General features: G+C 36.9%; 50 protein-coding genes (1 of these 50 running past the window's edge). 30 read left to right on the top strand and 20 right to left on the bottom strand.

What is annotated here, in order from left to right; genetic code table 11:
* Positions 1 to 2,121: the 5' portion of a SusC/RagA family TonB-linked outer membrane protein gene (locus DDF69_RS19865; protein ID WP_114822301.1), read on the bottom strand. Its footprint begins 846 nt before the window's first position; the window shows 2,121 of its 2,967 coding nt (coding positions 1-2,121); its start codon is at positions 2,119 to 2,121; its stop codon lies off the left edge, out of view.
* A 387-nt stretch (positions 2,122 to 2,508) separates the two neighbouring features.
* The gene (locus DDF69_RS19860) at positions 2,509 to 3,387 is read right to left on the bottom strand and encodes an AraC family transcriptional regulator (RefSeq protein WP_114822300.1); all 879 of its coding nucleotides are present in this window, start codon (positions 3,385 to 3,387) and stop codon (positions 2,509 to 2,511) included.
* Positions 3,388 to 3,587: 200 nt separating this feature from the next.
* Between DDF69_RS19860 and DDF69_RS19855 the strand changes: the two genes are divergently transcribed.
* The 6 genes from DDF69_RS19855 to DDF69_RS19830 all read left to right on the top strand — a co-directional run bounded on the left by DDF69_RS19855 (position 3,588) and on the right by DDF69_RS19830 (position 9,736).
* Positions 3,588 to 4,454 carry a helix-turn-helix domain-containing protein gene (locus tag DDF69_RS19855; RefSeq protein WP_114822299.1) on the top strand — a complete coding sequence of 289 codons (867 nt, stop codon included), beginning with the start codon at positions 3,588 to 3,590 and terminating at the stop codon, positions 4,452 to 4,454.
* Positions 4,455 to 4,543: 89 nt separating this feature from the next.
* Positions 4,544 to 4,963: an OsmC family protein gene (locus tag DDF69_RS19850; RefSeq protein WP_114822298.1), complete on the top strand. Its 420-nt coding sequence runs from the start codon at positions 4,544 to 4,546 to the stop codon at positions 4,961 to 4,963.
* A gap of 180 nt (positions 4,964 to 5,143) precedes the next feature.
* Entirely contained in the window at positions 5,144 to 5,749 is a 606-nt protein-coding gene (locus tag DDF69_RS19845) for a TetR/AcrR family transcriptional regulator (RefSeq protein ID WP_114822297.1), read from the top strand.
* A 10-nt stretch (positions 5,750 to 5,759) separates the two neighbouring features.
* Complete coding sequence (locus DDF69_RS19840; protein ID WP_114822296.1) at positions 5,760 to 7,028, top strand: acetyl-CoA C-acetyltransferase; 1,269 nt, start codon at positions 5,760 to 5,762, stop codon at positions 7,026 to 7,028.
* 197 nt (positions 7,029 to 7,225) lie between these two features.
* On the top strand, positions 7,226 to 8,467 hold the full coding sequence (fabF, locus tag DDF69_RS19835) for a beta-ketoacyl-ACP synthase II (RefSeq protein WP_114822295.1): 1,242 nt from the start codon (positions 7,226 to 7,228) through the stop codon (positions 8,465 to 8,467).
* A gap of 144 nt (positions 8,468 to 8,611) precedes the next feature.
* Entirely contained in the window at positions 8,612 to 9,736 is a 1,125-nt protein-coding gene (locus DDF69_RS19830; protein ID WP_114822294.1) for a TlpA family protein disulfide reductase, read from the top strand.
* A gap of 83 nt (positions 9,737 to 9,819) precedes the next feature.
* Here the strand turns inward: DDF69_RS19830 and DDF69_RS19825 are convergent, their stop codons facing one another.
* The 3 genes from DDF69_RS19825 to DDF69_RS19815 are packed head-to-tail and all read right to left on the bottom strand — an operon-like array spanning position 9,820 to position 12,080.
* Complete coding sequence (locus DDF69_RS19825; RefSeq protein ID WP_228412054.1) at positions 9,820 to 10,299, bottom strand: hypothetical protein; 480 nt, start codon at positions 10,297 to 10,299, stop codon at positions 9,820 to 9,822.
* Positions 10,300 to 10,320: 21 nt separating this feature from the next.
* Positions 10,321 to 10,740, bottom strand: a complete 420-nt coding sequence (locus tag DDF69_RS19820) for a Dabb family protein (protein WP_114822293.1) — start codon at positions 10,738 to 10,740, stop codon at positions 10,321 to 10,323.
* Positions 10,741 to 10,751: 11 nt separating this feature from the next.
* Positions 10,752 to 12,080 carry a porin gene (locus DDF69_RS19815; protein WP_114822292.1) on the bottom strand — a complete coding sequence of 443 codons (1,329 nt, stop codon included), beginning with the start codon at positions 12,078 to 12,080 and terminating at the stop codon, positions 10,752 to 10,754.
* A gap of 238 nt (positions 12,081 to 12,318) precedes the next feature.
* On the opposite strand from DDF69_RS19815, the gene DDF69_RS19810 reads away from it, so the two are divergent.
* The gene (locus DDF69_RS19810; protein ID WP_114822291.1) at positions 12,319 to 13,005 is read left to right on the top strand and encodes a response regulator transcription factor; all 687 of its coding nucleotides are present in this window, start codon (positions 12,319 to 12,321) and stop codon (positions 13,003 to 13,005) included.
* The gene (locus DDF69_RS19805; protein WP_114822290.1) at positions 13,002 to 14,375 is read left to right on the top strand and encodes a sensor histidine kinase; all 1,374 of its coding nucleotides are present in this window, start codon (positions 13,002 to 13,004) and stop codon (positions 14,373 to 14,375) included. Before DDF69_RS19810 ends, DDF69_RS19805 begins: the two co-directional genes overlap by 4 nt.
* A 29-nt stretch (positions 14,376 to 14,404) precedes the next feature.
* Here the strand turns inward: DDF69_RS19805 and DDF69_RS19800 are convergent, their stop codons facing one another.
* Both DDF69_RS19800 and msrB read right to left on the bottom strand, forming a co-directional pair.
* On the bottom strand, positions 14,405 to 15,160 hold the full coding sequence (locus DDF69_RS19800) for a murein L,D-transpeptidase catalytic domain family protein (RefSeq protein WP_114822289.1): 756 nt from the start codon (positions 15,158 to 15,160) through the stop codon (positions 14,405 to 14,407).
* Positions 15,161 to 15,287: 127 nt separating this feature from the next.
* Positions 15,288 to 15,734 (bottom strand): peptide-methionine (R)-S-oxide reductase MsrB, encoded by a 447-nt coding sequence (gene msrB, locus DDF69_RS19795; protein ID WP_228412056.1) that lies wholly within the window; start codon positions 15,732 to 15,734, stop codon positions 15,288 to 15,290.
* 142 nt (positions 15,735 to 15,876) lie between these two features.
* On the opposite strand from msrB, the gene DDF69_RS19790 reads away from it, so the two are divergent.
* Positions 15,877 to 17,121 (top strand): DUF445 domain-containing protein, encoded by a 1,245-nt coding sequence (locus DDF69_RS19790; protein ID WP_114822288.1) that lies wholly within the window; start codon positions 15,877 to 15,879, stop codon positions 17,119 to 17,121.
* A gap of 28 nt (positions 17,122 to 17,149) precedes the next feature.
* Positions 17,150 to 18,040 (top strand): hypothetical protein, encoded by an 891-nt coding sequence (locus tag DDF69_RS19785; RefSeq protein WP_114822287.1) that lies wholly within the window; start codon positions 17,150 to 17,152, stop codon positions 18,038 to 18,040.
* Between the two features lie 32 nt (positions 18,041 to 18,072).
* Here DDF69_RS19785 and DDF69_RS19780 read toward each other — a convergent pair whose 3' ends face one another.
* Positions 18,073 to 19,110: a quinone-dependent dihydroorotate dehydrogenase gene (locus DDF69_RS19780; protein WP_114822286.1), complete on the bottom strand. Its 1,038-nt coding sequence runs from the start codon at positions 19,108 to 19,110 to the stop codon at positions 18,073 to 18,075.
* 387 nt (positions 19,111 to 19,497) lie between these two features.
* The gene (locus DDF69_RS19775; RefSeq protein WP_114822285.1) at positions 19,498 to 20,205 is read right to left on the bottom strand and encodes a pseudouridine synthase; all 708 of its coding nucleotides are present in this window, start codon (positions 20,203 to 20,205) and stop codon (positions 19,498 to 19,500) included.
* A 301-nt stretch (positions 20,206 to 20,506) separates the two neighbouring features.
* On the opposite strand from DDF69_RS19775, the gene DDF69_RS19770 reads away from it, so the two are divergent.
* From DDF69_RS19770 to DDF69_RS19760, 3 genes are all read left to right on the top strand, one after another.
* Complete coding sequence (locus DDF69_RS19770; protein WP_114822317.1) at positions 20,507 to 22,048, top strand: glycine--tRNA ligase; 1,542 nt, start codon at positions 20,507 to 20,509, stop codon at positions 22,046 to 22,048.
* Positions 22,049 to 22,156: 108 nt separating this feature from the next.
* A complete protein-coding gene (locus DDF69_RS19765) occupies positions 22,157 to 22,990 on the top strand; it encodes a hypothetical protein (protein WP_114822284.1) in 834 nt (277 codons plus the stop codon).
* A gap of 104 nt (positions 22,991 to 23,094) precedes the next feature.
* Complete coding sequence (locus DDF69_RS19760; RefSeq protein WP_114822283.1) at positions 23,095 to 24,624, top strand: hypothetical protein; 1,530 nt, start codon at positions 23,095 to 23,097, stop codon at positions 24,622 to 24,624.
* A gap of 67 nt (positions 24,625 to 24,691) precedes the next feature.
* Here the strand turns inward: DDF69_RS19760 and DDF69_RS19755 are convergent, their stop codons facing one another.
* Entirely contained in the window at positions 24,692 to 26,020 is a 1,329-nt protein-coding gene (locus DDF69_RS19755) for a M48 family metalloprotease (protein ID WP_228412053.1), read from the bottom strand.
* 99 nt (positions 26,021 to 26,119) lie between these two features.
* On the opposite strand from DDF69_RS19755, the gene DDF69_RS19750 reads away from it, so the two are divergent.
* Genes DDF69_RS19750 through DDF69_RS19740 form a run of 3 tightly spaced genes read left to right on the top strand, consistent with a single transcriptional unit; the run spans position 26,120 to position 29,442 of the window.
* On the top strand, positions 26,120 to 27,253 hold the full coding sequence (locus tag DDF69_RS19750; protein ID WP_114822281.1) for a serine hydrolase domain-containing protein: 1,134 nt from the start codon (positions 26,120 to 26,122) through the stop codon (positions 27,251 to 27,253).
* A 5-nt stretch (positions 27,254 to 27,258) separates the two neighbouring features.
* Positions 27,259 to 27,870: a YdeI/OmpD-associated family protein gene (locus DDF69_RS19745; protein ID WP_114822280.1), complete on the top strand. Its 612-nt coding sequence runs from the start codon at positions 27,259 to 27,261 to the stop codon at positions 27,868 to 27,870.
* A 12-nt stretch (positions 27,871 to 27,882) separates the two neighbouring features.
* Positions 27,883 to 29,442, top strand: coding sequence for a helix-turn-helix domain-containing protein (locus DDF69_RS19740; protein WP_114822279.1), 1,560 nt, complete (start codon positions 27,883 to 27,885; stop codon positions 29,440 to 29,442).
* Here DDF69_RS19740 and DDF69_RS19735 read toward each other — a convergent pair whose 3' ends face one another.
* From DDF69_RS19735 to dinB, 6 genes are all read right to left on the bottom strand, one after another.
* Positions 29,443 to 30,354 (bottom strand): hypothetical protein, encoded by a 912-nt coding sequence (locus DDF69_RS19735; RefSeq protein ID WP_162800973.1) that lies wholly within the window; start codon positions 30,352 to 30,354, stop codon positions 29,443 to 29,445.
* A gap of 11 nt (positions 30,355 to 30,365) precedes the next feature.
* A complete protein-coding gene (locus DDF69_RS19730) occupies positions 30,366 to 31,178 on the bottom strand; it encodes a hypothetical protein (protein WP_162800972.1) in 813 nt (270 codons plus the stop codon).
* An 11-nt stretch (positions 31,179 to 31,189) separates the two neighbouring features.
* On the bottom strand, positions 31,190 to 32,050 hold the full coding sequence (locus tag DDF69_RS19725) for a hypothetical protein (RefSeq protein ID WP_114822276.1): 861 nt from the start codon (positions 32,048 to 32,050) through the stop codon (positions 31,190 to 31,192).
* A 226-nt stretch (positions 32,051 to 32,276) separates the two neighbouring features.
* Entirely contained in the window at positions 32,277 to 32,552 is a 276-nt protein-coding gene (locus tag DDF69_RS19720; protein WP_114822275.1) for a hypothetical protein, read from the bottom strand.
* A gap of 87 nt (positions 32,553 to 32,639) precedes the next feature.
* Positions 32,640 to 35,696: a DNA polymerase III subunit alpha gene (locus DDF69_RS19715; RefSeq protein ID WP_114822274.1), complete on the bottom strand. Its 3,057-nt coding sequence runs from the start codon at positions 35,694 to 35,696 to the stop codon at positions 32,640 to 32,642.
* 16 nt (positions 35,697 to 35,712) lie between these two features.
* Positions 35,713 to 36,861 carry a DNA polymerase IV gene (dinB, locus tag DDF69_RS19710; protein WP_114822273.1) on the bottom strand — a complete coding sequence of 383 codons (1,149 nt, stop codon included), beginning with the start codon at positions 36,859 to 36,861 and terminating at the stop codon, positions 35,713 to 35,715.
* A gap of 61 nt (positions 36,862 to 36,922) precedes the next feature.
* Between dinB and DDF69_RS19705 the strand changes: the two genes are divergently transcribed.
* On the top strand, positions 36,923 to 37,711 hold the full coding sequence (locus tag DDF69_RS19705) for a LexA family transcriptional regulator (RefSeq protein WP_114822272.1): 789 nt from the start codon (positions 36,923 to 36,925) through the stop codon (positions 37,709 to 37,711).
* A 92-nt stretch (positions 37,712 to 37,803) separates the two neighbouring features.
* Here the strand turns inward: DDF69_RS19705 and DDF69_RS19700 are convergent, their stop codons facing one another.
* The gene (locus DDF69_RS19700; protein WP_114822271.1) at positions 37,804 to 39,387 is read right to left on the bottom strand and encodes a Na+/H+ antiporter; all 1,584 of its coding nucleotides are present in this window, start codon (positions 39,385 to 39,387) and stop codon (positions 37,804 to 37,806) included.
* 235 nt (positions 39,388 to 39,622) lie between these two features.
* Between DDF69_RS19700 and DDF69_RS19695 the strand changes: the two genes are divergently transcribed.
* The 12 genes from DDF69_RS19695 (at position 39,623) to DDF69_RS19640 (ending at position 54,904) form a co-directional block, all read left to right on the top strand.
* Positions 39,623 to 40,123, top strand: a complete 501-nt coding sequence (locus DDF69_RS19695) for a M15 family metallopeptidase (RefSeq protein WP_114822270.1) — start codon at positions 39,623 to 39,625, stop codon at positions 40,121 to 40,123.
* A gap of 191 nt (positions 40,124 to 40,314) precedes the next feature.
* A complete protein-coding gene (locus tag DDF69_RS19690; RefSeq protein WP_114822269.1) occupies positions 40,315 to 41,352 on the top strand; it encodes a patatin-like phospholipase family protein in 1,038 nt (345 codons plus the stop codon).
* Positions 41,353 to 41,589: 237 nt separating this feature from the next.
* Entirely contained in the window at positions 41,590 to 41,760 is a 171-nt protein-coding gene (locus DDF69_RS19685) for a hypothetical protein (protein WP_162800971.1), read from the top strand.
* Between the two features lie 227 nt (positions 41,761 to 41,987).
* Positions 41,988 to 42,629: a leucine-rich repeat domain-containing protein gene (locus tag DDF69_RS19680; protein WP_114822267.1), complete on the top strand. Its 642-nt coding sequence runs from the start codon at positions 41,988 to 41,990 to the stop codon at positions 42,627 to 42,629.
* Between the two features lie 8 nt (positions 42,630 to 42,637).
* Complete coding sequence (locus tag DDF69_RS19675) at positions 42,638 to 43,396, top strand: leucine-rich repeat domain-containing protein (RefSeq protein ID WP_114822266.1); 759 nt, start codon at positions 42,638 to 42,640, stop codon at positions 43,394 to 43,396.
* Between the two features lie 12 nt (positions 43,397 to 43,408).
* Entirely contained in the window at positions 43,409 to 45,592 is a 2,184-nt protein-coding gene (locus tag DDF69_RS22225; RefSeq protein WP_185144375.1) for a hypothetical protein, read from the top strand.
* 7 nt (positions 45,593 to 45,599) lie between these two features.
* Positions 45,600 to 49,412, top strand: coding sequence for a hypothetical protein (locus DDF69_RS22340; protein WP_114822265.1), 3,813 nt, complete (start codon positions 45,600 to 45,602; stop codon positions 49,410 to 49,412).
* A gap of 62 nt (positions 49,413 to 49,474) precedes the next feature.
* Positions 49,475 to 52,207 (top strand): hypothetical protein, encoded by a 2,733-nt coding sequence (locus DDF69_RS19660; protein WP_114822264.1) that lies wholly within the window; start codon positions 49,475 to 49,477, stop codon positions 52,205 to 52,207.
* An 8-nt stretch (positions 52,208 to 52,215) separates the two neighbouring features.
* Positions 52,216 to 52,770, top strand: a complete 555-nt coding sequence (locus DDF69_RS19655) for a hypothetical protein (RefSeq protein WP_114822263.1) — start codon at positions 52,216 to 52,218, stop codon at positions 52,768 to 52,770.
* A 111-nt stretch (positions 52,771 to 52,881) separates the two neighbouring features.
* Positions 52,882 to 53,802: a helix-turn-helix transcriptional regulator gene (locus DDF69_RS19650; protein WP_114822262.1), complete on the top strand. Its 921-nt coding sequence runs from the start codon at positions 52,882 to 52,884 to the stop codon at positions 53,800 to 53,802.
* 53 nt (positions 53,803 to 53,855) lie between these two features.
* The gene (locus DDF69_RS19645) at positions 53,856 to 54,473 is read left to right on the top strand and encodes a hypothetical protein (RefSeq protein ID WP_228412052.1); all 618 of its coding nucleotides are present in this window, start codon (positions 53,856 to 53,858) and stop codon (positions 54,471 to 54,473) included.
* Positions 54,473 to 54,904: a nucleoside deaminase gene (locus tag DDF69_RS19640; RefSeq protein ID WP_114822261.1), complete on the top strand. Its 432-nt coding sequence runs from the start codon at positions 54,473 to 54,475 to the stop codon at positions 54,902 to 54,904. Before DDF69_RS19645 ends, DDF69_RS19640 begins: the two co-directional genes overlap by 1 nt.
* A 109-nt stretch (positions 54,905 to 55,013) precedes the next feature.
* On the opposite strand, the gene DDF69_RS19635 is transcribed toward DDF69_RS19640, so the two are convergent.
* The gene (locus tag DDF69_RS19635) at positions 55,014 to 55,544 is read right to left on the bottom strand and encodes a GNAT family N-acetyltransferase (protein ID WP_114822260.1); all 531 of its coding nucleotides are present in this window, start codon (positions 55,542 to 55,544) and stop codon (positions 55,014 to 55,016) included.
* 68 nt (positions 55,545 to 55,612) lie between these two features.
* Entirely contained in the window at positions 55,613 to 56,371 is a 759-nt protein-coding gene (locus DDF69_RS19630; protein ID WP_114822315.1) for a type III pantothenate kinase, read from the bottom strand.
* Positions 56,372 to 56,562: 191 nt separating this feature from the next.
* Here DDF69_RS19630 and DDF69_RS19625 point away from each other — a divergent pair, with 191 nt between their 5' ends.
* Positions 56,563 to 57,165 (top strand): hypothetical protein, encoded by a 603-nt coding sequence (locus DDF69_RS19625; protein WP_162800970.1) that lies wholly within the window; start codon positions 56,563 to 56,565, stop codon positions 57,163 to 57,165.
* Between the two features lie 41 nt (positions 57,166 to 57,206).
* On the opposite strand, the gene DDF69_RS19620 is transcribed toward DDF69_RS19625, so the two are convergent.
* On the bottom strand, positions 57,207 to 57,671 hold a 465-nt coding region (locus DDF69_RS19620; RefSeq protein ID WP_114820850.1), incomplete at its 5' end, for an IS3 family transposase.

The raw sequence follows: 57,671 nt of genomic DNA, 5'->3' as shown, positions 1-57,671 counted from the left end.
ACCTGTATTTCGGATTTTCCCTGCATTAATATAATATGATCCGGGAGCTATCCCTCCGAAATAAGAATCTATTTTTGTTTCTAACAATTGATTACTCGTATTGGAGTTGTAGTAAGTAATATCAAAACTTAATTTGTTACTAAACATCCTTAGCTCTGTTCCAACTTCAAAAGTTTTATTAAATTCAGGTTTCGGAAACAGGTCTTTATACTTAGGATCAGTAATGAATGAACTCTTTGGAAACACAAGTGTTCCGGCGTCTACCCCAAAGGTATATCCTTTATTATATTCAATCATTGCATTGGAGATATTGGTAGGCAATCCTAATCCTACCGTTGCATACGATCCTCTTACTTTCCAGAAACTAATAACTTCCGGCAGTTTGAAAACAGAAGATAATACAGCATTGGCTCCAACAGATTCATAGTCAAAACCTGTTCTTCCGGTTAAGGCCAAACTGGAATCCCAGTCATTTCTAAAAGTCATGTCTACATAAAACATGTTTTTATAACCTACTGTAGCACTGGCAAAGACAGATTGCACCTGCTTCTTCATATTGGTATAAATATTGTGATATCCATCACCAGGGGATCTTTTTTTACCCCATTCAAGATTACTCACAGTGAAAAGGTTGGGGTTTGTCAGATAAGCATTATCAATCTGTCCTATTTTATTTCTGGTGGTATTGATACTTCCTCCTAACGTAAAATCTAAAGAGAAAGATTCACTTATTTTAGGACTACCGATAAGCAATACGTCCCCGTATGTAGAAGAGTTTTCATATGTATTTTTAAGGATTCTTCCATTAATCCCTTCATTAACAGCCAGTAAAGTAGGTGCTGAAAAAGCAGCAATATCACGCTGACTGTCTGAAATATTCCAGCTATAATTCCCTCTCACTCTTGCAGTTAACCAGGGATTGATCTGGTAAGACAATGAAAGTGCTCCATAGGTATTTTTATTGCTTACAGTAACAGGATTACGGTTTAAAATCCAATAAGGGTTCTGTGTTGGCGGGTTTCCTTTAAAACTTCCATCCGGATTTACTTCCCACCAGTTTTGAGCGGGTAAAAACCTTTCTTTATTTAAATAAGTGTAATTATCAGGACCATACTGATCAAAATCTACTCCTCTTGGCAGCCAATACAAACTTGTCAAGGGAGAAAAAGACGCTCCGGGAGTCTGTCTGTTCTTACTTTCCTGTAATGATCCGATGAAATTGGCATCTAGTGTTAATTTATCATCCAGAAACTTACTTGAATTTCTGAAAGATACATTGTACTGATCAAAATATGACATAGGAACCACTCCTTTGTTGGTGGTGTTCCCGATAGAGAAATAGCTTGTTGATTTTTCATTTCCTGACTGGAATGAAAGACTGTTTACCCATGTAGTTCCTGTCTGCAGAAAATCTTTAAGGTAATCCTTGGAAACTCCTTTTGCTCCCCAGCTTTCTGTTGACTGTCCCGGCTGTGATCCCGATACAGCAGGGTCATAAGACAGATAACTGTGCTGCAGTTTGGGAAGACTATATGCTCTGTCTATAGTAAGGCTGGAACTGTAAGTAATTGAGCTTTTCCCTGCACGTCCTTTTTTAGTTGTAATCAGAATAGCTCCATTCCCTCCGGCAGAACCGTACAATGCAGATGCAGAAGCTCCTTTCAGGAAGTTGATGCTTTCAATATCATCAGGATTGATGGAGCTCAGTACATCTCCCGGATCCGGCATATTGGAATACTGTCCGATATCTGCAGATTTTCCAGTTCCGTTGATAATAGGAATACCATCAATCACATACAGTGGCTGTGCACTGTTGACAGACTTATCTCCTCTCATGACCACCCTTACGGAGCTACCTACACCATTGGTTCTGTTGATCTGTACGTTGGAAACTTTTCCATTGATCGAATTTAATAGATTGGGAGTTTTCACTTCTGTAAGCTCATCTCCACCAATCTGCTGACTGGAATACGTCAAAGAGCGGGCCTGCCTTTTTATCCCCAAAGAGGTGACCACGACCTCCTCAATACTGGTTGTCTTCGTAGTGTCGGCCGCTTTTTTCTCCTGTGCATTTGCAGTAAGTGAAAAAACGAACAGAACGGGTATAACTGCTTTTCTCATAAGGTATAGATTCGTTAGATTTAATTGAGAATCAGTGACATTACTTTATTTTTTAATACAAAAAAAATTATTGTTTTTTCAGCAAAATTTTGCCGTTTATGTATTAAATAATTTAAAGTTTTGTTAAGATTTAATTCACATTCACAAATCTAAATTTTGTTGCCAGTCTGATATAATACTATTTTATCATAAAACGATATTATTTTTTCAGCAATCAAATTTAAAAGCAATTAACACCTTAAATATCAACAAAATACAACACTTCCCAAACAATTAAAAAAAGGGGATTTATTCAGGTATTTTGACAAAATAAAAGTAGATCTCCGGACGGAATTATAGGACGCCAGATAAGATATAAAACAGAAAAATGTAAATTTTTAATACGTATTATTCAATCTTTTTAACACCTTTAAACTGCTCTTTAAATTCAGTTGGAGTTGTCTTTTTGATAGACTTAAATACCTTGTTGAAATTGGCAATATTATTAAATCCGGCTTCAAAAGCAATTTCAAAGACCGTAAGATTCTTTTCCATCAACCAGCGCGCAGCATAACTGATTCTAATTTCATTAAGATAATTAACAAAAGTTTTCCCGGTTCTTTTTTTGATAAATCTGTTAAACGTCACATTGCTCATATTCACCAATGATGCTACATTATCCAGCGTTATTTTGTTCTCAAAATTTTTATGAACAAAATCATGAACAACCTTCATTTTATCATTATCCGCAAAAGACTCAAGCTCAATACTATATGAGGATAAAAGTGTTTTATTTTCTGCTACAGCCAGTTCATTCAGAATTTTCATAATTTCTATAAAAGATTCAAAACTGTTCATCTTGGAAAGATTGAGAAACGAATCTTTTAGTTTCTCGGCCGTTTCTGTAGAAAAAAGAATTCCTCTGATGGAGTCTTTCATCAGATTATTGATAGGTTTCAGGATATTTTTCTCCATCAGTGACTGTTGAAAGAAATCCTGATTGAATTGTATAGTGATTTCATGGGTCTTTCTGTTCTTACATCTGTAATTCGCCCAGCAATGTGGTAAATTGGGTCCTACCAGCACCAGTTCTATATTTCCGATCTCTCCGGTATGGTCTCCGATCATTCTTCGGTAGCCTTTCCCTTTGTAGATAAAATTGATTTCAATTTCAGGATGATAGTGGTACGGAAAGTCGAATGAAGCTTTAATCCTGTCAAACACGAGAAAACTATCCTCAGGAGATAGTGGAGTTATTTCTCTCAGAATATTTTCTAATTCGCTCATACAGGCTGTTATGAAAAAAGGTTAATACTATTAGGTCACAATACAAATCTTTGTAAAAATGATAAAATAATATCAATGTAAAAACATATTTCCGATTTATTTTATTTCAATTTTATATATCAAACATAAGAAATCATAGGTTCAATAATTTAATACAGCTCAAATCGCGCTTTTTTGTATCTTTAAACTAAAGTTAAAGGATGTCGCAACAGCTTATTTTTGAAGATCATTATAAAAGACTCGGACTGGAAGTATTCTCAGAAGAAAATCTGGAGAATTTCAATGGAAATCGGTTCAGTACAGACATTAAAGTATTTTTTATTCCTTCAGGATACGAACTTACGGTAGACTTTACTCATTATAAAACCAAGAAACCTTCACTTTTCTTCCTCACCAACCAGCATCTGACCCTCCAAAAAGGAAAAGATGAGTCTATCCTCCTTTTCTACAACCGTGATTTCTACTGCATCCAGATCCATGATAAAGAAGTGGCTTGCGACGGACTTCTCTTCCATAATGTATTTGAAATTCCTTTTGTAGAGCTTGATGATTCAGAAACCTCTCTTATAAAAAGTTTGTTCCGGAATATTCAGGATGAACTTGAATGGAAAGATTCTTCCGCAGAGGAAATGATCAGAACCTATGTAAAACAGATTATCATCAGGGCTACCCGTAAGTGGAAGAAACAAAATCTGGATAATGACACGCTCAGAATACCAGGCAGTGAACTTGATATTTTCCGGGATTTCAGCAGACATCTGGAAATTCATTTCAGAGAGAAGCATAATGTAGCAGAATATGCTGAGCTGCTTCATATAGCTCCGAAAACGTTAACCCATAAATTTAAAAATTTAAATCTGGACTCACCCAATCAGTTTATCATCAACAGAATCTTATTAGAAGCAAAAAGGTTACTGTTTTATACGGATAAACCTGTGAAAGAAATTGCTTACGATCTTGGCTATGAAGACCCTGCCTATTTCAATCGTCTTTTCACCAACAAAACAGGAAGCACACCTGCTAATTTCAAAAAAAATTACTCTACGGGAAAAAAGTACAATATTTAAGTCATTTTATCTATTGAATACTCCCCGCCACAGATATACCTTTGTAACATCAAAATCAAACAACAATACTAAATACAAAAACAAACATTATGAGACGTAACGCAACAGCCGTTTGGAACGGTACCATTAAAGAAGGAAAAGGACATTTAACAACTCAGAGTACAACTTTAAACCAGACTCAATATTCTTTCAACAGCCGTTTTGCGGATGGTGTAGGTACGAATCCTGAAGAATTACTGGCAGCAGCCCACGCAGGATGCTTCACGATGAAACTGGATGCAGAATTATCTCAGGCAGGTTACAACCCTGAAGAATTAAAAACAACTTCTGTAATTACCCTTGATCCCAATATCGGAAAGATTACAAAATCTGAACTGACTCTTACCGCTAAAGTTCCGGGAATCTCAGAAGAAGAGTTCCAGAAATTTGCGAAAATTGCAGAAGAAGGATGCCCTGTAAGCGCAGCATTCAACTTTGAAATTACATTGAATGCTACTTTGGAAAGCTAAGAATCAAAGCATGCATATCAACATCAATAGGAACGGGCTTTAGCCCGTTTTCTTGTTTAAAAATAATTCCATTGGCTTTAGCCAAAACTTAAAACCCTAATATCTGAAAAAGTTAATCTTTCAAATAAATATACCGAATGGTATATTTTTGTATATTTGCATCATATTTAAACATTTATAATGTCTAAGGCAGAAAAAACGAAACAGCATATTATCGAGAAAACAGCAACCCTTTTTAATACCAAGGGTTATATCTCCACATCGCTGTCCGACATTACCCTGGCAACTGGTCTTACAAAAGGCAGCATCTATGGAAATTTTGAAAACAAAGATGAAGTAGCAATTGAAGTTTACAAATACAATTCCGGATTATTGAGCAAGACACTTAGCCGTTCTTTTGGTGATGAGTATCCAACTTCAGTGGATAAGCTTCATGCTTTTGTAGATTTTTACCGAAAAAACTGGAAGTTTGTTTTTGCAAACGGCGGCTGTCCATTGATGAATGCTGCAACAGAAGCTGATGACTCTTTTCCGGCTTTAAAAACTCAGGTTAAAAGATCTTTTGAACAATGGATGACCAAAATATCAAATGCCATTGCAGAAGGACAAAGTAAAGGGGAAATTGATAAAAAAGTCAATGCCGGGCAATATGCTTCCCTATTCATCATGCTTATTGAAGGCGGAATTCTGCTCTCAAAAACAATGGGTGACCAAAGTTTTCTAAACCACGCTTTAGATAAAGTCAGTGATATGATTGATCATGAACTCAATATTCTTCCATCATAAATAATACCATATGGAAACAAAAAAAGTGGCTATTGTAGGATACAACAGAATTCCTTTTGCCAGAATGAATACTGCTTATTCAGAGCAGGGTAATCAGGATCTTCTTCTTGCTTCTCTCAACGGATTAATAGATCGTTATCATTTGAAAGGAAAACGACTCGGAGAAGTTGCGGGTGGCGCAGTGATTAAACACATTTCGGAAAGCAACCTCATCAGAGAAACGGTGATGAATACCACTCTTGACCCTGCAACACCTGCTTGTGATCTTCAACAGGCATGTGATACAGGAATTGAAGCCGCTATTTATATCGGAAATAAAATTGCCCTGGGCCAGATAGATTGCGGCATTGCCTGCGGTGTGGAAGCGATGAGCAACATTCCATTTGAATCTTCGCCAAGATTAAGAAAAGCACTTCTACAAGCGAATAAAGAAAAATCAGCGTTTGGAAAAATAAAACAACTGCTAAGCCCGAAACTGAAAGACTGGATGCCGATTCCATATAAAGGACAGGAACCTAAAACCGGTCTGGTTATGGGTGAACATACAGAAATTACCGCCAAATATTACAAGATTTCCAGAGAAGAACAGGATGAACTAGCCTTAAAAAGCCACCAGAATATGGCAAAAGCTTATGATGAAGGATTTTTTGATGATATGATTACTCCGGCCTTTGGTCTAGATAAAGATAATAACCTGAGACATGATAGTAGTATTGAGAAGCTTTCACAACTGAAACCCGCTTTTGATAAACAGAACGGAACTTTAACGGCAGGAAATTCAACACCATTTACGGATGGTGCTTCCTCAGTTTTGCTGGCCAGTGAAGAATGGGCAAAAGCCAATAACCTTCCTGTTTTAGCCTATATCAGTTTTTCTGAACTCGCGGGAATAGAATATGTGGAAAATAAACAGGATTTACTTCTTGCTCCTGTTTTTGCAGCAGAGAGAATGCTTAAAAAAGCAGGCATGAGTTTGTCAGACTTTGATTATTATGAAATTCACGAAGCATTTGCCGCACAAGTTTTAGCGACTATAAAAATCTGGGAAAATGAGGAGCTTGCGCAAAAATTCGGATTGGAAAAAGCTCTCGGAAAAATAGACAGAAGTAAACTGAATGTAAAAGGAGGAAGCCTTGCCGCCGCCCATCCTTTTGCAGCAACAGGTGGAAGAATTATCGCAACCCTGGCAAAACTTCTCCATGAAAAAGGAAGTGGAAAAGGGTTTATATCCATCTGTGCAGCACGTGGACAAGGAGTAACCATGATTTTAGAAAGATAATAGTTTAAAATACATTCAAAAGAACAGATTCTTTTATTATGCACTAAATAATATGATGGAATATTCGTCTGCAGAGAAAGAAAATTGATAATATTGCAGTGGAAAAATTAGCTGATAAAAGAAGTAATTAAAATGAAACATGGGTAAACAAGGTTTATCTCATGAAAGTCTAATCTATTTAAAAATAGTAACTACATATGAAGAGAGTTGTCATTACAGGATTAGGTGCTGTGACACCTTTAGGGAATAATGTTGAAGATTTTTGGCAAAACAGTATTAAAGGAGTTAGCGGAGCTGGACTCATTACCCATTTCGATACGGAAAAATTTAAAGTTCATTTTGCCTGTGAGGTAAAAGACTTTGATCCTAAAGTATATCTGAATCATAATGAAATCAAGAGAAGTGATTTGTTTACACAATATGCCATGTATGCCTCATCAGAAGCCATTCAGGATTCCGGACTGGAACTTGAAAAAATGGATCCTTTTGATACAGGAGTGATCTGGGGAACAGGACAGGGAGGAATGTGGACTTTTGAAAAAGAAGTAATGGATTTCGCTGCCGGAGACGGAACGCCCCGTTTCAATCCGTTCTTTGTACCGAAGTTTATTGCCAATATGGCTTCGGGAATGATTTCCATGAAATATGGGCTTCAGGGAATCAATTATACAACGGTTTCTGCGTGTGCTACAGGAAATACAGCATTGATGGATGCCTTCAACTATATCCGCCTTGGAAAAGCCAAAGTAATCATCAGCGGTGGTTCCGAAGCAGCTATTACTCCGGCATCCATTGGAGGATTCTCTATTATGAAAGCCATGTCTACAAGAAATGATGACTTTGCTAGCGCGAGCCGTCCTTATGATGCAGACAGAGATGGTTTTGTAATGGGTGAAGGTGCAGGAGCTCTGGTACTTGAAGAATATGAACACGCTGTTGCCAGAGGAGCAAAAATCTATGCAGAATTGGCCGGAGCCGCCATGACGGCAGATGCTTATCATATGACAGCACCCCATCCGGAAGGAGCAGGAGCCATCAAAGCAATGCAACTGGCCGTGAAAGAAGCAGGAGCGAATATGGAAGATATTGATTATATTAACCCTCATGCTACTTCAACACCATTAGGAGATATGATTGAATTAACAGCCATTAATAAAGCATTTAAAGGAAGTAAAAACCTTGATATCAGTGCCACTAAATCCATGACCGGGCACTTATTGGGGGCTGCCGGAGCGGTGGAAGCCATTCTTTCAATCAAGGCTATTCAGAATGGAATTATTCCTCCAACAATCAATCTTCACAGTATTGATGAGAATATTCCTCAGGATATCAATATTGTTTTCGGAGAAGCAAAAGAAAAAAACATCAATTTTGCGTTGAGTAATGCCTTTGGATTCGGAGGACACAATGCAACTGTTGTTTTCAAGAAATTTTCTTAATCTTTAAAACAGATTCTTCCTTAACCAAGAGGAGAAATACCGGAAGATCTTTAATAAAAATATTGACAGTCCCTGTGTTTTTAAAGCACAGGGATTTTTTATGTATGAAAGTTTTTGTAAGTTAGTTCCCCTACAACATATTTTATGAAGAAACTTTTCTATGCACTATTGATGCTCATTTCAAATTGTATTTATTCTCAGAATAATTTTGAAATTGACCTCCGTTCAGATTCATACATTAATGACAGCCTTATGCTGGGAGCTCCTTCGACGAGAAAAGGATTTGGAGACCTTTATACTTTTAAAATACAGACGAACAACAATATTTCTGATTTTGGAAAAAAGCTCAGGATGGCTCATTCCATTTATTATTTTAAAATTCAAAAGGAAAATATTGTCCATGGTTTTATAGAATACCCTCAACCAGTAGCTTTTGGTTATATGGGAAAGAACGGTAAAGCGGGTTATAGTACAAAAGTATTTTTCTTAGAAGGAGGAAAATATAAAATTGATTTACCCAAAGACTTTAATAATGTAGAACTTAATATAGACTCCCCTACCAACAGAGAATATAAGATTTTACAAAAATCATTGGAACCGTTTTATATAAAATCAAAAAATCCCTATCAAAGTGATAGCTTGATCAATATAGACAAAAAACAGGAATTTTTAGGAGAATACATCAGGAAAAATCCCAATTCGTATGTTGCATTATGGGAAATTGTGAATGATTATACTCTTAACGATTACCATCCTGCTTATTTGAAAAACTTAAATTTATTTTCCGCAAAATTTAAACAAAACGTATTATACAAAGGTGTTGAAGCCCGTTTAAACGCAGAACAATCTACATCCATTGGACAAAAAATACCTGACATTTATTTTGAAAAGGGGAATAAACTGACTTCGGAAGATTTTAAGAAATATAAATTAACCTTTATTGATTATTGGTCAACGACTTGCGCCCCTTGCATAAAAGGTATGCCTGAAATTGTGAATCTGTATCATGAATATAAAGGTCAAAATGTAAACTTCATTACAATTACAGACGAGCAAAAACCCAATAGAATGGAGGTTGCCAGGAATATTTTAAAGAAAAATAATGCGGATTGGATGAACTTTTTTGATGTAAACAAAGACTTCCAAAAAAAAGTGAATGCTACAAGCTATCCTCTTCATTTCATCATCGATGAAAACGGAAAAATAATTGCACGAATCAGCAATAGCATTGAGGAAGCCAGAGCTGTTATTAAAGAATTTCTACAATAATTCTTCAAAAGAAAAAAGCAGTCAAAACTGACTGCTTCAAACATAACGAATTATATACCCCTTATAAAGAGATTGACTTGTAACTATTGAGCATCCGGGATAAAAAAATCATCGGCATTTTCAGCAATCGGAATATAGAGTCTCTCCCATTCTTTGCTTTTCACCATATCCCAGCTGTGACCAGTTCCTTTAAGGTCTTCTGCAAGAAGAACCACTCCCGGTTTAATCATAAAAGTAGAACCATCTGTTACTTTAAATCTTATATTGCCCTTGATGGTAATCACATATTGTCTTCTGGGAGCCGGATGTGCATTTTTTTCCCATTCCTCCGTTTTATTGCTCATCCAGAATGTTGTGGTATTCATATGTTTAAGAGTGGGGATTTTCCCTTTCTCAAAAGTACATGATCCGTCAGGATTGTTGATTAGTCTTATAGCAGGAATAAACTCAGTGGAGGTCTCCGAAGTGACACTTACATTTTTATGGTTTTTGTGTTGTGCATTCATAAATCCTACAGTACTTACTACTAAAACAAGGCTTAAGCCCTTAATGATATTTTTCATTATAAATTTAATTTTTTATTTTTAATTATAAACAGTATCATAAACCAGCATTCTTTCAAAGAATGGTTTATATTTCTGAACCAAAGCAAGATGCTCAGGAAGTTTTCCATATGCTTCAAGTTCTTCCAGGCTATCGAACTCCATACAAGCATTATAAGTAAATGTGCTGTCTAAAACACTTCTCGGGCTGGAAGCTGCCGGTTTTCCGTAACGGAGATTCTTCTGATAAGGAAGCTTTTTAAGGCCTTCAAAAAAATTTTCAAATTCTTTTACCTCAGGCCCGGAAAGGTCTTTTCTAAGCCAGAACAACAAATAATGGAAGTACACTTTTTTCTTTTTTTTAGGATTAAACATGGGTAAAGCAGACGCAAACATATTTCCTGAGATCAGCAGCAAAGCAGAAGCCTGGACTGAGCGGAATAAAAATTTTCTTCTTTCCATTGTTATTTATTTTAATTAAAATCTATTCTGTATTTAAGGACAAACTGCCATTTCCGGTCTGAAACTACGGCATTGTTTGAAGGGTCATTGATATAAACAGGTCTGTTCTGAGCGTCAAAGGTTAAACGGGAAGACATTCCGTTCATCAGCAGAGATATTCCTGCATCATAGATCACAGCATTATCATGAAGTCCTTTCAGATCTGACAGCTGCACTCCTACAGCAGGCTGAAGCTGCAGGTTTTTCTTTTCTTTATCCAGATAAGGCAGGGTTCCTCCCAGTTGTACATAATAGGTATTCCCGGTTCCGATAACAGGCATTGCATTTCCTGCTCCATTCAGACTTGCTTGTGTAGCATCTACAGAAGTAGCAGGATTATTCGTTCCTACATACCGGATATAATTAGGCCCATAGTCGTTATGCATTGCCATTCCATATGCACTTATTGACGTTCCTTTTTCTTTATTCAGTGGTGCATCATAAAATAAATCTACTGCAAAGCTTTTCATATCATCATTCACTACATTTTTACAGGCATCCAGATGCCATAATGCATTGTGAATGTAATCAAATCCTGCACCGAGGCTCAATACATTCTTTTTTCCTATATAGGTTCCGGAATTAAAAGGTGTAGAAATATTCTCTTTATCTAAAAAAGCATATCTGAAATATCCTGAAAAGTCTTTTCCGGGGGAGTTTTTACTAAAGGAAGCTACATTCAGTTTCGGATCAGAAGTTGCCATGGTATAAGGATCAGCCACTACCAGACGGTAATCAAATCTTCCGAGCTGTCCTTTAATATAGGCACTCAATTCCCTTACGGTATAATCTGTTGTTCCCGCATTGGAGGTTGCGTAAGCCGGCAGGTCGTATAACAGCGTATTCAAAGGTCCTGTAGTAAATCTTGAGAGTCCGCGCCATGTAGAACGTCCTGCACCAAAAGCAATTTTATCATTAAAAGCATATTCAGCGTAGGCATCCAGAAGGTCAAAATAATTACTTCCTTTTGCATTGACATTCACGTTGGTAGTTCCTCCCTGCAATACAAACATCAGCTTTTCTGTAGGCTTATAAGTCATTTTTACACGAACTCTTCGAAGTGAAAGGTCAGACAGATCCGATTTTGCTTCGTTATTGACAAGGCTTCCAGGGTTAAGCTGGGTATATCTGGCCCACAATTCTGCATATCCGCTAAAGGAAATATATCTTGAGTGATCTTCATTGAAATAATGAGTCAATCCGGGATTATTAAAATCATTTTTTTTCTGGGCTTCTAATTTCTCCATAAGTCCTAATAAGGAAAACAACGCAATTGCTGTTTTGAAAGAGGTAGTCTTCATATTTTTCTATTCTTATCTTTTGTTGATTTCAACGGGACAAAATTAGATTGCTAAAAGGCCGACAGGTATTAGAAATCTATTAGAAACCTTATAGAAAACTATTAAAAGGGGGAATGTTTTCTGATAAAAGAAAAATATAAAATACCTTTGTACAGTGCTTTGGGAATAAATGAAAGTCAGGCTTTTAAAATCAAAAAAACGTTTGAAAAACCAACACCCCTATTCATCGTATTTCTTTATGAAAATTTTAATTGTAGAAGATAATTCACGCGTTTCAAGCCTTTTGAAAAGGGGGCTGGAGAGCCAGCAATATCAGGTTTATATTTCGGAAGATGCAGAAGATGCGATTGTCCTGCTGAATAAAATAACATTTGATCTGGCCATTATGGATATTATGCTCCCGAAAATGAGTGGTATTGATCTGTCCAAACTGATCAAACAGCAATATCCTGACCTTCCCATCATCATGCTTACCGCTCTTGGAACGATTGATGAAAAAATTGAAGGATTTGACGCCGGAGCAGATGACTATATGGTGAAACCTTTTGAGATCCGGGAGCTCTATGTGAGAATCAAAGCTATTCTGCAGAGGAGATCAAATAAAAATAAAGAAGCTTATCTGACCGAACTCGAATATCATGACCTGAAGATCGATAAGAAATTCAACAGAGTTTTCAGAAACGGAGCGGAAATAGAACTTACTCCCAAAGAATTTAAACTCCTGGTATTTCTGGTAAGCAATGCCGAAAGAATTCTTACCCGTGAAGAAATTGCCGAAAATGTATGGGGGAATCATTTCGACACCGGAACCAACTATATTGATGTCTATATTGCTTATTTACGGAAAAAGATTGATAAAAATTTTGATCATAAACTGATTCACACCAAACCCGGAGTAGGATTTATTTTTGCTTCACAATTATGAAAATAGCAACCCGAACAGCACTCATTTATTCCATCCTTACGGCAGGCATCTTATTTTTGTTTGCTTACGTTCTTTATTTTGTTTCTGAAAAAAACAGAGAAGATGAATTCAATGACCGGCTGGGATACAAAGTGATCTGGCGTTCAGAATTTATATTTGATGCCAGAATCAGTGATGAAAAAATCCGTGAACTCCACCAGCGTAACCAAAAACTTCTGAATGAAGCAGACATCAGCGTTTATAACAGCAAAAAAGAGCTTACCTTCACAGATCTTCCTCCTCTCAAAAGCAATGAAAAATATCTGGATAAAATGATCAGATCCGATAAAAACAGAATATTCTGGCAGCGGGGTGATCGTCAGTATATTGCCATTCAACTCTCCTCCAACGGAGAAAAATATTATATCATCGGAAGCGCAGTTGATGTTACGGGAAAAGCCCATATTTCTGAGTTTAAAAAAGATATTATCATCATCTACATCAGCTCCATTGTTATCATTTTTATTATAGGATTTCTTTTTTCCTATTATACGCTTAAGCCTTTAAAGGATATCATTCTCCAGATCCGTGATATTTCAGAGCACAACCTTAATAAACGGCTGGATATTCCCAAGGCAAAAGATGAGATTTATGAACTCACGGAAACTTTTAATTCTACCTTCAACAGGCTTGAAAAATCCTTCAACAATCATAAGCAATTCGTGACCACTATTTCTCATGAATTCCGGACTCCTCTTTCTACCTTAATTGCAGAACTTGAGCTTGCCAAGGAACTTAACGTTACCTTGGATGACTATAAGCTTTCTATTGACAATGCTCTGCAGGATGCCAATGACGCTTCGGAGTTGTCATCTGCCTTGTTAGATTTTGCCAGAGCCAGCTATGATGTATCACAGATCAGTTTTACCAATCTACGTCTGGATGAGATTTTAGCAGAAGCCAAGCTTGCATTGCTGCAGAAAAATGCCGGCTTCAAAATCGGGATCAATTATATGAGCAATGCCTCAGATGATGATGAAAACAATTATGATTTTTATGGTAATCCTTACCTGCTGCAGGTTGCTTTTTCGAACTTAATAGAGAATGCCTGTAAATATTCGGCAGACAAAAGCTGTCATATTGAGATAGAAACTAAAACAGAACATATAAAAATCCGTTTTGTTGATCATGGCATCGGTATTTCAGAGAAAGATCTTTCAAGAATTTTTGATCTTTTTTACCGCGGTTCCAATAAAAGTTTCGAAAAAGGAAACGGAATAGGTCTTTCCATTGTAAAAAGAATTGTAGAAATACACGAAGGAAAATTGACCATAGATTCTGAAGTGTCAAAAGGAAGTGTATTTATTGTAGAATTCCCCTCCAAAAATTAAAAAGCAGTCAAAAAATGACTGCTTTAATTTTATGCTTTCAACCATTCTGAGGAAGAAAGATAATTCTGATCGGGATAATAAATGAACAGACAGTTCTTCCCTTTAATCGTATTGATTATAGACTGCGTCAGTTCTCTTGGGACGGCAGGGCATCCCCAGCTTCTTCCAATTCTTTTGTGCATCGCAGCAAATGCATCACTTACATAATCCGCACCATGCATTACAATTGCTCTTCTGTATGCAGCATCATTAAAGCCCTTATCCATTCCCAATAATTTCAGAGAGTATCCGTTATCACCCTGATAGGTTGCATCCGTGATATAAAATCCAAGGCTGCTCTGCAGCGAACTTTCCTTGTTAGAAAAATTCGTCGCAAATTCTTCGCCTGTATTTTTTCCGTGTGCTACTAATGAGTTGAACAGAACTTTTTTGTCTTCAAGGTCAATGATCCAAAGTCTTTTGGTGTTAGAAGACATAGAAAAATCGCAGATAGTCAATAAATGCGAGTCTTGGGTAAGCAATCCTGCTTTTTTTAAATTTTCATAACCAGTTAATGCTTTTGAGAACACTTCATAGTTCAGTTCATGTTCCGGGTCAAAGGCAATAGATTGGTACAGTGCTTCTGATGCAGACACAGCTGTTGTGCTTTTCTCAGATTTCGTTTCAGCTACTTTTTCAGTTTTCTTTGTTGTTACATTCTCACTTTTCGCCGCTACTTTTGGGGAAATGTAGAATGAAGTCGTAACCATGTACACAAGGCCTAATACACTATAAATTCCTTTCATTCAATACTATATAAATCCAAATTAGTGGGGCAAAATTATAAAAACATAATTACCAAAGGGTTATAACTCTAAAAAGTTTAACGCTATTTAAGAAACTTTAACGTCCTGATTTTGTGAATTAAAGCATTTATTTTTGAGAATCCGGAACAAATTCTAGGCTTACAGAATTCATACAATATCTCAATCCTGTGGGCTTTGGGCCGTCATCAAAAACGTGTCCCAGATGGGAATCGCATCTTTTGCAAAGTACTTCTACTCTATCCATTCCATACGACTGATCTCTTACATAGTACACGCCTTCTTTATCTGCTTCAAAGAAACTTGGCCATCCACAGCTGCTGGAAAATTTTGAGGTGGAACGGAACAGATGATTTCCACACACGGCACAGTAATACTCACCTACCTCATCAAATTCATTATATTTTCCTGTAAAAGCTCTTTCTGTAGCTGCTTCTCTGGCAATGGCGTAGAGGTCCGGAGCAAGGAATTTTTTCCATTCTTCATTGGAAACATTGAGTTTGGTAGTATCTGTTCTGGAATAGTATGGATTGTTTTTTGCTTCTGTATTTTCCATAGGAAGGGTTTTAATAGGTTCGTATTTCTGCGTACATGCCTGCAGAATAATTAATAAGGCTACTGAAATTAAAAATTTCATCGTAAATTTTAATTCTTTAACCACGAATGGTTTCATAACCAAATTTAGTAAATTTGAGAATATGAATGACGAAGCAAAAAGAAAACAACTCAGAAAATATAAAGCATTTGCCACCGGATTATTTGTCCTGATGGCAGTTATTTTCATTGTTACCACTATTTTACAGAAGTCTAATCACTCTCATTGGATTGGCTATGTACGGGCTTTTGCCGAAGCGGCAATGGTAGGTGCGCTTGCGGACTGGTTTGCGGTAACGGCATTGTTCCGTCATCCTCTGGGGCTTCCTATTCCCCATACCAACCTGATTGAGAACAGTAAACAGAGACTGGGAGATAACCTTGGAAATTTTGTAGTGGGTAACTTCCTTTCTCCTCAGAATATACGTCCTTACATCCAAAAGCTTAAAGTTTCCAATTTTGTCGGAGAATGGCTGGGGAAGGAAAAAAGCCAGGAGATTTTGATTAAAAATCTTTCCGATATTGTTCTTGATATTCTTAATAAACTTGATGATTCTACGGTAAGCCAGTTTATCAGCAAAAAGGTTTCTGAAATGACGGATGATATCAAGCTTAATAAAGTGGTGGGAAACGGAATTGGTTACATATTGGAAAAAAATGACCATCAGAGAATTATCACCAATCTTTCAAAACAGATCAAAGAATACATCATTGAAAACGATGAAATGATTCAGGAACGGGTAAAAAAAGGCAGTTATTCATTCATTCCATCTTTTGTAGATACTAAAATTGCAGATAAAATTGCTGACGGACTTTCTGATTTTTTCAAGGAAATAGAAGAAGATCCCCAACATGAAGTAAGAACATTAATTACCCAGAAAATTCATGAATTCTCTGTTGACCTGAAAGAAGATCCAAAGTGGGATGAAGAGTTTAAAACCATTAAAAACGGGCTTCTGAAAAATGACAAACTGGATGAGTATTCCAATGACATCTGGGTTTCCATCAAAAAAACGCTGATGAAGGAACTTCAGGAGGAAAATTCAGCGTTGAAAAACTATCTTACTAAAAATCTGAATGAGTTTGCCCAGAATTTAAAAACCGATGAAAACCTTCAGAATAAAATTGATCATTGGGTTCGGGTGACGGCTTATAAATATATTCTTAAAAACACTCATCAATTCGGAAACCTCATCAGTACTACCGTTGGAAACTGGCAGGGAAAAGAACTCAGTGAAAAGCTGGAACTGGAAGTAGGAAAAGACCTGCAGTTTATCCGGGTGAACGGAACGCTGGTCGGCGGGCTGGTAGGTCTGATCATCTACACCATCGCACACTTCTTCATTTAAAAAAACTAAAATCCACGATAACTCAACCATGAAAAAAATTTTCAGTGTCTTCTTTTTCTTTTTCCTCACATTTTTTCTCAGTCAGAAAGTTGAATTAAAGAAAGTAACTGATTCTTCCCAGACTTTTACCGGAGAGATCAACGGAGTACCTATTACCATGGAACTCAACTATTCAGGTATTGTAGACTGTGATCAGTATCAGCATTATGTGGATGGATGGTACTATTATGACAAATACAAAAAGAAAATCCCGCTTACCGGAATATATGACTATTATGGAAATTTGTCGCTGTATAACTTTGGAGCAAAACAAAAGCAGAATTCGAAACTTTTGAAAGAACAGATCACTTCTCTTCAGAAAGTAGAACAGACAGATGAAATAGCCCAGAAATTAGCCCCAAAGGAATCTATTATATTTGATCAATCAACTCTTAAAAATAATCCAATTCCCGGACATTTTTATCTGGATAAAAAAATTCAGCCTGCAAAGTTATTTACTGGCAATGCGATGATCTACCGTCTCAACAATTATCTGTTTTTACCGAATAATAAAAAGATCAACACCTACGATTTCATTAATAAAGCAGGTGGAAATGAACTGATTTCCTATTCTTCAGGAGAAAATGGAAACAGGGTTCTGCTTTATTTTGAGCAAATATCAAATTTTAATGCCTGTGGGCAATGTGGCGCAAGCGACGGAGAAAAAGGCTACAGAGTCCTTTATTTCACCAAAGACTGGAACTATAAAAACTATGAGGAATTCCTGATTGAAAGCTGCTGGGAAAATATCTACGATGTCTCCAAAACAAGATCCAAAGACAGGCAAACGATTCAATATAAAATAGCCAAATCCGAAAGCACTCCTGCCCATACACTTACCGTAGATTTAAAAAATGCATCCGTAGTAAAGTCAAAATAAAAAAGAGAGTCATCAAAACTCTCTTTCTATTTTTATCTCGGTAATCTGCTTGCTCTTTTCAGAAGTTCCTTGTTGATTTCGTTGATCAGTTCCGGACCTTCATAAATAAATCCTGTATACAGCTGAACCAGCGTAGCTCCTGCATCCAGCTTCTCCATCGCATCTTTAGCAGAGTGGATTCCTCCTACTCCAATAATTGGAAACGCTCTGTTGCTTTTATCAGCAAGGTATTTGATCATTTTGGTACTTCTCTCACGGATAGGTTTTCCGCTTAATCCACCATTTCCGATCTGTTCTAAAACTTCCGGAGAGGTTTTCAGCCCTTCTCTGTTTACTGATGTATTGGACACTACAATACCATCAATCTTTGTTTCTGCAATCAGCTCTATGATTTCATCCAATTGATTGTTATTCAGATCCGGTGCAATTTTCAGTAATATAGGCTTCTGTACAGATTTTGACTGGTTTATTTTTTTCACTTCTGTAATCAGCTCTCTCAGATAGTCTACGTCTTCCAGCTTGGCGTGGCTTCCAACATTCGGGCAGCTTACATTCAGAACAAAGTAATCTACATGAGGATGAAGACCTTCAAAGCAGTCTAAGTAATCCTGAGTATAATTTTCCGGGCTTGTATCTGTATTTTTTCCGATGTTTCCACCGATAATTATTTTCCCTTTGTTGGATTTTAATTTTTCAATAGCCGCTTGAAGACCGTCATTGTTGAATCCCATTCTGTTGATGATTCCACCATCTTCAATAAGACGAAATAATCTTTTCTTAGGATTTCCAGCCTGAGCTCTTGGCGTTACCGTTCCGATTTCTACAAATCCGAAACCAAGATCTCCCAATTCGTTAAATAACACTGCATTTTTATCGAAACCGGCAGCCAGTCCTACAGGATTTTTAAATTTCAATCCAAAGACTTCTCTTTCCAGACGTTTGTCTTCAATAGGTTTTGGTAAAAACAGTTTGGTAAGAAATCCAAAATTTTTAAGCATTGAAAATGTAAAATGATGAACTTCTTCAGGATCAAATTTGAAAAGGATCGGACGAATGAGCGATTTGTACATTGAAAAAAAGTTTTACAAAATTACTCATTTTAAAATTAATGTTGGATTGATGTATGATATTTTATCGAAATATCTCATATACAGCATCTATAAGATATAAATATTGGTGAGATCATTTTTTTAAACGCTACGATCGCAAAGAAATATTACCATCCTGAAAACATTTTGGTTCGCAAGGGCGTTTCACTAAGCAAAGTACACGCAATCAGCCTTTGCTGAACGAAGTGCCCTTGCGATCGGAAATAAAAGTAATTTATCAATAACTTTGCGAGCATTGCGTTAAAACAATAGGTACAGAGAAATCTGTGTTATCTGTTAAATGGAATGGGATACTTAGAAATCCCATCCTTGTCAAGGTTTAAAACCTTGACAAGGATATTTAAAATCTTAAGGTTTTAATGAAGAGTACGCACTCAGATCAAATTTCAGAATATCCCCTACTCTTTTGAATTCCTCATCTATAGTAGCATTTACGGTAATTCTTTCGTTAGAAACAGGATGATTGAAAATCAATTGATGGGCATGAAGTGTCATTTTATTGATCTCAAATGTTTGAAGCCACAATTTGTTTTGCTTGTTGCAGCCATGTTTCCGGCAACCTAAAATAGGATGGAGAATATGTTTAAAATGCTTTCTCAACTGATGAAATCTTCCGGTTTCAGGAATTGCTTCTACTAAAGAATATCTCGAAGTCTGGTGTTTTAAAAAAGGTAAATCTATTTCTGAAGTCTGCAAACGACGATAGTTTGTAACGGCGTTTTGTTTAACTTCATTTTCATTAACCAAATCATAATCAATGGTTTCTTCTTCTTTTGTCCAGCCCCGAAGAATGGCCAGATATTTTTTCTCCACTTCCCGTGATGCAAATTGCTCACTCATGGTTCTAAGGGTATCTTTATCTAAAGTAAACAGCAAAACGCCCGAAGTTTTTCGGTCTAAACGGTGTACAGGATATACTTTTTGCCCAATCTGTTTCTTCAATTCCTGAATAGCATAAGTATCGGCTTCTCCCGCATAGAATGATTTATGAACCAGTAATCCGCTGGGTTTGTTGATGGCAATAAGATGCTCGTCGCGATAAAGAATTTCTAACATCCGGCAAAAGTAAAGATTTTCGACTGATATTATATGCTGCCATCTTTGTAAACCTAACAGGTTTTGAAAACCTGTTAGGTTTAGACATTCCTTTATCAATAGCCCCGATCTGAGAGAAAATCCCGCAGTGAGGCGGCGGCGCGAAGCAGAGCCGCCGAGCGAGGAATTGTAACGGAGAGCGGGTTCCCGGCTCCTTAAAAATTAAATTGTAAATATTTGTCTGTTTATGAATGCTTTTTTTATTGAATCTCATGATTTTGGATCCAAATTGCTATTTTTGCATTTCAGACGTAAAAAAATTATGGCAAAGCAAGAAGATGTTTTCAAGAAAGTGATTTCTCACGCTAAAGAATATGGTTTTATTTTCCCATCAAGTGAGATCTATGATGGTTTATCCGCTGTTTATGATTATGGACAGAACGGTGCCGAACTAAAAAATAATATCAAACAATATTGGTGGAAAGCTATGGTACAGCTTAACGAAAATATTGTCGGCATTGATTCGGCGATCCTTATGCACCCAACAACATGGAAGGCATCGGGCCACGTAGACGCTTTCAACGATCCATTGATTGATAATAAAGATTCCAAGAAACGTTTCAGAGCAGACGTTTTGGTGGAAGATTATTGTGCTAAAATTGAAGATAAAGAGAATAAAGAAATCGAAAAAGCAGCGAAAAGATTCGGTGATGCTTTCGATAAAGATCAGTTTGTGGCTACAAATCCAAAAATTCTGGAATACAGAGCCAAAAGAGAGGCTATTCTTTCAAGACTGGCAAAATCTCTGGAAAATGAAGACCTTGCTGATGTAAAAGCTTTGATTGAAGAGCTTGAAATTGCAGATCCTGATACAGGTTCTAAAAACTGGACGGAAGTAAGACAATTCAACCTGATGTTCGGAACAAAACTGGGAGCTTCTGCTGACAGTGCGATGGATCTTTATTTGAGACCTGAAACGGCTCAGGGTATTTTCGTTAACTTCTTAAACGTACAGAAAACTTCACGTCACAAGCTTCCTTTCGGTATTGCTCAGATTGGTAAGGCTTTCAGAAATGAGATTGTTGCAAGACAGTTTATTTTCAGAATGCGTGAATTTGAACAGATGGAAATGCAGTTCTTTGTAGCTCCGGGAACAGAACTTGAATTCTACGAGCAGTGGAAACAAAAACGTCTGAACTGGCACAGAGCATTAGGTTTGGGAGATGAGAACTACAGATTCCACGATCACGAAAAGCTTGCTCACTATGCGAATGCTGCGGCTGATATTGAGTTTAACTTCCCATTCGGATTTAAAGAACTGGAAGGTATTCACTCAAGAACGGATTTCGACTTAAAAGCGCATGAAGAATTCTCAGGAAGAAAACTTCAGTTCTTTGATCCTGAGAGAAACGAAAACTATGTTCCTTATGTAGTGGAAACTTCTGTAGGTTTAGACAGATTATTCCTTTCCATATTCTCTCATTGTTTAAGAGACGAAACGTTAGAAGATGGTTCAGAAAGAACAGTTTTATCATTACCTCCGGCATTGGCACCAATTAAAGCAGCTATTCTTCCATTGATGAAGAAAGACGGTTTAGCAGAATATGCAGAAAAGATCTTCAATGATCTGAAATACGATTTCAACTTATTCTACGAAGAAAAAGATGCGATTGGAAAGCGTTACAGAAGACAGGATGCCATTGGTACTCCATACTGTATCACTGTGGATCATGACTCTTTAGTGGATCACACCGTAACCATCAGAGACAGAGACACGATGCAGCAGGAAAGAGTTCCTGTTTCAGAGTTGAGAAGAATCATTGATGAGAAAACAAACTTCAGAAATTTACTTTCTCAATTATAGTTTAAAAGCCCTGTTTTTCAGGGCTTTTTTATTTTTCATACATTCCGGATCAACCTACCACAAAAATGATTATTTTTAGCAGACTAAAAAACTAAACTAATAATAACCATGAAAAAACTGATGCTTTCATCACTGGCTGTGGCAGTGCTCTCAGGCTGTGTATCTAATGATAATCCGGCCGACCACAGAGACAACAGCAATAATTCTCATAACAATAATAACGGTCCTCTTCATCTCTTAAAAAAAGCAACTGATATCAATCCGGGAGGTCAGCCCTATGTGGTTGAGTTCAAATATAATGGCGATAAACTTGTAGAAACTTATAATGCTCTGGATGATGATAGAGTTGTTTATACTTACAGTGGAGATTATATTGCTAAAACAGAAGAGTTCATTGGGGGCACACTGGTTCTGATGAGAGAATTCACTTATTCTAATGGAAGGCTTTCAACGGAGAAAATTACTGATAAAGAGCAAGGAACGCTTATCTATACCAAAATCTATCAGTATCTCAGTGATACCCATGTTCAGTTTGATGAGTATAAAAGCGGAACTTATAATCCTACGACAGGAACATATTCCAATCTTGTATTTGCACAGGTGGATGTTAATTTAACGAATGCAGGAAATGTGGCTTCAGCCAAATATACTTATAACGGAGTTACCTACAATATTACGAATACTTATGACACTTTCAATAATCCTATGAAAGGGATTAAAGGTTTTGTAAAGATCAATTTATTTGATGTGAGTGATGGTCAGATAGGTTATAATAATCTATTGAATCAAACCGAGAGTTATTCAGGTTCATCCAATGGAACCAACAAAATCACTGCAGTTTACACGCTTAACGGAGATAACTATCCTACCAAAGCTGTTACTACTTATGAAAGTTCAGGTTATGGGACAAGTACTCATAACTGGCTTTATGAATACTATTAATTATTTTATACTTTAGATAGCAAGTCCTGGAATTATTTTCAGGGCTTTTTTATTTTTCGCAACATATGGGTTAATTGATTACTTTTATCCCTCAAATTTTAACCATGAAAAAAATAACGCTGATGATGTTTGGGCTGATCCAGACATTTGCTTTTTCCCAAACTCAGGACCTGACAACACTCGCTGCAGGCGATCACGTAGGAATGAATGCTCTATTTGATGATAAAGATAATTTGTACGGCTACGTTTCTCTGTATTCTTACGGTAAATCCAGTGATAAGACCAAAAAGTTTGAATATGTTATCCTGGACAAAAACCTCAACCCTGTTGCCAATAAGGAATTTGAAGGAGATATCACCGCTGCGTCTTATTTGGGATATGTTGATTTTAAAGGTCAGATTATCTTAAAGCCATCCATGATGGATTATTCTCTTGTGAAAAGCAAAGAAGTATTTACCCCGGTTTCTATGGTAATCGATCCGAAAACCAACTCTATTACCCGAAAAATATATTATGATTATCTGGAAAACGGCACTTTCAAAGAGATCAACGAACCGAAGAGCTGGAAAGAACAGCGTAAGGAAAACCGTGATGAGAAAAAAGAGAAAGGCTACAACTACGTTTCTGCGGTAGGAGAACTGAAAGAAGGTGGTTATTTTGCTGTTGAATACAAAGACTACGGGAAGTACGAAAACAGCAACAGCCTCATGAGGTTTGATGAAAACAAAAAGGAAATCTGGAGATACAAATACAACACAGACGGAAGTAAAAAACTGTACACCACTTTATCCGTTCTGGAAAGAGACGAAAACTATATGTACTGCATCCTGAAGAAAGTGAATGACAAGCAGAAAACATTCAATCTGATGGTTCTTGACATGAAAACCGGAAAAGAGACATCCAACAAACCTATTACCGGATTATCTGAGGATACAATAGACAATATTGAATCCTTCTACTCCAACTACAGAAAGCTTGATAATGATAAAACTTTTGATGACAAAGTAGTTGTATTGGGAAGAAACTATGATGATTCGGAATCAGTAGGATTTGCAAGAATGATCCTTAACAAATCTGATTTTTCGGTAGATATGAAAGCAATCAATTATGAGCCCAATATCTCTGCTTTTCTTCCAAAGGTCAACAAATATGGAATGGTAGAAAGCGGTTATATGCTTCAGACCAAAGATATGTACTTTATGAACGATGGAAGTGTGGGTATTTTGTCCGAAAAATACAAACCGGCAGGGCAATACAACGCTCCGAAAACCACGGACCTTGTGTATATCTACACGGATAAAGATTTCAAAGTGAAAAATGTTCAGGTTTTTGAAAAGGAAAAATCAAAATGGGTCAACAGTGATTATCTCTTCTCACAATACCTCAACGGTGGGAAAGACGTAGTATTTTTCTATCGTGATTATCAAAAAGACGAGGTAACCAGGCAGAAAAGATGGAATTTGTTTATCAATACCATTATTGATGGAAAATTCAAGCAGGAGGTTATTCCGATTTCTGAAAAAGACAATTATGCCGTTACGCCGTATGTAGGAAAAGAAGGCTACATCCTGCTTCGTGAGTATAATGAAAAAGAAAAATTCAATAAGATCCGTTTGGAGAAATTAAATTATTAATACAAAAAGAACCCTGACTAAACATCAGGGTTTTATTTTAGGTTTTTGGCTACAGCCAATAGAAAAATCAGTTTACCTTTGCTATCGACTCGCTGGCCTGATAAAAGTCTGCGATATTCTTTATTTCATCAAGGCTTAAGTTCCACATAAAGTTCAGAAACTGCTGGTAACTCTCGCTTTGATTTTTGGGTTCTATCCTGTCCAGATATCGGTTCAGGTTATAGTTTTTTCTTGCTTCATATATTTTGGAAAAGCACCTTCCCAACCAGCTTTTATAATACTTTTCTTCTTCTTCATCCTGTAAAAACTGCATGGCAGCATAGATTCCCAGTCCATAATCTTCAGAATGGAAATAATTGGGTAAAATCTCCATCCTCGCTGTTTTCCTTAATGTTAAAAACAGATCTGAGGGTTTTTCCGGACCAGCAGGAGTTGTAAGCTCTGCAAAAGTCTTTTTAAGCACTTCTAGTCTTCTGGAAACTTCAGGATGAGAAGCAAGAGAATCTTTGTTCAGCTTTTCTTTATAGAAATTATAATTGTACAAAGAGAAATCTTCCTTCTTCATCCATTTTTCATTGAATGCCTGCCTGGGAAGATTAAATATTTTTTTATACGTTTCTACCTTCAATTCTCTTGGAGAGATCGTATCAAAATCCTGCAATCTCTGAAGAGCGTTGACAAATTCTGCTTTCTTGAAATCACTGTTTTTAAAGATGACGTACCCCAGAGAATCCGCCTGCATTTCGTTTTGCCTCCTTTCTATTCCTTTCTTGTAGGCCGTATTTTTAAAAATATCGAAAGCTTTTTGATTCTGGACCTGGCTTCTGCTTGTTGTAGTAGATTTTATATTCTGTACCACCACTTTATCCTGTTTATCCTGTTCGATAATTTTCAAAAAAGTCTTCAGGGAATGCTCCTCGATTTTATGTCCCAGCTCATGGGCAATCACCGCGGCAATCTGTTCCTCATTATTCAGCCAGCTGTAAAGCCCCATGTTGATCACAAAGGTTCCATCAGCAAGACAATAAGCATTGGGTGTGTTGTCTTTTGCAATCAGAATTTTCAGGTCCTGAGGAATGGTAGGATTATTCTTTTTAAGACGCAGAATCATAGATTGTATACTGGTTTCAAATTCAGATTTAAAGATAAAATCCTTATTCTTCACCTGCTTTTCAAAATCAGTTCCGAATTCTTTATAAATTTTGGATAATTCCGAGCCTGTTTTCCCGGAATATTGGGACTTTAACCTCTTTACAGTTGCTTCATTATTTCCTTCGAAATGCTTTAAAAATGCTTTTCTCTGGATATAATCTGCAGTATCTATGGGGTTATAAATCTGGGCTATTCCCATGATTGAAAATAGGACGTACCCCAATACAAAAAGTTTTCTGGTCATAGTTTTCATCAATAAGAACAAAAATAACTTATTTGCTCATTCATTTTCAATTTTATAGCCAAATTATTCTAAATTTGTTAAAGACCCATTCATGAAAAAATGAGAATACTAAAGTATATGATAGGTGGAGCTGTAGCAGGTGCAGCGGCGGCTTATTTTTTTGGATATGATTATTTATTTAGTGGTATTTCCAAAACCTACCTTAAAGGAAAGTCAAGCGCGTACATTGACGACGGAGATCTTTTCCCCAGCAACCCTATTGCAACAGAAGAGCCAAGGCTCTGGGAAGAGGATGCTGACTACAACAAAACAGACTTACCTAAATATTTAGTTGACAACTTAAAACATTCCAGAACAGCAGCTTTAGTGGTGATAAGGAATGGAAAAATTCTTCATGAACAATACTGGGGCGGCTATAACCAGCTATCACAAACCAATTCTTTTTCTATGGCGAAGGCAGTTACTGTGATGCTTTTGGGAAAAGCACTGGAAGAAGGAATTATTCCGAGTATAAATGAAAAATTCTCCGATTTTTATTCTGAATTTAAAAACAAGCCCTTCGGAAATCAGGTTACCCTTAAAAATTTAGCTCAAATGGAAGCCGGGCTTGACTGGAATGAAGACTACAACAATCCTTTTCTTCCCAATGCCAAAGCCTATTATGGAAAAAGCCTTGTAAAAGCTGTATTCACAAGAAAATTCAAAGAAGAACCAGGAGTCAGATTTGAATATCAAAGCGGTTCTACCCAACTTCTTGGTTTCGCCCTGCGTAAAGCTCTTGATAAGCCATTGGCAACTTATTTATCAGAAAAGTTCTGGGCTCCTTTGGGAATGGAGCAAAATGCTAAATGGACTACAGATGATTATGGAATGGAAAAAACCTATTGCTGTATTCATTCCAATGCAAGAGATTTTGCCAGGCTGGGGCAGTTATTTCTGGATGATGGAAAAGCGGGAGATCAGCAAATCCTTAATCAAGATTTCATTGAACAGATGAGAACTCCTACAGAAAAATCTGAAAACATTTATGGAATGGGACTTTGGATTAATCATGACAACCCTATCAAACATTACTATTTCCTGGGATTACAGGGTCAATATATCATTATGGTTCCGGAGCACAATATGGTTATTGTAAAAACCGGAAGTTATTTCAACAACCCTAAAAATGACAGAGGAAGACCTGATCAGGTAAAATTCCTTGTTAATGAAATTGTACAATTATTCCAATAAAAACGATGGAAAAATACAGTCCTAAAATTGATGCCTATATTGAAAAATCACAGGATTTCGCAAAACCTATCCTGCATTACATCCGTGAAACCGTTCATGAATTCTGTCCTGATGCCGAAGAAACCATGAAGTGGAGCTTTCCCCATTTTATCTATAAAGGGAAAAATCTTTGTGCTATGGCTTCTTTCAAACAGCACTGTAATTTTGGATTCTGGCTGGAAAAGGAAATGAAAACCATGCAGGAGATCACTCAGGATATTGAGAAAAATTCGATGTTCAGTTTAGGAAAAATTACGCAGGTCGGAGATCTTCCTTCCAAACCTCAGCTGAAAAAAGCAATTAAAGAAGCGATGGAGCTTACGGATATGGGCGTTACCATGAAAAAAGCAGCTCCTTCAAAAGTAGAAATGGAGATTCCTGATGATTTTCAGAATGCCTTAAATGCCCAGCCAAAAGCAAAAGATTTTTTCGAAAAAGCTTCACCCTCTTTCAGAAAAGAGTATATTGCATGGGTTTCCGAAGCTAAAACAGAAGCTACCAGAAATAAGAGACTGGAACAGTCTTTGGAATGGATTGCTGAAGGTAAAAGCCGCAACTGGAAGTACCAGAAAAAATAAAAAACACACACAATGAAGAAAAAAATTATTCTCTTTTTCTTCCTTATTATTTCAATTTTTACACTCGCTCAATCATTTGATTTTGAGGGACAATACAAGTATGCCCGCATACTTTCTTCTAAAAATCCTGACAGCTCAGAAATTATTCTGAATAAGATCATTGATTCTGCCCAGAGAAGAAACCACCAGGAATTTCTTGCAAAGGCTTATTATTTGAAGTCTTTCAACAGCTATTTAAAATCAGATGCTGAAAAAAGTCTTGATTTTGCAGATAAGGCGCTTAAAATAGCTACAAAAAGCAATTACAGCATTGGGAAGGCACTGGCGTACAGAATGCAGGGAACTCAGTATGCAAAGCTCGGATTGCTTAAAGAATCTTCTACAAGTCTTAGAAATGCGCTGGCAGAAGTAAAAACCAATAATACGGAAGAAGGACATGAACTGAAAGGCATGATCTTTAATTCTTTTTTGATTCTTCTCAATAAAGATCAGTATAAAGAGAAGGCGTTTTATTCTAAAAGTGCCATTCAGGAATTTCAGAAGCTAAAAAATACTGCCAGGCGAAATGAATTGCTGATTTCTGCTTACACCAATATGGGTTATAATTTATCTGAAGTAAAAAAATTCAGGGCAGCCAAATATTATTTTGCCAATGCTCTTTCATTAGTGGGAGAAAGTAATTATTATCTTCAGGCCAACATTCTTAATGATATCGGATTTTCTTTTTCAAAACAGAATGAACCAGACAGTGCAGTGCTGTACTTTCAGAAGTCTCTGGCCATTGTAGATCAGTATGGTTTCAACGAAAAAAAGATTGAGGTGACCAAGAACCTTGAAGAAGCATATGCCCAGCTCCACGACGATTCTAATACCGAAAAATATAAAATTGAAAACCTTACCTTAAAAGACAGCATTGCTTACAACAAAGCCATGGCCGTCAACAAAACTTTATCCAAAAAAGAGGAAAGCTTTCATCAACAGCTCAACAAAAGCCACAGCATTTCAAAAGGGCTTATTATTGTCTGTCTTACTCTGATTATTGTTTTAGGAGCCGTTATTTTCAATACCCTTCGACTGCGAAAAATACATAAAGAAGCAGTTGCTAAAATTTACAAAGATGGGATTTCACCTGTTGTTTATGAGGAAGATCCACAGGAAGCTTCTGAAGATATTCAGACAAAAAACACCTCTACCCCGATAGAAATAAAAATTTCGCCTGAAGTAGAGGAAAACATACTAAACGGATTAAGAATTTTTGAAGAAAACCTTGAGTTTAACAACAAAAACATCTCTCGTTACAATCTTGCAAACACGTTGAATATCAACACAAAATACCTTTCAACGGTTATTAAGAAACATAAAAAATTCAATTTCAATCAGTACATTAATCATCTAAGGATCAATTATATTGTCACCCAGTTGAAAAACGAACCTCAATATAGAAAATATAAGATCAATCATCTTGCTGAAATCACGGGATATTCCTCTCACAGTGCCTTTTCCCTTGAGTTCAAAAAGATCACAGGGCTGCATCCTTCGGCTTTTATTAAAACCCTTGATGAGATCTCCTGATTACTGTTCTGCTATGGTAAGATTATTATAACCTCCCGTATTATTAAGCGAGAAATTTGCAACGTTTGAGTTATTTAAATTAAACCAGATGTAAGGCATCAGCCTCTGTCCTGCCGTCATATAGAATGAAGCGGTACAGTTACTTCCGGCATCAATATTTCCGACACTGTTTGAGGACATGGTATTGGCACATTTCACTGTATTGACAATATTGGTGGCAGCCAATCCTGTTGTACTATCATAAAGCTGCCAGATGGCTTCTATCTGAATAGGATTTAAAGGATCTGTAGTATAATTAATGGCCAGCGGAGCCAGGTCCGTGGTGAACGTGGCTACATAAATTCCGTTTCTGGGTGCTGTAAAAATACCCGTTCCGGCATTGAAAGTCGTGCCGGAGTTACTTTCAAAGGTTTTACTCCAGTCTACCAGATAATTACTCGCCCTGTTCTGCAAACCGGCAGTTACCGTTGGTGTGGCTGGGGTTGCAAGCTTCACGTTATTCGTTGTTTTAGCTGCAATCACAATTACTTTATTACTGGCAGGCTGTGCTGTCAGCAAAGGAAGCCATTCATTCCCGTTGGAATATTCCACTCCGTTGTTGTATCGTACTGCTCCTTCATCTGCTGCAACAGCTGTTAAAGTAGAAGTTCCAAAACCAATCGCTCCGTTTCCGGAATTTCTGGCGTCTACTTTTACGGCCGGGCTCAAAGTTCCTACTCCTAGTTTGCCTGCATTATTTACAAGAATATCATTAGCCTGCTGAGCTGGAGTAAATATTGATCCGGAAGAAGGATTATCTTTCTGCCCGTCAATATGTAAAATGCCTTGCGGGTTTGGAGTATTGATTCCAATTTGTGAAAATGCACACTGGAAACTTAAAGTCATTAAAATCAGTAAACAATTCTTTTTCATCATGTATCTTTTTATAATCCGAAAATACTTAAAGAAGTTAGCGTAGAATCTGTGTCCAGTGTTTTTGAACTTCCCAGTTTCTGATTCAGGCTTACGGTAATATTATCTCCCTGATTCAGGTTAAAAATCCCGGAACAGTTTCCTGCAACACGATTTCCGATGGTGTTGTTTCCAGGGTAACTTCCTACACATTTGAATACCTTATTGGTTGAAGAAGAGGCTGAATTAGTCTGGATAAGCGTTTCATACCTTGAATCATTCGTAATGCTTCCGGAAGCCAGTGAAAAGGTAAATGACACGATATACACCCCCGTTTTTGAAGCGGTAAAAGTTCCTGTAGCTGCATTAAAACTGCTATTCACATCTGTTTTCTTAGTCCAGTCGGTAATCGTAGACTGCACTCCATCGCTAAAGTCTTGTGTAGAAGCATTTTCTGCATCCACAAAATCATTGGGAGCTTTATGAGCCAATGCAACCCAAGTTGTTCCGTTAGAATAGCTCAGATCCTGAGTTCCGGAATTATACCTCATCGCTCCGGCCTTTGCAGCAGAAGCAGCCTGTGAAGTTCCTCCGATTCCTATTGCATTTAAACGTTCTCCTGATCTCAGGTCAAACCTTGCTTTGGGAGATTTTGTTCCTATCCCTACATTTCCAGATTGGGTAATGACAACATCATCGTAGTAGCTGGAAGGTATAGAAACAGTGGTATTTTTTTGCCCGTCTATATGGACAGTTGCTTCCGGAGAAGACATATTGATTCCTATCTGTGCTTTCATCCCTATGCCACAGCAAATGACCAAAGCCAGTCCTAATATTTTTCTCATATTCAAATGTGTTATTGTTCTAAAATAGAAAGATTTACAAAGCCATATTCATTGCTTGCAGAAGATGTATCTGTTCTCAGGCTCAGGTTTCCGTTATAAACAGACTGATAGATATAGGGTTGAAGCGTATCTCCTTTATTCAGCTGAACTCCGGCAACACACGATCCCGCCACCTGTGCCTGTTTTGAAATATTCGAGTAAGATTTCACGCATTTCTTTACCGTAGTGTTTCCATTCACAACATATCTTGCTTCTGAAAAATAGCCTGAAACGATAGGAATTCTTACAAAGTCATAGGTAAAAGAAATAAGATACACTCCGGTTCTTGGCGCTGTAAAAACACCTGTCCCGGGAGTAAAATTTCCTGTTGGATCGGAAACTTCCGTCCATCCCGCAACACCTGTAGAAACCTGATAAGGAATTTTTATCGCAAAGTTGGCGGCCTGAAGATTGGCAACAACTACCGCTTTGGTAGGGGAAGAAATAAGGTCCTGCCATATCACACCATCAGAATACTGCATTTTTCCACCATTCAGCGGATTATATCTTACAGCACCTCCACCTGCCGCTGAAGCGGTCTGGCTGGTCTCTCCTATTCCGATTGAGTTGTCTGAATTTGATGCTGAACGTGTGTCTATTTTAGCAGCTGGCGTTAAGGTTCCAATCCCTATTTCTCCGGCAGAAGTGACAGCAACATCATTGGCTATTTGGATAGAAGATGGAGCTCCGGATGAGGGATTATCTTTTGCTCCATCTACATGGAAAGTGGTTTGAGGGTTTGAGGTATTAATACCTACCTGCGCTTTTGAATAACTTATCGAGAAGCACAAAGGAAACAGTATTCCCTTCATCAAAATACTTAGATTTTTCATGTAATTTGTGGTTTTAAAACGTGTACAATTCTTGGCCAAAGATAAATGTAAAAGCAGATCTCCTGCAATAGCCCCACATTCACCACAAACACATAATCAACTGAAAAACAATAAAATAACACAATATTTTACATTACCAAAATACGGAATTTTACTATTTAAAATAAAATCAAAACTTTATTTCAATAGAAATTTTTAAGGAATCTATGTTTTTTGAAGAAAAATATTATTTCAGAAAAAATTGAATGTCATTAATAAGTTCATCGTATGATCTATTATCTTCCGATTTCAATATTGCTCCTGTTTCAAGTTCCTCAATAATGATATCATAGCCATTGGTTTTATAATAGTTGTATGCTGAAATATAGATGAGAACATTACCCTTCTTCAGTCCTAAAGCTGTAGTATCTGCATCCCAATAATCCACAAATTCATACCCGGAAAGATCTTCCAGCGCAAATTTGTGTACTAAATTATTGATCTCAGGTATTTTATTTTCCATTCAATAAGAAATAATAAAAGGAGAAAAATAAGCAGAATTTTTGAATTAAAATAACGTCAATGAAATCTAAAATTGATATAAAAGATATTATGTTACTATCCGATGCCTTGGCAGCCCAATCTCATGTGCCTGTGGATAAGGCTTCCTATGAGTCATACTTACATCTTCCTTAATCTGTTGATGAATATCATATTGTCTTTCTCTATCATAAGAGTAACGCGGATCGGGAATCATCGGCATTTTTGCCATTTTATGGATGGTAATTGTGGGAAAATGATAATCTACTTCTACTGTTCCCAAAAGTAAATAGCATCCTCCTCCCTGAAAACCATATTGTTTCAGACTGTCCGGAAAATGTGCGGTATCAAAATAATCTCCATTTGCGTCAATCCAGGTTCCGAAATACATTTCTCCTTTCTTCGTTGGGACATGCTTTCTGGCAATCAGATAAGCCAACATTTTCACTTGCTTTTTATGAAATTTCAATAAATCTTTTACAAACACAGAACCTCTGTATCGGGTCTGTAACAAATCGAAAGGGCTACATGAAACAGGAAAGCCAATGAGTTCAATTTCATCAAAAGCATCTTCAAACGGTTCTCTTTTTAACTGCGGAAGTTTAAACTCCTGAACGGGTTCTTCAATCAGCATAAGCCCTCTTTGTTCCGGTTTAAAATTGACCAATAACAGCCTGGCTTCAACCAAAAGTTCATTTTTAGGTTTCCCCGTAAACCTGAATGCTCCAATAAAAATTAAGATCTGGATTGTTTCAATACCGATCGGAATACGTTTAATAAAATCTTCCAGTGATTTGTAATCTCCATTTCTTTCGCGTTCCTCCACAATTCCGTGGGCAATTCTTGTTTCTAATCCTTCCAAAAGCATCAACCCCAGATAAATATCTGTTCCTAGGAGCGTTGTCTGATATTCACTGGTATTCACACACGGAGTCTGAATATTTCCTCCTGACATTTTTGCTTCATGGATATAGACTTCGGTGCGGTAAAATCCACCTTGGTTGTTAATCACAGAAACCATAAACTCCAACGGGTAATATACTTTCAGATAAAGACTTTGGTAACTTTCCACGGCATAAGAAGCGGAGTGAGCTTTGCAGAAAGAATACCCTGCAAAAGACTCAATTTGTCTGTAGGCTTCGGCTGTCATTAGCTCCGAATGACCTTTCTTTTTACATGATGCAAAAAAATTAGCTTTTACCTCCTGAAGCTTTTTGATTGATCTTCCTTTTCCACTCATTGCCCTACGTAAAATATCACCGTCTGCAAGAGACAGCCCTCCAAAATACTGGGCAATTTTGATCACATCTTCCTGATATACCATAATACCATACGTTTCTTTTAGATTTTCCTCAAAAACAGAATGAAAATATTCAAACTGATCCGGATGATTATGCCTGAAAATGTATTCCCGCATCATACCACTTTGTGCTACTCCAGGTCTGATAATAGAAGAAGCAGCAACCAATATTCTGTAATTATCACATTTTAATCTTCTTAAAAGCCCACGCATGGCGGGAGATTCTATGTAAAAGCAGCCGATCGTTTTTCCTATTGCCAAATATTCATTGGCTTTTTCTTCATCTTTGGAAATGCTTGTATCACGAATGTCAACATCAATCCCTCTTGTTTTTTTAATAAGATCTACGGTATCCTTTATTGTTCCCAGACCTCTTTGAGACAGAATATCAAATTTCTCTAATTTAACATCTTCTGCCACATTCATATCAAATTGAACAATTGGAAATCCCTTCGGTGGCATTTCGAGGACTGAATAGTTTGTAATAGGTTCTTCCGAGATTAAAATTCCGCAGGCATGCATACTCCTTTGATTGGGAAACCTTTCCATCAGCCTGACGTATTTATGGATCGTTTTTACAACAGAATTCGTTTCGTGAACTTCCATTGGCTTTTTCGTCAGTTCATCCAACTCATCTTTAGGCAGCCCAAAAGCTTTCCCGACCTCTCTGAATCTGGATTTATATTTGAATTCAACGTTTGTTCCACAAAAAGCAACGTGATCCTTCCCATATCTGTTAAAGATATATTCCAAAATTGTATCCCTGTTCTGCCAGCTCCAGTCGATATCAAAATCGGGAGGACTTTTCCTGTTAAGGTTGAGAAATCTTTCAAAATAAAGGTCAAGCTCCAAAGGACATATATCTGTAATACCGATACAATAACTGACAATGGAGTTGGCTCCGCTTCCACGTCCTACATGCATAAACCCCATTCTGTTACTGTATCTTACAATATCCCAGGTAATGAGGAAATAAGAGCAGAAGTTGAGTTCATCAATTACTTTCAGTTCTTTTTCTATTCTGATTTTTGCTATTTCATGATCTTTACCATAACGCTTTTCAAGTCCTAAATAAGCTAACCTTTTTAAAAGTTTAACGTCAGAGTCTTTGGACTTAGTATAGTATTGTTTGTTCTTAACTTTTTCAAAATCAAATTCAAAGCTGCAGGCTTCCAGCAAATTTCTGGTATTCTTTATCACCTCAGGATACCTTTGAAAAGTGCTGATGATTAAATCTTCGGATATAAAATATTCCGATTTCCCGCAAATATCCTGTTCATTCAGTTTCGACAACAGGGTATTATTATCAATAGCCCTTAAAATTCTATGAAGATTATATTCTTTTTTAGTGCTGAATGTAACCGGATGAAGAACCACCATTTTCGGAATCAACCTTTTAAATTCCGGGCGGATCAATAGGTTCAGTTCTTCTTCCCGGATTCCAATACACTCATTATCTTTTAGCGTTAAAGGGATATTATCTATCGGATAAACAATAAAAACATTTTTAAATACAGGAGCTGTTTCAGAAAGTTCCCCTCCATAGCAATTGTGATCTGTCAACATTTTATTAACTTCACCAATCCCGGAGAACTCTTTTGCCACAGCAATATAAAGCAGCCTGTTTTCTTTTCTGACCTCAATTCCGGCAATAGGTTTAATGCCTGCCTTTTCACATTCTTTCTTAAAATCATAAATAGCAGTAATCGTATTGATATCTGTTAATACCAACTCTTTAATACCCAAAGAATGTGCCTGCTGTACCAATTCTTCTACGGATAATGTTCCATAACGAAGGCTGTGGAAAGAATGACAATTAATAAACATGTTGAAAGATTTAAAATTATTTTCCGAAGTCAAAACCGGAGGCACGCCCTACCGCATCAGACCCGAAGCGGTTTTTGATATAATCCATTGTCTGGTATAGGCTCATCTGTTCTTCTGTATCTTCAAACAGATTCATCTGATGGTTGCCATGCACGAGTCCGGTAAAACGTAATCCTACCAATCTCAGTCTCATTCTTCTTGTATATACCTGGTTGAATAGTTCCAATGCCACTCTTGAAAGCGTATGATCAGCTGAAGTATAAGCTACCTTATGCTGTTTGGTTTCCGTATCGAAATTAGCATAGCGGATTTTTACTGCCACAGTTGAAGTAAGCCATTTTTCTTGTCTCAGTTGATAAGCCAATTGCTCTGCCATTCCCGATATCAGCCGTTTTAATTCGATAATATCCATAGTATCGTTGGTAAAGGTTCTCTCGGTTGAGATAGACTTTCTTTCGGAATAGGGAACAACAGGATTTTCATCAATCCCATTGGCTTTTTTCCAAAGTTCTTTTCCGTTGAGTCCGATCATTTGCTGCAGAACAAGTACCGGCATTTCAGATAAGGTATGAATGGTCCGGATTCCAATTCTTGACAACAACTGAAAGGTTTTATCTCCCACCATTGGAATTTTTTTGATGGATAAAGGATTTAAAAATGGCTGCACTTCCAGCTCCTTGATTTCCATTCTCCCTACAGGTTTAGCTTCTCCGGTTCCAATTTTTGAAACAGTTTTATTGGTTGACAGCGCAAAACTTATCGGAAGTCCTGTTTCTTTGGTAATTGCCTCAGCAATTTCTTTGGTCCATTGATAACAGCCAAAAAACTTATCCATTCCCGATAAATCCAGATAAAATTCATCAATGCTTGCTTTCTCCATTAACGGAACTTTCTCCTGAATAATTTCGGTTACAGTATGTGATAAATTGGAATACATTTCGTGATCGCCTCTAATGACTTTTGCATCAGGACAAAGTCTCAGCGCCATACGAATAGGCATTGCAGAGCGAACCCCAAATTTTCTGGCTTCATAAGAACATGAGGCTACCACTCCACGGTCTCCACCTCCTATGATGAGAGGAATACCTTGAAGCTGCGAGTTATTACGCCTCTCGCAGGATACGAAAAATGTATCAAGGTCCATATGTACAATTGCACGATTCACGTTACAAATTTAGTTACGTTTTTAAACAAAATTCGTATTTTTGTTGTTACAATTTGTAACAATGTCAATTTTTTCAGATAACATACGCTTTTTAAGAGGTAAAAAAGAAAAAACTCAACAAGAGTTAGCGGATACTTTGAAACTTACCCGTTCCAGATACGTTTCTTATGAAGATGGCAGATCGGAGCCGCCTATCGAAATACTCATCAAAATCTCTAAGTTTTTCAATCTCAGTATTGACCTTCTTGTATCTGTTGACATCAGAAAGTACCCGTTGGAAGATATTCTGAAGCTTCCTGACAATCGGATTGTGTTACCTGTTGTTGTGGATCAACTAGGAAACAACAGTATCGAAATCGTCCCGCAGAAAGCATCAATGGGCTATTTATCCGGCTACAGTGATCCCGAATACATTGAAAGTCTGCAAAGAATCTCACTTCCTTTTTTAACCAACGGAAAATATAGAGCTTTTCCAGCTCAGGGAGACTCAATGCCTCCTTTTAAAGACGGCTCTTATATTATCGGAAAGTATCTTGAAAATATTGATGACCTGAAACCGAATAAAAGTTATGTTTTTGTGACTTTGAATGATGGTATTTCTTATAAAAGATTGATCTCCAGAAATAAGAAATCTATAACTGTTGCTGCTGACAACTCATTTTACCAACCTTATGATATTCCTTTGGGAGAAGTTGTAGAAATATGGCAATATGCCTCAGGAATTTTTCCTGAAGATTTTGATTCCACCAATTTTGAAAATTATAATTTTAAAGAGGTGTTCTCAGAGCTGAGAAATACTATTACGGAATTAGAAAATAAAGTTTTTAATACAAAAAATCAAACAATCTAGTTGATTCTTAATGAATAAAATTCCATAATACGACATGTTTTGTCGCATTAGCGCAATAATTTTGTTTTCAAAAACATAAATTATGATATAGATTAAATCATCCTTAACCGTTCTTCCTCAAGGTCGAGCTGATAGAGCTGATGGCGGATAATTTCTTCATTAACGGAAATATCTTTATTCAATTCTGAAAGAAACTGTCTCTGGCTTTCCAGCATTTCAAAAAAGATATCTTTGGTCTTTTCATTCATCCATTCAGTATTATTGTTCTGGATTTTTTCCTCCCATTGTTTCAGCATTCTTTCTAATCCTGCATGGCTGTTCAGTTCAGTTTCATGTTTGGTTTTAAGAAAATGATAAACATGCTGTTTCAGTTGATGTTTTATTTCTTCTCTGGCCTTTTTATCTTTCTCTTCATCTGTAAAATCATCAAATACATGCCCATATTTGATGAAGTAGGGCAAGGTAAGTCCCTGTACAAGCAATGTAAGAAGAATTACGACGAAAGTAATGAAGAGGATAAGATTTCTATTGGGAAAAGGAAGCCCGTTTTCAAGGGTAATCGGAATTGCCAATGCGGCAGCTAATGAGACAACACCTCTCATCCCCGTCCATCCAAGCATCAAAGGCATCAACAGGCGTCTTCTTGCAGAAGAAGCACGGGGAGCAACACTTGGCCGGAAGATCAATGTAGCCAGCATCGCAGCATAAGAACTTATGATTCTGGCGGCAATCAGAATACCGGTTACTAATACTCCATATTGAATGGCTGTTCCTAAAGGAATACCTTCCCATCTCAGTCCGCCTACAATTTCAGGAAGTTCAAGCCCTATAATTAAGAAAACAATACCATTCAGGATAAATACGAAGCTCTGCCATACACTATAGCCCATAATACGGCTGGTACTATTGAGAAATATCAAGCGTTTACCTGACATATACAGACCTCCGCAAACAACGGCTAAAACTCCTGATGCATGAAATTGTTCTGCTATCCAATACATCAGATAAGGTTCAATAATCGTTAATGCAATATCCGAAGAAGCTTCTGTAGGAAGCCGTTTGTGAGCCTGTACAAAAAACCATGCGAGTACTAGCCCGATTCCTGATCCTCCAATCATCATCCATAAAAAATCAAGCGAAGCTTCCTGCCATACAAATTGTCCGGTTCCTACAGCAATCAAAGCAAAACGGAATATAATTAATGAAGAAGCATCATTCAATAAACTTTCTCCCTCCAGAATAGCAGAGGTAGTGGAGGGTATTTTTACAAATTTCATGATCGCTCCTGTACTCACTGCATCAGGTGGAGAAACGATACCACCCAGCAAAAACCCGAGGGCCAGTGTAAATCCGGGAATAAAGTAATTGGCCGTTACTGCCACTGCCAGCGCTGTAAAAAAGACAACTAAAAAGGCAAAGCTTCCGATAATACGCCACCATCGTTTCATTTCTTTAAAGGAAATTGACCATGCGGCCTCAAATAAAAGGGGAGGTAAAAAAATAAAAAAGATAAGATCCGGATTGATCTTTACAACCGGAAGACCCGGTACAAAACTAACAAGCAGCCCGAATACAACGAGTAAAATAGGATAAGCAATTTTTAACTTTGCAGCCCACATGTTGAGCAGTACAATGGCTGCAATCATGGCCAGTAAGAAAGGTAAGATGGTATGCATTTACTATTGTGTTTTATCCATCATATTTACTACTTCTATTTGATTTTTAAAAATTTAAAAGCAATTTTTATTATTTTTCATGTATAGATTAATTTAAATATCCCAAAACAAGCTTAGGCATTATGTTTTTAACCTCGGATTGAATGTTATAGAATTTTAAACAAAATTTAAATAAAAACACGTCAAGTTTCGTCGCATCTGCGCTATACTTTTGTCCTATAACAAAATAAGAAATATGGACAAAGTAACCTTAGAAAGAATTCAGAAACTTCACCCGTTGGTAAGAGATGAAGTGAAGGAAATTATACAGGAATGTGATGAAGCTCTTACCGGAAAAGCCAAGATACGAATCACTCAGGGATTAAGGTCTTTTGAAGAGCAGGAAAAGCTTTATGCCATTGGAAGAATTACTTCAGGAAAAAAAGTAACCAATGCCAAGGCGGGACAAAGTATTCACAATTATGGATTTGCTGTAGATATCTGTCTGATGATTGACGGAAAAACAGCAAGTTGGGATACTGCAAAAGATTGGGATAATGATCAAGTAGCAGACTGGTACGAATGTGTAAAAATCTTTGCCCGCTACGGCTGGGACTGGGGTGGAAACTGGAAAACATTTAAAGATCTTCCCCACTTCGAAAAAAAGATGATTCCCTCTAAAAAAGGCCCTGTAAAAACCAGTTGGAGAACGCTTTTGAAGATGCCAAAAGACCAGCAGAATTACGTTATTTTTTAGTGTCATTTATTTGAAATTAAATATAATACGACACGTTCTGTCGCTTCCCCAGACTACCTTTGCTTTGTAAGAAAACAACAAAAAAAGCAATGAAATCTCAGTATGGAATCTCAATATTTTCTAACCAATTAATGGGGTTCTGTAGATTTAAGATTGCATGTGTCCTTTTAACAAACCATTAAAAATATCACATGAAAAAGACAACCATTCTTTCTTTGGACGGAGGTGGAATAAGGGGAATCGTTACCTGCATTATTCTGCGTTACATAGAAGAACAGCTCCAGTATTATGATAAGCCTGCCGCCAAGCTCGGAGATTATTTTGATCTGGTAGCGGGCAGCAGCACCGGAGGTCTGATTGCTTCTATTATTCTCTCTCCTGATGAAACCCGAAAAGCAAAGTATTCCATTCAAAAAGGGTTGGAATTATATGCTGAAAAGGGCGGCGACATTTTCCAGGTTTCCTTTTGGGAAAAACTGGTTAATCCATTCGGATTATTGAATGAAAGAATTTCCCAGGAAGCTCTTGAAAAAAACTTAAATGATTTCTTTGGAAATTTAGAATTAAAAGAATTAATAAAACCTTGTTTAATAACCAGTTATGATATAGAAAACAGAAGAGCAAAGCTTTTCAATTCATGGAAAGCCGGCCTCAGCACAGACAATTTCTATGTAAGAGATATCTGCAGAGCGACTTCAGCGGCTCCTACGTATTTCAGTCCTGTTCAGATTAAATCCATGTATGGCCAGATTTTCAGCTTAATTGATGGAGGAATGTTTGCTAATAATCCTGCGCTTTGTGCTTATGCAGAAGCAAGAAAGATTCCTTTTGCGGAAGTTTTAAAAAATCATCAGAAAGCCAATCATCCAAGTGTAAACGATATGATAATGGTTTCTATCGGGACAGGAATTGAAGCAAGACCTTATTCTTTTAAAAGACTGCAAAAAGCAGGAAAAATTGGCTGGGTTAATCCAATCGTCGATATTTTAATGTCTGCCAACGCAGAAACAGTGGATTATCAGTTGGAACAGATGTTTCAGACTCTGGGACTTAGAAATCAAAAAAATTATTACCGTTTGAACCCTTCCCTGAAAAATGCGTCTCCCGCTATGGATAATGTAAGAAGATCCAATATCGAGAATCTGATACAAGCGGGATTGAGCTATATTGATGACAACAGAGAAACTTTGAACCAAATTGTTCAGAAGCTCATCAAAAATAAAATATAAGCTTTTTACCTTATAAATACCTTATATAAGCTACTAAGATTATATTTAAAAATTAAAAAATCTTTTTTAAACACGTCAAGTTTTGTCGTTCCGCTCCATTACCTTTGGAGTATCAAAAAAGACACAGAACAACAATCCTAAAAAACTTTTAAAAAGCCATTGAATTCAACATTTCCCTATGCTGAACAGCCTGAAATATGTTCAAAAAATTATAACCAACACCTTATTACACAAAACATGGAAACACCAGATCACAATACAGATATACTCTTCGATGAAGACCTCTATACGATAGAATGGAGCGATATCGAAAATGCTGAGATGGATTATGAAAACTATCTCAATGACATTGAAAACTTTTTCAGAGAAGATTTTGAAAAAGGAATACCTGAAGAAGATATTTTTTAATTAAAAATTAATACACGACAAGTTCTGGCGCTGTTCAACATTACTTTTGAAATCTCTATAATACCCGTACAGCAATCTCATTAAATAATCTCAACACCTTTGAATTCACCATTCACAAAATGCTGAACAGCCAGAACTATGTCTTAAAAATAAAGTACAAAAGTGAACCTGTTCTTTACAAGGACAGATCACAGCAATCAATTTATTAACCAATCACACAATGTTTTATGAAAACAAAAGAAGAACTCAAGCTCTATTTTGAAAATGGAGATATCCCAAAACAGGAAGATTTTTGGGAATGGCAAAACTCTTATTGGCATAAAGATGAGAAAATCGATATGGCAAAAATCGCAGGTCTGGAAAATGGATTACCTCGTTTTAATGACTTTTATGCGGAGATCGATGAAACCGGAAATGCTTCTCTGGCTCATTTACAAGTCAAAAGAGTATTTATTAAAGCAGGAACATTATCCATTCCTGATAGGTTTCTCCTTAATACAGGAATATCAGAAATATCAATTCCTGACAGCGTTACTACCATTGGAAAAGATGCCTTCGGCAATAACCTTATTAAATCAGTACATCTTCCCGCTCAGGTTAAAACCATCTATGATAATGCATTTTCTAACAATCAGATCACAACATTATCCTTATCTGAAGGGCTTATAGAAATTAAAAATTCAGCTTTTAGCTATAACAAAATCAGCTCTTTGTCTATTCCCTCTTCGGTTGCCATGATTGGTTCCAAAGCATTTAGCAACAATCCTGATTTACGGTATGTAAGGCTGGAGCACTCAACCCTATATTACGCTGATGCTTTTGATGCCCAAACAACAGTTGTGGGTGGAAGTTTAATCATTGACATGTAAATAACATTATGAAAACAAAACAAGAATTAAAACTCTATTTCGAAAACGGAGATATCCCAAAACAGGAAGATTTTTGGGAATGGCAGGACGCTTACTGGCATAAGGATGAGAAAATTGACATGCGCAAGATTGCAGGTCTGGAGAATGGTACATTCAACATACTCTATGCTGAAATAGATGCTGATAAAAATGCTTCATTAGCTTTCTTTTCAAAGAGAAAAATTGTGATAAAAGAAGGAACACTCACTATTCCCCAAAATTTCACCGCAGGTCTGCAGGTAACTGATGTAGAAATCCCGGACTCTGTAACAAGTATCCAGGAAAGAGCATTTAGTAACGGAGGCTTAACGACCATTACAATTCCTCCAAAGGTAACCGAAATTCCCAATTGGGCTTTTTATAATAACAGATTGGTGTCTTTAGTTATTCCGGACAGCATTATCAACATTGGAATACAGGCATTCACAGCCAATCAGCTGACACAGCTCCGCCTTCCTAAAGGAATAACAGTTATCTCACAAGGTGCCTTCTCTGTCAATAAACTCACATCTGTTGAGATTCCCAATGGAGTAACGGAAATTCAATCTGATGCCTTTGTCAGTAATCAGCTCACCTCAGTGATTATTCCCGATAGTGTTCTCAAGATTGAAAACAATGCTTTCAGAGATAACCAGCTTACAAAAGTAACATTAGGACCTGATACAACCTATACCCCTTATTCTTTTGACAGTACTGTGGAAATCGTGGGAGGAAAACAGATCAATTAAAACTTTAGAAAAATGAAAACAAAACAAGAATTAAAAAAATATTTCGAAAACGGAGATATTCCGGTACAGGAAGAATTCTGGGAGTGGCATGATTCATACTGGCACAAAGACGAAAAGATTCCTGCAGATCAATTAGATTATGATCTGTCTAAAAAAGCAGAGGCAAATGCATCCAATATAAACCCGCAGAATGCTCAGCTTTGGAAAGAGAAAATTGAAACTCAAACATCTATTCAGGCTCCCCAGTTAAATGGAAATGTCTTAACGGTATTTTATACAGGAGAGAATGGTGTTCAGCAAAGTAAATCTGTAGATTTAAGCAGTTTGGTAACCCGTGATATCAGCATTGAAAACGCAGTATATGATGCCTCTCAAAATATGATTACCATTACCCAGAATGACGGATCGGCTTTTCACATCAACCTCTCGGAATTCAGCATTATTCCTACGACCAATGCTGATGGAAGTGTAACATTATCACAGGAAGGACAGGAAAAAGTTACAGTAAAAAAAGTAGCTGTAACTGGCAGTTACAATGACCTTTCCGATAAGCCAACTTTTAGCGGGAATGATAACTTACAGAATGTCATCGACAGAGGTAACGGAACAACCAAGCCTATCATTTTCCAGCCAAGCCAGGGCAGAGCAGCTGAAATAAACTTCAGTCCTACCACTTATTCATTTTGGTTTGGAAATTTGAATGCGGATCATACCGGAGCTTACGGGTTAGGAATTGGTTATAATACATTATCAAAATTAACTACAGGTTCAAATAACGTAGCACTAGGTTCTTATTCTTTAACTGAAGCCACCACAGGAAGATGGAATACTGCAACGGGCGTTTCAAGCGGAACTAAACTTACAACCGGGAATTTCAATGCTTTTTTCGGAACACAGGCAGGAACTGAGACAACAACAGGAAACGGAAATACGTACATCGGCGATGAGGCAGGAAACAAAAATATTGCCGGAACCAATAATACCGCACTTGGCCTGGGAGCCGCTTATTCCTTAACTAATGGAACCCAGAATACTTTTTTAGGTGCTTTTGCCGGAAATATTCATGGTAAAGCAACAGGTTCAGGAGCATGGGGTTACAATACTTTCATTGGATATAATGCCGCATCTACTACTCATGCTATGGGAGTTTGGGGTGACAACAATGTTGTAATCGGCTGTAATGCCCCGTTAGGAGGTTCAACCTTCAACAAACTGGTGATTGAATCCAATCCGGTAGCAAGACGCCATGATTTTGTAACACCTTTAATTGGTGGAGACTTTGCCGCAAGAACCCTTGATTTTGATGCTGTTGTCTCTGCAAGAAGAACGCCTTTAGCTGACAACACTTATACAAAAGTTGCAGTTCTGAATGCCGGTAATGTATTTGGATATAAAAACCTTTCCGACTTCCAGAACTACATTCCCCTCACAGGCACAGAAGTAAACAATCCTGTTTCCGGTCATATCCAATTTGAAAATGCCGAAGCACCGGAAATAGAATCCCTTCTTTATAAACTCAATACTCAGGATGGAATTAAAAACCAGATTGGTTTCTTTCCAAGTGGAGTTTTGATTACATCAGGCAGTGTAGATAATTCTATACAATCGAATTTGGATGTCAGTAAAGATTACGGTGTACTGGCAACAGCTTATGGTGCAAAACTTAGCTTAAGCAATGCAGGAGCCTCTTTAACAAGCTTTACCGATCATTCTGATGGAAAAGGAATTATGGTAAGTAATTATCCTGATGAACCTGTTATGATAGAGCACCAGGTATCAAATGCCAGAGGATTAAGTTCTAAAACTTATTTCGGAGATAATGCACAGGAAAATGATTATATCCAGAAACAATATGCAGATAAACAGCATTCCTATAGCACTAAAGAAGAGCTGACAGGAGGAAAATGGATCAACGGAAAGCCTGTTTATAAAAAAACACTATATCTGGATCAGATTCCGAGAACAGGTGAAATTGATCTGAAGGCCGAATTCCCGGATCTTGAAACCATTATCTCCAACGAAATGTTTACAGAATGGTATGATCTTAAAACCGCATTTGCCGGGAATCAATGGAGAACAAAAGTTTACATCACGATCGAAAGAGAAAGAGCTATTATAGAACTTTTAGGTACACCTGATTATGATTATTCTGTGATCAACTCGTTTACTTTAACCCTTGAATACACCAAAAAATAAGTACAAAATGCCAACAAACAATACATCAACAGCAAAATCCGCATTCACCGTCGGAAAATCCTTAATAGGAGAAGGAATTATTAACTATAAAGAAACAAACTCTATGAATACAACCAATAACGCATCACAATCACTTTTCAGATTTGTAAGTCTTAGAAACCCGCAATTAACAGAAATTAAAGATAAAAACTTAGGATTTATCCACAGACCAAAAGGAGTAACCGGTGTTTTTGATACTGCTGTAGCAGGAAGACCTGCCAAAACCTTAAAATTTGCAGCCATGAAAAGAGCTGCCGGCGAATTTAACAATGCTGGGTTCGAAAGCGAAAAGAAAATCGAGGAAGGAGCATTTAAAGATCTTCTTGTGATTGGAAGAAAGCTTTCTAAAAAAGAAACATTAGAAAGTACCGACTGGGCTTTCGTTACAGATTATTACAAAAGCCTTATTAACACCAACAGACAGCTGAACGCAGAAGGAATTGCAATATTTTCACAGCTTTGGAATAATTATATTCATCAGATTGTTACCCAGGGCGATTTCTATATCAAGGAGGCAATCAGCCACGTTCTAATGGCTATTCAGCTTGGTTTTGCAAGCAATCAGGATCTTACGGATCAGGAGATCATCAAAATTAATGGAGAAAAACCATTGGAAAAAGCATTGGATGGGAAAATTATATTGCCTTCCGTCCTGTTTTCAGAAGATATTGAAAACGTTTCTTCAGTGGCTTCAAGAAGTGCTGAAGGTTCTGAACCAGTTTTGGGTGCAAGAACGATTCAAAGACTAGAATCTGAAGCAAGAGCATCTTTTGTATCCAGCAAAGCGATCCACAGAAAAGAATCTTTGAACAAACTGAATTCTGAACTGGAAAAACTTCAGAAAAAATTCCATAAATCCAGACATCAGGCATACCAGGATGAGTATTCCAAATATATGGCAGAAAACAAAGAGCGTTTAGAACTGTATGACAGAAAGCTGGCTGAAATAGACAGTAAAATTACTCCGGACATGTCTGAGGAAGAAAAAGAACGTCTTTACAGCACTTTGAAAGAGTATGAAGTGGCTCCGTTTGTATTTACGTACAAAAATGAAATTAATTTAGAAGATTTACAGGCAAAGCTTTCTCCGGAATCTTTCGACCTTTTTGTAGAACTCTTCGGCGAATCTACAACCAGCCTAACTTCTGTGGCGGAAGATACAGACAGTCTTCAGATCCTTTCACATGACACCTTAAGAATAGGAGCCCAGACCATTATTCTTGATGATGAGATAGAAAGCTACACTGATGCTTTACTTGTTGTAAGAAACAATATTTCTTCTTCTATGGAGACCGCTCTTCAAAACAGCCCTCTCCCGGAACAGCAGTATGCCAATATTGGTGGAGCTTCAGTGCCTCTTATCCAAAATACAGCCAGAACACCAATGGCATACAGCTTATATGCGCACAGTGCTTACAGGGTCTCTGGTAGCAGAGGATTTGTTAATTTTTCTTTTGAAGTTGAAGATGTGTCATGGAGCGTTGCCAATGCTAAAATTACAGCCACAACAGATGCAGCCGGAACCTTCGAGGAAAACTACAGCAATATTCCTGTGGTAGATAATAAGATTACTTTACCTGCGGCCTTGGTAGACCGATTCAGAACCAGCTTTAGTTTCAAAATAGAAATCATTTTTGATAACGGAAGCCAGGCGTATGGGGAAATTGCCACACAATACCTGAAAGAAGACTTAAACCTTACCGGAATGCTGACTTTGAAGCGTGCTGCAGTGGAAAACCCGGGTACACCTGAACCAGGCACCACCCAAAAACGTAAAAATTTCGGGATCAAAAGATTGGGAGTAGCAGATTATATGAAAGTAGTGCAAAGTGTTCATGCTTACGTTCCTGGAGAAGTTTCCAATATTGAGAACGTTATGGCCAGCGAATTGAGACACAAATCTTCCGTTTCCAGAGAATATTCTGAAGTAACAGACACAACTTCCAAATCTCAGGAAACAGAGAAGATGTCAGACACTTCCAAAACTTCAAGAACAGATATGCAAACTGAAGTTGCCAAAGAAATTGAGAAGCAGCAAAGTATTTCTGCATACACCAGATTCAGCTATGGAAATGACAGTGCTATGAAGTTTGAAATTGGGGCAGACTATGCCAATAATACTGCACAGCACGATAGTACAAGACAAGCCGTAATGAAATCTCAGGAAATTACAGAAAGAGCAATGGAAAGAGTTCTTACTAAAATTTCAGAAGAAAGAGTACAGAAAATCATCAAGGAATATACAGAAACCAATGTTCATGAATATGACAACAGAGGAAAAGTAACCAACACTGATAACGCTGAAGCAGCACAACCTAAGCACATTACCGGAGTTTACAGATGGATCGACAAGAAAATGAAAAACCAGATCTACAACTATGGTAAACGTACGATGTTTGAATTTATGGTTCCTGAACCTTCAAGATTACACCGTCTGGCTCTTACTGTTGCCAAAGCTCAGGTACTTAAGGCTCCTGTAGATCCAAGAAAGGCACCAGAACCATGGTTAATGGCAGATCCAAAATCTGCAACGATTGTACAGATCCAGCATTGGGCTCAGGAATACGGAGTAACTTTAGAGGCATTCCCGGAAGCAACCAAACAAGTAATTCATACTGCTTCCAGCGTTCCTCAGACAAATGATGATTTTGGAATTGATCATACACAATTTACCATCCCAGACAATTATGCTGGTAAAAATGCAAGTTTCGCCTGCAGATCAACAAGAAACAGAGGTGGTGGATGGTCAGGGTCACGTTATTCTGAAGTGATGTTCTCTAACTTAAAAGGAGATATGATTGGCCGTTCTGAACGTGGTGGAGACCTTAATTTTGACGATGGATCATCTGGTTTCAATATTACAGGTAATATAACTTTCCAGGTGAAAGGACACAACGTAAGAAGTTATACCATCAAAGTAGTGGTAAACTGTGAACTGAGCGATGCCTTTATCAACAAGTGGAAAACAGACAGTTTCAACGATATTATTAAAGCCTACGAAGCTGCTTATGCCAAATTCCAGGAAGATCAGGCAAGATTAGACGCAGAGCAAAAAGAAAAAGAAGCTCAGCTTAAAGAAAGACAGGATACTTTCTACCGATATATGGAACATGATGTCTTAAAGCACAACTGTATCGCTTATTTATTACAGGATTACCTTTATACATTAGGCCAGGAAACAACCAACGGTGCCGATGAGAAAACAACCATGGATAATTTCCAGGTATACCTGAATGAAAATCTGGACAGATATACAGCCCTTGCCAAGTTTATGGAACAGGCATTTGAATGGGAAATTATGGATTATACCTTCTACCCATATTATTGGGCCAACCGTAAGAGCTGGCAGGAATTCTACATCAGCGAAAGTATGGATCCATTGTTCAGAAGTTTCTTGCAGGCAGGTATGGCAAGAATTATCGTTACCGTAAAACCAGGTTTCGAAGCAGCCGTTCAGTTCTTCCTTGAAACAGGAATCATCTGGAATGGCGGTTCTGTTCCGGTAATCGGAGATCCAATGTACATGAGTATCGTGGACGAAATGAGACAGCCAACCGGAGAACCTCAGGGTAAATACTGGATTACCAGAATCCCTACTACCCTAACGATTCTTCAGGATAAATCCACAGGACTTCCAGTAAATCAGCCATTACCGATTTTCCCGGAAAATGATCCTAAGAATTGTGAAAATCCATCAGAACTGGAGTTTGAAACAAGCTTCAGATTGGATGAAGATGCACAATTACAGCATGGAGATAAGGAAACAAGCACCTTAGATTAAACTATTCAATGAAATGGTGGCATAAAGCCGCCATTTCTTTTTAAACACTTAACACTTATAAAATGAAATCAATAAAAGCATTAGGAACTCATGACATAGCTTCATTAAAGATGCCTAAAATCACCAAAATAAGTGGCTTGGGACTTTCGCCTGAAAATAAATATGGTCATTTAAATGGAAGTGGCCTTACCTATTACCACAAATTTTTAGCTTATGGAGATATAAATAAATTGGTGGAAGAATATAATGATCCCAAATTTCTAAAAGATCATAACGATACTGATCTATTAATATTTTACTTACTTGGAAGCAAAAATGAATTATATATTACCATTACCGGGAGATCAAAAGATTACAATAAATTATTAAGCTCTCAACAACAATTTAAATATGAAGGATTTAAGGATCATATAACATTTAAAGAATATGTTATCAATAATATCATTAATGACAGACAACAAGGATTTTCTTTTTCTCACGATGAAATTTCAACAGCTATTGATGATGCGATATCAGATTATCAATTTATTATAAGCGAACAAAATACTAAGCAGGAATCCAGATTCGCCATTCCAAGCCAGGTTTTAAAAAACAAAGTAAATTTAAAAGAGCAAGGTACTATAAAGGCTTTACAGGAAGTAAACAGAACCATTGCCAAAATGAGAGCGGAAGAAAAACATGCCTATAATGAGTGGATCATTTCTAAAGCAGATCCCTACAATTATTTTGGAATTCACTTGAACAATAATAAAGATATTTCTCTAAAAGACCTGAAACAGCTCATTGCCCAACTGAAAGATTATAAAAAGAATATGGGGGAGCTTAAAGACGGAAGAATCACCAATATTGAAGATATGAATTCCTTTGTAGAGCAAAATCTTACTGCTGGGGGAAGTATGTTCAAATGGTTCATTGATACTCCTTTCTTCAGTTTGGATATGGAAACCAGGAAAAAATACATCGAAATGTATTGTGGAGAAGAATCAGCTTTCCCAAGATTCAGTATTTCAGGAGGAATCTCTAATGGAGATATTGTTGCCGCATTATTTAAAACCTGTTCTAATAAGCAGGAGCTTTTTGATATTATAATCTGTTTAGAGCAAGATGGAAAACTCTTTCATTTGCTTAATAACTTAAAATTTCAGGCATTTTCCCAAGTATGTACTATTATCACAGGGGTCTATATGACTTACATTAAAAAGGGAGAGATGTACAAAAAGTATGCAGATTCCCTTGAATTTGGCAGACAGATTTTATTTGATAACAGAACTTTCGGGAATCGTAATATTGAAGAATTTGATACAAAACACAACAAATTAAAATTCACAACAGATCTCAATCTTTTTATAAAAGTTGGAAAAATGAGTCTTGCTGCTCCTTTTCTATCAAATATGACAAGAGAAGATTTGCAAAAACCTATTTCCTGTAATCCTCTTGATATTATAAGCATCACTCCTGTAGAAGATATTGAAAAATATAAACTGAAAAAAGGTGAAATCTATTTACTTCCTGCTTGTTTTGTGTATCTCCTATATAATGAAGAAACATGGGAAACCAATATACTTGCCGCAGAAGTTACGATACAGCTAGCATTCTGTCTTCTGGGTGTAGGAGAAATTATGGCAGCAATAGAAGCAGGAAGCACTATTGGTGTGGCTTATTCTGCAGCGGGTGTAGTAATAGACGCTGGCTTTGGAGCTACATTGTTTAAAGAATTTAAAAAAGACCATCCTGTAATTACAAAATACATCCATTATGCAATGTGGGCACGTTTAGCAACCGATTTCATTAATGTAAAAGGATTATCACAAGAACTCAGAGCTTCCATGAATGCAAAGAAAATTAATTTTGAGCCCTATGAAGCAACAATAGATGGAGTAAGAGTTGTAAAAGGAACAAAAAAAACATATCAACCGCTTTCTATTGGATTGCTTAGTGTTATTCCACCTGCTATTCCAGCACTTTATGTAGCACAAGGAGGACGGAAGCTGTTATTTTATTTACAAGGAATAAAGGAATCAATAACAGATGTTACCATTTTCTTTAAAGGAGCTGAAATTTTTTCAGGTAGTAAATCTGCTGCGAAAGAATTTATGGATGCCGCGGTAGTAGTTTATAAAAATGAAGGGCAAGCAGCCATGGAAAATTTCTTCTTTGCAAAACAAGCTTCCGAAAGAACAAGAATTTTACATTCCCAGTTACCACCAGGAGATATACATGTAGGGAATTTAATTAAAAAGAAAAATGGAGAAGGATATTTCTATGAACTTCACGAATTAAATCCTACATTACATTACAAGAAAAATTGGACCGTATATGATAAAATAAAAGAAGATCAATTCTTATGTGATGTATATATAGTAAAAGATAATGGTAAAAACTTATATTCAGGTGACTTCTTTATTCCTCCAGCTCTAAATGCAACTTTAAGGGCTAATAAAGCAGACCTTTCTGACATTAGCCTGGGGAAAACGATGTATGATGACGGTTTTGTTTCACTACAGATGGACCTTGGAAAGGAGTTTGACGGAATCTATGGTCTTTACCAAAAGAATTCTGCTTATGCTGCATATGGAGGAGAATCTGTAAATTTAACCCGATTTAAAAAAGCCATGCAAGGAAAACCTATTACAAAAGATAATATTATAGAGGCCGTAAAACAAATTACACCTTATAAATGGGCAAAAGAAAAAGGCTTTGATAAGATTGAATTGAAAACTCCTATGAATGAATTTAATGATCTTTTAGGGGATATTAATAAATTAGAAGAACTAAAAGTAATATATCACAAATAACCATTATTATGAAAGAAGAAAAAATAGATAAAATCATAATTTCTTTGAAAGATGTAAAAAAAAATGGATTGTATAATCCAGATGGAACCTATGTAGGCTTTGATATACGCACGGAGGACTATAAAGAAAATCCTGAATGGAATGAATTTGATTTCAAAAAAGAAGTTTTTGAAGAACTTTTAGGAGAAGACTTTGGGAAGAAAGACTTTTACTATGAACCCAACACATGGGAATTTGTTGTTGATGCACTCGAAAATAAAATTAGAGATGTGCTGAAAACAATGAAGAAAGTACCGGAAGAGCATACCAAAAATCCTATGGAATATCTGAAAACTTATAAAAACGAGCACTTTGACCCGATGACAAATCGTTCTGTTTTTTATGAGGATGTTAAAGAATTTCTTGGTGAATTATATCATTATAATATTCGGGAAAATGTCAGAGATAAAAATTTATATTATTTCCAGCTTTTTTATAATCATCTAAAAAGTAGTTTCGAGGAAGGTTACCCTTTATATATTACAGTAGCTCCTATTGAAGACCAAGAAAACATATCTCTTTAAAAAAGATATATTAAAATAAAACACGACACGTTTTGTCGCATGAACCGCATATATTTGTCTTATAAAACTTTACCATGAAACGCAGCGCTGCTGCACCCTAAAAATAGAGAAATGAAGAAAGATTTTTATCTGACAAGATATGCCTTAATAATTAAAAGATTAGAAAGTTCTCCGGCTACCTATTCACAGCTGGAGGACTATCTTTTAAACTCTTTTGAATTCCAGGATGCAGGAATCAAGAGCTACTCTATCCGTACCCTGCAGAGGGATATCCGGGAGATTTCCGATCTTTTCAACCTTTCTATCCACAACAAAAAAAAGGGCGACAACCGGTATTATATTGAAAGCCGCCCCATTATGGAAGTGGATGAATACAACCAAAAGTTACTCGAATCTTTTCAGGTGAGTAACGCGATGAATACCCACCCTGATTTTTCAGATTTTATCTTTTTTGAAAGTAGAAAACCTACCGGTGTAGAACATTTTTATGATCTGTTCTTCGCCATCAGAAATAAAAGAGTGGTAAGTTTTGAGCACTACAATTACAAGAACAAACTGATGACCTCCAGAAAAGTGCACCCTTTGGCTTTAAAAGAATCTAAAGACCGATGGTATCTTATTGCTATTGATACCAAAGACAAAGTTTTAAAATCATTCGGGCTGGACAGAATTAATTATCTGGATGTAGCCAAAAATCAGTTCAGGGAAAAGTACAAATACAACTTCAGAGAGCATTTCAAAAATGCATTTGGGGTAATGAACCTGGCAGAACAGAAACCACAGAACATTGTATTAAAATGCAGCCGCCATCAGGGAGAATACATCAGAAGTTTTCCTCTTCATCAGTCGCAGAAAGAAACCAAAGAGACTCCCGAAGAGATCTATTTTGAGTTCTTTCTCCACCCTACTTATGATTTCATGCAGGAAATTCTTTCTTTTGGAAAAGAAGTTACTGTTCTGGAACCGAAAGGTTTAGTTGATGACATCCGCAATCATTTGCAGGAATCTTTAAACCGTTATCTTGAAAACTGATCATAGAGAAAGTATTTCATATTTTTTGTTATATTTACATAAATATACCCTTATTGAAAACTTTATTCATTGGCATCTGTTGCTTTATCTCTTCCTTTTTTCTTGCTCAGCAGAAAGAAGAGTTCAGACTTGTAAAGAGCTACTATAACCAACACAGAAATATGTTGAATAAGGAGTTCAAAAAGAAATTTGATGCCGAACCCAATACGGTAAAAAAAGCTGCAATAAAAGGGGACTTCCTTTTTTTTATGAAAAAAATGGATAGCATTGAAAACAATGCCCTGATCGGGGCTTTATTAAAAGTCAGAAATCTGGAAGACCTTCAAACCATCAAAAGTCCTCGCTTTACCTCATCTGAAAAGTTTGCAGATGCTGAAAAGATTGCAGATTATCCCGGAGGTATCAATTCTTTGAGACAGGAAGTAGCCAATCTGCTCTATGTTGATGGCGTCTATTCTCAGGAAAAATTGATAAAGACGGATGTGGATTTTATTGTTGAGAAAGATGGAACAGTCAGTAATGTTCATGCGCAGGGAGATAATTTCACCTTCAACAGACAGGCAGAAATAGCTTTATATTCTCTCGCAGAAAAGTTTTCCCCGGCAATGCTGAAAGGTGACCCTACTACTTACCGCTTTACACTTCCCTTAACTTTAACGATAACGGATTAATGTTTACCGACGAATATTATATGAAAATGGCGCTGCAGGAAGCAGAAGCCGCTTTAGAAAAAGATGAGGTTCCTATCGGATGTGTGGTAGTCTCCAACAACAGAATTATTGCAAGAGCCCACAACCTCACCGAAACATTAAATGATGTGACCGCCCATGCTGAAATGCAGGCCATCACCTCAGCAGCCAACTTCCTGGGAGGAAAATATCTGAAAGACTGCACGCTTTATGTAACCATGGAACCCTGTGTGATGTGCTCAGGTGCACTTTCCTGGTCTCAGATCTCGAAAGTAGTGATTGGAGCGCGGGATGAACAAAGAGGTTTTATCAATAAACATCTTTCTCTCCATCCGAAAACAGAAGTGATTACAGGAATTATGGAAACCGAATGTTCTTCTATCGTTAAAGAATTTTTTAAAAGTAAAAGATAACCCGGAGTCATTCGAAAAAATCAAATGTATTTGGGTTGAAATAATAACATATAAAAAGCCAGAGGATAAATTTCTCTGGCTTTTGTTTTTATAAATGTTACAATTCTTTCTAGTCCGTTTTCAAAATACAATATCTCACCAGATCAAAATATTCTCCGTCCTTTTTCACTTCCTTTATCAGAACAGCCTCTTTCTCCATTCCTATTTTCTCCATAATTCTCCCCGAAGCGGGATTGTGAAGGAAATGAGTAGCAAAAATTTTGTTAAACTTCACTTCATTAAAACCAAAATCTACTATTGCTTTTGCAGCTTCCGTAACGTAGCCTTTATTCCAGTAAGGAATTCCTATCCAGTAGCCAAGTTCGGCTTTATCATCATCCCTGTCATGAAGCCCGATAGCTCCTATGATCTGATTTTCTTTATTCCGGACCGCAAACGTATATCCGGTATGGTTATCAAAAGCTTCTTTTGACATTTTCACCCAGGATCGGGCGTCATTTTCCATGTAGGGATAAGGAATATTGGAGGTCAGATCAGAAAAAATCCTATGCTGAAGAAGTTCAACAATAAAAGGGATATCCTTTTCTTGCAGTGGTGAAAGAATCAGTCTTTCGGTTTGTAGTACGGGAAATTTTTCCATTATGTTAATAGTAAGATTGAGAAACTAAAGTATCAGCTGGATTCAACCTCAACCATAATTATTTAAATTTATAAATCTTTCCCCAGAAAATAAAGACCTTTCAGGGTGTGAAGCCTGTCCATCACATGGATCTTATCCGTCAGAGGTTTGTAGACATGGGAAACACCTCCTGTTGCTACTACAAAACAATCATCATTTACTTCCTCATTGATGCGGGTTACAAAACCTTCTACCATGCCAAGAAAGCCATATACCATCCCACTCTGCATACAGGTTACCGTATCCAGTCCCAAAACAGATTTAGGCTTCTTCAGTTCGATATCCGGAAGTTGTGCAGTCTGGTTGATCAGTGAATTCAGAGACGTTACAATTCCCGGAGCGATAATTACCCCTAAAGTTTCTCCTGTTTCAGCCACACAGCTTGCGGTAAGGGCTGTTCCGAAGTCTATGACAATTTTCTTTCTGTTCGGGTACAGATTGTGTGCAGCTACCAGATTTGCATATATATCAGTTCCCATCTGCTTGGATTTTGCCTGCACTCCGGAAGGGGTATTCCGGTCCACAATGACAGGATTTTTTCCATGAATTTTTTTGATCCCTGAGCTCATTACTTTGGTAAGCTGAGGTACTACCGATCCGATAATTACCTTATCAATCTCTTTGGGATCAATTTTATAGGTCTGATATAGCATCAGCATCTGTACATAAAGTTCATCTGCCGTTCTGTAAGGCTTTGTATTGATTACCCACGAAATATCACAATTATCACCATTGAAAAGACCAAATCTGATATTGCTGTTTCCTACATTTATTACAATTGAATTCATTGACATATTTTTCAGAAGAAATTCATGATATATAATTGAAATTTCCGCTTAATTTTGAGGCAATAAATTTAATAATTTTAAGAAAAAGAACCTGTCATTATCAAACTAAATTACAATGACTCACTTATTTTTTCTTTCCTGAGAACAAATCTGTATATTTAATTTCACAATACAATTATTCAAAACATATCATGAAAAAACTGATCATCGGTACTTTACTATGCCTCAGCGTCTCCATTTTTGCACAATCCGGGAATTCAATGGCAAGCATTTTACAAAAAATAAAGAGTCAGTCAAAAATTGACACTAAGGATAGAATGGTGTATGATCTGATGGATGAGTTTTATCAAAAAAATCTTCAGGCAGATAGTGATGAAATGACTCCCGAGTTTACACAAAAATTTCAAAAAGCAGTTTCTGATCCGGATACCAAAAATATACATCTGCTTTATCTTTTTCTGATGTATCAGCAGCATATCAGCCAGGCAGTAGCAGAAGGAAAAAGTCCCAATCCTGTGTTTCAGATAGAAACTATGCATCTTCTGGAAAGTGAAACAAAAGAAGTATATGGAAAACTCCCGGCAATCATTCACATTTTTAAAGCAGAGGCCTTAGATAGCGGCTCAAAAAAAGAGGAAGCACAAATTACGATTGCAAACGGCTTAAAAGAATATCCGGATTCTATTCCTTTAAAAGTTTACAGTTATTTAAATACCAAAGATGAAACCTTAAGGCAGGATCTTATCAAAAATCATCCGTATCACTGGATGGTGCAGCAATTTGGAATAAAATAAAAAACCCACAGACTAGACTGCACCCAAAAGTTTAGACAAAATTAAACAATATTATTATATGAAAGAGTTCGGTACTGTACCGGACTCTTTCCTTTTAGATTAAGTCTTATCCTGTCGTTATTGTAATACTTGATATACTTCTTTATTTCTTTTTTGAGCTCATCAATGGTTTTAAATTTCTTAGTATAGAACATTTCAGATTTTAAAGTTCCAAAGAAGTTTTCTATTACTGCATTATCCAGACAGTTTCCTTTGCGGGACATACTTTGGATAATGCCTTTTTCTTTTAACAGGTGCTGATAGGCTTTCATCTGATATTGCCAGCCTTGATCAGAGTGGATAATGAGGTTTTCAGTATTTTTAATTTTTCTGAATCCTTTTTTGAGCATATTCACAACCTGCGCAAAGGCAGGCCTTTCTGAGAGATCGTAACTGATAATCTCGCCATTGTAAAGGTCAATTATCGGCGAAAGATACAATTTACTGCCCGAAACGTTAAATTCTGT

It is taken from the genome of Chryseobacterium sp. KLBC 52 (genome assembly GCF_003347605.1).
In the GTDB taxonomy this organism is placed as follows: Bacteria; Bacteroidota; Bacteroidia; order Flavobacteriales; family Weeksellaceae; genus Chryseobacterium.
Note: the sequence above shows the minus strand (reverse complement) of the source record. Positions and strands in the feature narration are given on the sequence as shown.

Excerpts from the sequence above, each read along its gene's own strand:
- DDF69_RS19845 (WP_114822297.1), top strand. The coding sequence starts at position 5,144 with ATGTCTAAGGCAGAAAAAACGAAACAGCATATTATCGAGAAAACAGCA.
- DDF69_RS19650 (WP_114822262.1), top strand. The coding sequence starts at position 52,882 with ATGAAGAAAGATTTTTATCTGACAAGATATGCCTTAATAATTAAAAGA.
- DDF69_RS19640 (WP_114822261.1), top strand. The coding sequence starts at position 54,473 with ATGTTTACCGACGAATATTATATGAAAATGGCGCTGCAGGAAGCAGAA.
- DDF69_RS22340 (WP_114822265.1), top strand. The coding sequence starts at position 45,600 with ATGCCAACAAACAATACATCAACAGCAAAATCCGCATTCACCGTCGGA.
- DDF69_RS19815 (WP_114822292.1), bottom strand. The coding sequence starts at position 12,080 with ATGAAGACTACCTCTTTCAAAACAGCAATTGCGTTGTTTTCCTTATTA.
- DDF69_RS19800 (WP_114822289.1), bottom strand. The coding sequence starts at position 15,160 with ATGAAAGGAATTTATAGTGTATTAGGCCTTGTGTACATGGTTACGACT.
- DDF69_RS19780 (WP_114822286.1), bottom strand. The coding sequence starts at position 19,110 with ATGTACAAATCGCTCATTCGTCCGATCCTTTTCAAATTTGATCCTGAA.
- DDF69_RS19785 (WP_114822287.1), top strand. The coding sequence starts at position 17,150 with ATGAAAAAAATTTTCAGTGTCTTCTTTTTCTTTTTCCTCACATTTTTT.
- DDF69_RS19630 (WP_114822315.1), bottom strand. The coding sequence starts at position 56,371 with ATGAATTCAATTGTAATAAATGTAGGAAACAGCAATATCAGATTTGGT.
- DDF69_RS19735 (WP_162800973.1), bottom strand. The coding sequence starts at position 30,354 with ATGAAAAAGAATTGTTTACTGATTTTAATGACTTTAAGTTTCCAGTGT.
- DDF69_RS19745 (WP_114822280.1), top strand. The coding sequence starts at position 27,259 with ATGGAAAAATACAGTCCTAAAATTGATGCCTATATTGAAAAATCACAG.
- DDF69_RS19840 (WP_114822296.1), top strand. The coding sequence starts at position 5,760 with ATGGAAACAAAAAAAGTGGCTATTGTAGGATACAACAGAATTCCTTTT.
- DDF69_RS19700 (WP_114822271.1), bottom strand. The coding sequence starts at position 39,387 with ATGCATACCATCTTACCTTTCTTACTGGCCATGATTGCAGCCATTGTA.
- DDF69_RS19850 (WP_114822298.1), top strand. The coding sequence starts at position 4,544 with ATGAGACGTAACGCAACAGCCGTTTGGAACGGTACCATTAAAGAAGGA.
- DDF69_RS19805 (WP_114822290.1), top strand. The coding sequence starts at position 13,002 with ATGAAAATAGCAACCCGAACAGCACTCATTTATTCCATCCTTACGGCA.
- msrB (WP_228412056.1), bottom strand. The coding sequence starts at position 15,734 with ATGGAAAATACAGAAGCAAAAAACAATCCATACTATTCCAGAACAGAT.
- DDF69_RS19685 (WP_162800971.1), top strand. The coding sequence starts at position 41,590 with ATGGAAACACCAGATCACAATACAGATATACTCTTCGATGAAGACCTC.
- DDF69_RS19860 (WP_114822300.1), bottom strand. The coding sequence starts at position 3,387 with ATGAGCGAATTAGAAAATATTCTGAGAGAAATAACTCCACTATCTCCT.
- DDF69_RS19705 (WP_114822272.1), top strand. The coding sequence starts at position 36,923 with ATGTCAATTTTTTCAGATAACATACGCTTTTTAAGAGGTAAAAAAGAA.
- DDF69_RS19765 (WP_114822284.1), top strand. The coding sequence starts at position 22,157 with ATGAAAAAACTGATGCTTTCATCACTGGCTGTGGCAGTGCTCTCAGGC.
- DDF69_RS19690 (WP_114822269.1), top strand. The coding sequence starts at position 40,315 with ATGAAAAAGACAACCATTCTTTCTTTGGACGGAGGTGGAATAAGGGGA.
- DDF69_RS19635 (WP_114822260.1), bottom strand. The coding sequence starts at position 55,544 with ATGGAAAAATTTCCCGTACTACAAACCGAAAGACTGATTCTTTCACCA.
- DDF69_RS19680 (WP_114822267.1), top strand. The coding sequence starts at position 41,988 with ATGAAAACAAAAGAAGAACTCAAGCTCTATTTTGAAAATGGAGATATC.
- DDF69_RS19750 (WP_114822281.1), top strand. The coding sequence starts at position 26,120 with ATGAGAATACTAAAGTATATGATAGGTGGAGCTGTAGCAGGTGCAGCG.
- DDF69_RS19655 (WP_114822263.1), top strand. The coding sequence starts at position 52,216 with ATGAAAGAAGAAAAAATAGATAAAATCATAATTTCTTTGAAAGATGTA.
- DDF69_RS19830 (WP_114822294.1), top strand. The coding sequence starts at position 8,612 with ATGAAGAAACTTTTCTATGCACTATTGATGCTCATTTCAAATTGTATT.
- DDF69_RS19675 (WP_114822266.1), top strand. The coding sequence starts at position 42,638 with ATGAAAACAAAACAAGAATTAAAACTCTATTTCGAAAACGGAGATATC.
- DDF69_RS19775 (WP_114822285.1), bottom strand. The coding sequence starts at position 20,205 with ATGTTAGAAATTCTTTATCGCGACGAGCATCTTATTGCCATCAACAAA.
- DDF69_RS19790 (WP_114822288.1), top strand. The coding sequence starts at position 15,877 with ATGAATGACGAAGCAAAAAGAAAACAACTCAGAAAATATAAAGCATTT.
- DDF69_RS19740 (WP_114822279.1), top strand. The coding sequence starts at position 27,883 with ATGAAGAAAAAAATTATTCTCTTTTTCTTCCTTATTATTTCAATTTTT.
- DDF69_RS19760 (WP_114822283.1), top strand. The coding sequence starts at position 23,095 with ATGAAAAAAATAACGCTGATGATGTTTGGGCTGATCCAGACATTTGCT.
- DDF69_RS19820 (WP_114822293.1), bottom strand. The coding sequence starts at position 10,740 with ATGGAAAGAAGAAAATTTTTATTCCGCTCAGTCCAGGCTTCTGCTTTG.
- DDF69_RS19720 (WP_114822275.1), bottom strand. The coding sequence starts at position 32,552 with ATGGAAAATAAAATACCTGAGATCAATAATTTAGTACACAAATTTGCG.
- DDF69_RS19660 (WP_114822264.1), top strand. The coding sequence starts at position 49,475 with ATGAAATCAATAAAAGCATTAGGAACTCATGACATAGCTTCATTAAAG.
- DDF69_RS19730 (WP_162800972.1), bottom strand. The coding sequence starts at position 31,178 with ATGAGAAAAATATTAGGACTGGCTTTGGTCATTTGCTGTGGCATAGGG.
- DDF69_RS19770 (WP_114822317.1), top strand. The coding sequence starts at position 20,507 with ATGGCAAAGCAAGAAGATGTTTTCAAGAAAGTGATTTCTCACGCTAAA.
- DDF69_RS19825 (WP_228412054.1), bottom strand. The coding sequence starts at position 10,299 with ATGAAAAATATCATTAAGGGCTTAAGCCTTGTTTTAGTAGTAAGTACT.
- DDF69_RS19715 (WP_114822274.1), bottom strand. The coding sequence starts at position 35,696 with ATGTTTATTAATTGTCATTCTTTCCACAGCCTTCGTTATGGAACATTA.
- fabF (WP_114822295.1), top strand. The coding sequence starts at position 7,226 with ATGAAGAGAGTTGTCATTACAGGATTAGGTGCTGTGACACCTTTAGGG.
- DDF69_RS19625 (WP_162800970.1), top strand. The coding sequence starts at position 56,563 with ATGAAAAAACTGATCATCGGTACTTTACTATGCCTCAGCGTCTCCATT.
- DDF69_RS19755 (WP_228412053.1), bottom strand. The coding sequence starts at position 26,020 with ATGACCAGAAAACTTTTTGTATTGGGGTACGTCCTATTTTCAATCATG.
- DDF69_RS19855 (WP_114822299.1), top strand. The coding sequence starts at position 3,588 with ATGTCGCAACAGCTTATTTTTGAAGATCATTATAAAAGACTCGGACTG.
- DDF69_RS19695 (WP_114822270.1), top strand. The coding sequence starts at position 39,623 with ATGGACAAAGTAACCTTAGAAAGAATTCAGAAACTTCACCCGTTGGTA.
- DDF69_RS22225 (WP_185144375.1), top strand. The coding sequence starts at position 43,409 with ATGAAAACAAAACAAGAATTAAAAAAATATTTCGAAAACGGAGATATT.
- DDF69_RS19810 (WP_114822291.1), top strand. The coding sequence starts at position 12,319 with ATGAAAATTTTAATTGTAGAAGATAATTCACGCGTTTCAAGCCTTTTG.
- DDF69_RS19725 (WP_114822276.1), bottom strand. The coding sequence starts at position 32,050 with ATGAAAAATCTAAGTATTTTGATGAAGGGAATACTGTTTCCTTTGTGC.